Raw genomic sequence first — 55,536 nt, forward strand, 5'->3', positions numbered from 1 at the left:
ACGGCAGCGGCATGCGCAGCCAGAGCACGCCCGGCGCGATCTCGCGGGCGACGCCCGGCTCGGGCAGCTGGTCGAAGGGGTACTCGAGCACGGGCCTGGACACCCGGTCGGAGGGGATGGCGGACTCGTCGGACATCGGGGCTCTTGCGCGGTTGAACCTGGGGGCACTCCGATTTGACCAGAGACCACCCGGTGCGTCACCCGCGACGATCCGGAATCGGCCCCGGAATCCGCCCACGAGGCGCGCCGGTCGCCGCCGGGCGAGGCCGCCTCATGCCCGCGTCGCCCGCAGCCGGGCCGGGCCGAGCGCTGCCTCGGAGAGCCCCAGGTCGATCAGCCGCTGCGGCAGTGCCAGCCCGCGCGCCAGCGCCGCGCAGGCCTCGCTCATCCCGGCGGAGCTCTGGATGCCGTAGCCGCCCTGGGCCGCGAGCCAGAAGAAGCCCGGCGCACCGGGGTCGAAGCCGCCGACCAGCCCGCCGTCGGCCACGAAGGAGCGCAGCCCAGCCCAGGTGCGGCTGGGGCGACGGATCTCCAGGGTGGTCCACTGCTGGATCCGGTCGATGCCGGTGGCGACGTCCAGCTCCTCGGCCACCACATCGTGCGGCTCGACGGGGTCGGCATTGGCCGGCGAGCCGAGCAGCATGCCCGCGTCGGGCTTCACGTAGAAGGACTCGTCGGCCGAGATGAAGGCCGGCCAGGCGCGCGCATCGACGCCCGCCGGCGGCGCGAACAGGAAGGCGCTGCGGCGCTTCGGCTGCAGACCGATCGGCGCAACGCCGGCCGTTCCTGCCACCAGGTCCGCCCAGGCGCCGGCCGCGTTCACCAGCACCGGTGCGCGCCAGCTGCGCGTGCCGTCGGACACCCGCCAGTCGGAGCCGGGGCCGCCGGTGCGCTCGATCGAGGCGATCGCCACGCCGCACTCCACGACCGCGCCCTGCCGGCGCGCCCCGCGCAGGTAGCCCTGCAGCAGGCCGTCGACGTCGATGTCCATCGCGTCGGGCTCCAGCACGCCGCCGATCACCGTGTCGCGAAGCACCGGCACCATCGCGCGCGTCTCGGCCGCGTCGAGCCGGCGCGCGAGCGGCGACAGCGCGCGGACCACTTCGTGGTGCGCCTGCAGCGCCTCGCGCTGGTCGGCCATCGCCACGGTGAGCGCGCCGCGCGGCGAGAGCACCGCGTGGTCGGCGAATCCCGGCGGCGGCGAGAACAGGAACTCGCGGCCGGCCAGGGTCAGCGCGCGAACCTGCGGTGGACCGTAGCTCTCCAGGTAGAGCGCGGCCGAGCGGCCGGTGCTGTGCATGCCCGGCCTCGGCTCGCGCTCCAGCACGACGGCGCGGCCATGTGGCGCCAGCCGCCAGGCGAGCGAGGCCCCTGCGATTCCCGCCCCGATGATCAGCCAGTCGCACCCGACTTCGCTCGTGTTCGGCACGGCCATCGCCTCGCCCACCCTGTCCTCGACTTGTCCCCGTGTCATCGCCTTGCTTCCTCGAGCCGCAGCCGGAATCGGAATGCCGACTTTACCCGCTCGCCGGCGGCCCGGCCCCGGCTCTCCCGGCCGCGAGCCGGTCGATGTCAGAATTCCGCTTTTGGATCGATCCGGAAACCGGACTACAGGAGAACCGCGGCATGTACGAAACGCTCAGCCTCTACATCGACGGACAGTTCACCGGCGCCGAGGGGCGCAAGACCCAGCCGGTGACCAACCCGGCCGACGGCTCGGTGCTCGCTCAGCTGCCCCACGCCACGCGCGAGGATCTCGACCGCGCGCTGGCCGCCGCGCAGCGCGCCTTCGGCGAGTGGAAGCGCGTGTCGCCGCTCGAGCGCAGCGCGATCCTGCGCAAGGCGGCAAGCCTGCTGCGCGAGCGCGCGAAGGACATCGCCCGCAACATCGTGCTGGACATGGGCAAGCCGATGGCCGAGGCGGTCGGCGAAGTGCTGAGCTGCGCCGAGCACACCGAGTGGAACGCCGAGGAAGGCCGCCGGATCTACGGCCGGGTGATCCCGCCGCGCAACGACCAGGTTCGCCAGTTCGTGGTCCGCGAGCCGGTGGGCGTCTGCGCCGCCTTCACGCCGTGGAACTTCCCGGCCAGCCAGGCGATCCGCAAGATCGCCGCCGCGCTCGCGTCGGGGTGCACGATCGTCCTGAAGGGGCCCGAGGACGCGCCCAGCGCCTGCGTGGCGCTCGCCCGCGCCTTCCACGACGCCGGCCTCCCCCCGGGCGTGCTGAACCTGGTCTGGGGCGTGCCGCCCGAAGTGTCGAAGCACCTGATCGAATCGCCGATCGTGCGCAAGATCTCGTTCACCGGATCGGTGCCGGTGGGCCGCCAGCTCGCCGCGATGGCCGCCCAGCACATGAAGCGCAGCACGATGGAACTCGGCGGCCACTCGCCGGTCATCGTCTTCGACGACGCCGACGTCGAGCGCGCCGCCGACCTGCTGCAGGCCTTCAAGTTCCGCAACGCCGGACAGGTGTGCGTGTCGCCGACCCGCTTCTACCTGCATGAGAAGATCTACGACCGCTTCCTGGCGCGCTTCATCGAGAAGACCCGCGAAATGAAGGTCGGCTCGGGCCTGGAGGAAGGCGTGAAGATGGGTCCGCTGGCGCACGAGCGCCGCGTGCCACAGATGGAAGCCTTCGTGGAGGACGCCAACATGCGCGGCGGCTGCATCGAGCTGGGCGGAGGCCGCGTCTCGGAGGCCGGCAGTTTCTTCGCGCCGACCATCGTGACCAACGTGCCCGACGACTCGCTGCTGATGACCAGCGAGCCCTTCGGCCCGATCGCGCCCTTTGTGCGCTTCAGGGACACCGACGAGGTGATCCGGCGCGCCAACAGCCTGCCCTACGGACTGGCCTCGTACGTGTTCACCACCTCGCTGAAGAACGCGCACGCCGCCTCGACCGGCATCGAGGCCGGCATGGTCAACATCAACCACTTCGGCATGGCGCTGGCCGAGACCCCCTTCGGCGGGATCAAGGACAGCGGGTGGGGGAGCGAGGGGGGGATGGAGACCTTCGACGGGTACCTGAACACGAAATTCGTGACGCAGCTCAACTGAGGCGGGGGCGGGGGCCGGTCGGGTGGGTGCCGATTCACGGGCCCGGGTGCGCTGTCCGCTTCGCGGAAACGCTTGGTCGCGCGGACGCTCAGCCCCGGCCGCGGAACGCAACTCGGCCCGCCTTCGGCGGTCCTCGGACAGCGTTCCGCTCGCGCTGCGCGCGCCGGGTCTTCGCTGCGCTCCCGCGCCAGCGCACACGGGCCCGTGAATCGGCACCCACCCGTCCGGCCCTCGACGCGCGACGGTTTCGCCGTAGCCATGGCGCGCTGCGCGCGCCGCGACGGCGAAGCCGTCGCATGGGCTCGCGGCTGCGGCGGTGGCGCCGCGAACTGGGTGACGCGGTCGGGCGGGCGCACCGAGGCATCCAGCGCGAGGGGGGCGGGTCGGGTTTTTTCGGACTCTTGTGCGCCGGCGCGGGGGCGCAGCGAAGACCCGGCGAGCGCAGCGAGAGCGGAACGCTGTCTGAAGACCGCCGAAGGCGGGCTGAGTTGCGTTCCGCGACGGGGCTGAACGGCCGCGCGACCAAGCGTTTCCGCGAAGCGGACAGCGCGTCGAGTCCGAAAAAGCCCGGCCCGCCCCCCTCGCGCCGCCCCGAAACGTACCCCGCCTGCCAGCGTCACTCCGGCAGCGGGATGAACTCCTCGCGGTCGTCGGGCGGCAGCACGAAGCGCCCGGCCTTCCAGTCCGCCTTCGCCTGCTCGATCCGCTCCCTGCGCGAGGACACGAAGTTCCACCAGATGTGCCGCTCGCCCAGCGGCTCGCCGCCCAGCAGCATCACCGTCGACGGCTCGCGCGCGATCATCGCCGGCCGCTCGCCTGCATCGAAGACCAGCATGCGACCCGTGCGGTGGCGCTGGGCATCCAGTTCGAACTCGCCCCTGGCGACATAGGCCGCGCGCTCGGCGTGGCCCTCGGGCAAGGGGATGCGAGCACCGGCCTCGGCCTCGAGGTGCAGGTAGAACATCGGCGAGCGCACGCCCACCGGGCTGCGCATGCCGAAGGCATCGCCGGCGATCAACCGCATCCGCACTCCGGGCTCGTCGGCCTCGGGCAGGTCGGCAGCCGGGTGATTCTCGAAGGCCGGCTCGCACTCCTCCTCGGCCTCGGGCAGCGCGATCCAAGACTGCAACAGTTCGAGCCCGCCCCCTGCGAAGGCATCCGGCGTATCGAAGCGCTCGGAGTGCGCAATGCCCCGTCCCGCCGTCATCCAGTTGACCTCGCCGGGCCGGATCACCTGTTTCACGCCCAGGCTGTCGCGATGCGTGATCGCCCCGCCCAGCAAGTAACTCAAGGTGCAGAGCCCGATGTGCGGATGCGGCCGCACGTCGGCCCTGCGGCCTTCCTGGCACGACATCGTCACCGGCCCCGCATGGTCGAAGAAGATGAACGGCCCCACCATCCTCCGCCTGGCGAAGGGCAGCACCCGCCGCACCTTCAGCCCGTGACCGAGGTCGGCCTCACGGCCGTCGATCACGATCGTTGGCATCGCATCCTCCGTTCAAGGTTCGTTTGCAGGCAGCGAGCCGACAGAAGCGGCAAGACCGGCCGGCGCTCGGCACAGGAAACGCACAGCAGGAAAGACCAAGCTTAGCGGAGGAAGGCGCTTGCCGCCCGGTCAACCGCACCCGGCATACCGCAATTCGAGCCGCGCACGATTCGCCTCGCGGCCGGGGGCCCGATGCCTGCGCCGCGTCCCGTGTGCGCTGGCGCGGGAGCGCAGCGAAGACCCGGCGAGCGAAGCGAGAGCGGAACGCTGTCCGAGGCCCGCCGCAGGCGGGGCGAGTTGCGTTCCGCGACGGGGCTGAGCGCCCGCGCGACCAAGCGTTTCCGCGAAGCGGACAGCGCACCCGGGACCCGGCGCAGGCATCGGGCCCCCGGCCGCGCCGCGCAAAGTGCGCGCCGTGTCAGCCTTACTCGAGCGCCGAAAGCACCTTCCGAAGCGTCGAAACGATGCGCTCGATGTGCGCCGACTCCAGGATCAGCGGCGGCGACATCGCGATCGTGTCGCCGGTCACGCGGATCATCAGCCCCTCGTCGAAGGCTGCGACCATCGCATCGTAGGCGCGCGCGCCCACCACGCCGTTGCGCGGCGACAGTTCGATCGCGCCGACCAGGCCGATGTTGCGGATGTCGATCACGTTGGGAAGGTCACGCAGCGAGTGCATCGCGTCTTCCCATTCCTTCTCGAGCCTCGTGGCGCGAGTGAGCAGGCCTTCGCGCTGGTAGATGTCGAGCGTGGCGATGCCGGCTGCGCAGGCGACCGGATGGCCCGAGTAGGTATAGCCGTGGAACAGCTCGATCATCCCCTCGGGGCCGTTCATGAAGGCGTCGTGCACCTTGGCGGTGGCGAACACCGCGCCCATCGGGATCGTGGCGTTGGTGAGCCCCTTGGCGGTGGTGAACAGGTCGGGCTTGACGCCGAAGCGGTCGGCCGCGAAGGGTGTGCCGAGCCGGCCGAAGCCGGTGATGACCTCGTCGAAGATCAGCAGGATGCCGTGCTTGTCGCACAGCGCGCGCAGCTTCTCGAGATAGCCCTTGGGCGGCAGCAGCACGCCGGTGGACCCCGCCACCGGCTCGACGATGACCGCGGCGATGGTCTCGGCGCCGTGCAGGGCCACCAGTCGCTCGAGATCGTCGGCCAGGTGGGCGCCCCAGGCCGGCTGGCCGCGCGAGAAGGCGTTGTGCTCGAGATCGTGCGTGTGGGGCAGGTGGTCGACCGCCGGCAGCAGCGCGCCGGAGAAGGCCTTGCGGTTGTTGACCATGCCGCCCACCGAGATGCCGCCAAAGCCCACCCCGTGGTAGCCGCGCTCGCGGCCGATCAGGCGGGTGCGCTGGGCCTCGCCGCGCACCCGATGATAGGCGAGCGCGATCTTGAGCGCGGTGTCGACGGCCTCGGAGCCGGAGTTGACGTAGAAGACCTTGTCGAAGCCCTTGGGCGCGATCTCGATCAGGCGGTTGGCGAACTCGAAGCCGATCGGGTGGCCGAACTGGAACGAGGGCGCGAAGTCCATCTCCTGCAGCTGGCGGGCGGCGGCCGCGACGATTTCCTCGCGACCATGCCCGGCATTCACGCACCAGAGACCCGAGGTCGCGTCGAGGATCTCCCGCCCTTCCGGCGTCTTGTAGAAGACGCCCTTGGCCGAGGACACCAGCCTGGGATTGGCCTTGAACTGCCGGTTGGCGGTGAAAGGCATCCACCAGTGGCTCAGGTCGACGGCGGCTTCTGCGGTCAGGCGCTTGTTCTCGGGGGCATTCATCGATGACTCCTGTGCGTGCGGGCTGGACGCTGAGGCAGCCGCCCGGGAATTGACGAAAAGGCGCCGGATTGCCGGTGCTTCCGGAGATTGCGCCATGGTAGCGCGCTAAACTGCGCCGACCAATCCCCGTAACGCCCCGACACTGCCGCAGGCATCCCGAAAAATGACCGACAAGCGCCCGCAAGCCCCCCTCGCCACCCTGGAAAGGCTGGTCGCCTTCGACACCGTCAGCGCCAACAGCAACGCGGCGCTGATCGACTGGGCCGCCGAACGGCTGGAAGCCGTGGGCGCCAAGGTCATGGTCCAGCACGCGCCGGAGCCCGGCAAGGCCAACCTGTTCGCCACGATCGGTCCGGAGGACGTGCCGGGCCTGATGCTGTCGGGTCACTCCGACGTGGTGCCGGTGGCCGGCCAGGCCTGGACGACAGATCCCTTCGTGCTGACCCGCAAGGGCGACAATCTGTACGCCCGCGGCTCGGCCGACATGAAGGGCTTCATCGCCTGCGTGCTCGACGCGGCGCCGCGCTTTGCCGCGGGCGGACTGAAGCAGCCGCTGCACGTCGCCCTCTCCTACAACGAGGAAACGAACATGCACGGCATGCGGCAGTTGGCCGGGCACCTGGCCAGCGCGCCGGTCAAGCCGGCCGCCTGCCTGATCGGCGAGCCGACCTCGATGCAGGTGGTGGTCGCCAACAAGGGCGCGGCGGGCTTCAAGGTCAAGGTGCGCGGCCACTCGGTGCATTCGTCGCTTCGCGACAGCGGGGTCTCGGCGGTCGAGATCGCCGCCGAGATCATCCACTTCGTGAGCGAACTGCAGCAGGAACTGCGCGCGGCGGCCCGCCACGACGGCTTCGAGTTCCCGCACACCAGCGTGCACGTGGGCCGCATCCAGGGCGGCACCGCCCACAACATCACCGCGAAGGACTGCGAGTTCCTGCTCGAGATCCGCGCCCTGCCCGGCCAGCGCGCCACCGACATCCTGGCCCGCATCCGGGCCTTCTGCGACGGGCTGGAGCCGGCCATGAAGGCGATCTCGCCCGAGTGCGGCATCGCGATCGAGGAGGTCTTCGACACGCCGGCGCTCGACGAACGCGGCAACACCTACCTGGCCAAGGCGATCATGCCGCTGTGCGGTCACTTCGTGCCGGGCCGCGTGAGCTTCGGCACCGAAGCCGGCATCCTTCAGGACATCGGGGTGCCCACCGTCGTCTGCGGACCGGGCCGCATCGCGGTGGCCCACCAGCCGGACGAGCACGTCGAAGTCGAGCAACTCGAGCAATGCATGAAATTCCTGTTCGTGTTAGCCGAACGAATGGAGCAAGGCATTTCGCTTCGGGGCTGAAAGGGCCGGCCGGCATCCCCGTGGATCGCCGACCGTTTGCCTGGTGTACTTGTATACCAGTACGATTGACGCCCGTTGCGCGCCGGCCAGGCCGGCCGCGAGCGATCGCAGCACAAACGACCCCAGAGGAGAACCGCAAATGAAACGTCGCAACCTGCTCGGCGCGCTCAGCGCCACCGCAGCCGCCCTGAGCTTCGGCCTGGCCAGCGCGCCGGCCATGGCCGCCTGGCCCGAGCGCCCCATCCAGATGATCGTGCCCTGGGGCGCCGGCGGCGGCACCGATGCCGTGGCCCGCTTCATGGCGGCCGAACTCGAGAAGGAACTGGGCCAGCCGGTCAACGTGGTCAACCGGACCGGCGGCAGCGGCGTCGTCGGCCACCAGGCCATCGCCATGAGCAAGCCCGACGGCTACACGCTGGGCCTGGTGACCGTCGAGATCGCGATGATGCGGCACGCCGGCCTGACCCAGCTGAGCTACAAGGACCTCACGCCGGTGGCGCTGGTCAACTACGATCCGAACGCGGTGTTCGTGCGGGCCGACTCCCCGATCAAGACCGCGCAGGATCTGCTCGACGCCGCCAAGGCCAATCCGGGCAAGATGAAGTCGGCCGGCACCGGCCAGGGCGGCATCTGGCACCTGGGCCTGGCGGGCATGCTGGTCGAGTCCAAGCTGGCAGGCGACGCCATCACCTGGGTGCCCAGCCAGGGCGCCGCACCCGGCCTGCAGGACCTGGTCGCCGGCGGCCTCGACATGGTCTCGTGCTCGCTGCCCGAGGCCCGCGCGCTGATCGACGCCGGCCGGGTACGCCCGCTGGTCCTGATGGACACCAAGCCCGACAACCTGTTCCCGAAGGTGCCGCTGCTCAAGGACGTCACCGGCAGCAACTGGACCAACGGCGCCTGGCGCGGCATCGCGGGTCCGAAGGGCATGCCGCAGGACATCGTGGACAAGCTGGCGGCCGCCGCCAAGAAGATCTACGACTCGAAGGCCTACGCAGACTTCCTCGCCTCGCGCGGCTTCGGCGCCACCTGGGGCGGTCCGAAGGAATTCGGCGACTTCATGGCCAAGGAAGACGAGTCCAAGGGCGCGGTCATGAAGGCCGTCGGCCTGGCGAAGTAAGCGCCTGACAGCGCCTCGCGGCGGCCGCAACGGCCGCCGCGCTCTCTCTCTTTCCGTTCCCTGCTCTCTCCGTTCCCCACCCTCCGAGGCCCGCGTCGTGCGCGTGAACGATACCGTCATCGGCGCAGTGCTGCTCGCGCTGTCGCTCGTCGTGCTCTGGCACGTCAAGGATTTCCCCGCGATCCCCGGACAGCCCTATGGCGCGGCCCTGTACCCGATCGTGGTTGCCGCGGGTCTGGCGATCGCCTCGGTGCTGCTGCTCCTGCAAGGGCTGCGCAGCGGCGAACCGGTGTTCGCTGCCCAGGCGACATCGCGCCGCGGATTGCTGGCGTTCGCCGTGACGCTGGGCTCGCTGTTCTTCTACGTGCTGGCTGTCGACGCGCTCGGCTTCATCGTCTGCTCGCTGCTGATGCTGTCCGCGCTGATGTGGAGCTACGGCGTGCGCGCGTCCCGGGTCGTTCCGGTCGCGATCGTGGCGACCCTCATCATCCACACCGGCTTCTACAAGCTGCTCAAGGTCCCCCTGCCCTGGGGCCTGCTGCAGCCGATCGCCTGGTAAGCGCCCACGGAGCTCACGATGGAAGCCGTACTCACTGCCCTGCAAATGGTCGCCAGCATGGACGTGCTGCTGGCGATGCTCGGCTCCGCCCTGTTCGGGCTCTTCGTCGGCGCCGTCCCCGGACTCACCGCCACGATGGCCACCGCCCTGCTGGTGCCGATCACCTTCTTCCTGCCGCCGATCCCGGCGGTGGCCGTCATGGTGACCGCCACCGCCATGGCGATCTTCGCCGGCGACATCCCCGGCTGCCTGGTGCGCATCCCGGGCACGCCTGCCTCGGCGGCCTACGTCGACGAATCCTATGCAATGACCCGCAAGGGCCAGGCCGAGACCGCGCTGGGCATCGCGCTGGTCTTCTCGGCAATCGGCGGCCTGTTCGGCACCCTGGTGCTGATCTTCGCGGCACCCTCGCTGGCCGAGTTCGCGCTCCAGTTCAGCTCCTTCGAGTACTTCTGGCTGGTGCTGCTGGGACTCACCTGCGCGGTGTTCATCGCCGGCGACCAGCCGCTGCGCGGCATGGTCACGCTGTTCCTGGGCCTGCTGTTCGGCGCGGTGGGCCTGGAGAATCCGGCCGCGCACCCGCGCTTCACCTTCGGCAATGCCGACCTGCTGGGCGGCGTGAGCCTGATCCCCGCGATGATCGGGCTGTTCGCGGTTTCCGAGATCCTGCGCTTTTCGGTCGCGCCGACCCAGATCGACGCGGTCAAGGCCCAGGTGGGCTCGGTCTTCCGCGGCATGGGCGGCATGATCATCAAGTACCGCAAGCAGACCCTGCGCGGCAGCCTTCTCGGGACCGCGGTCGGCGCGCTGCCCGGGGCCGGCGCAGACATGGCGGCCTGGATGTCCTACGCCTTGAGCCGGAAGACCTCGAAGGAGCCCGAGAAGTTCGGCACCGGCCACCCCGAGGGCCTGGTCGAGGCCGGCGCCGCCAACAACAGCGCGCTGGCCAGCGCGTGGATTCCCGCCCTGGTGTTCGGAATCCCCGGCGACTCGATCACCGCGATCGTGATCGGCGTGCTGTACATGAAGAACATGAACCCGGGGCCCACGATCTTCATCAACAGCCCCGAGAACATCTACGCGGTGTTCGCGGTGTTCATCCTGGCCAACCTGCTCATGCTGCCGCTGGGTTGGCTGTGCATCAAGGCCGCCACCCGGCTGCTGCGCACCCCGCGCAACATCCTGATGCCGGTGATCCTGATGTTCTGCGTGGTCGGTTCGTTCGCGATCAACAATTCCCCGTTCGACCTGTGGATCCTGATCGGCTTCGGCCTGCTCGGCTGGTTCCTCGAGGCGCACAGATTCCCCATCGCACCGGCCATCCTCGGAATGCTGCTCGGCAAGATGCTCGAGGAGAACTTCATCACCTCGATGATCAAGTCCGAAGGCAATCTTCTGGGCTTCGTCGACCGGCCGGTGTCGGCTGGGCTCGCCGTGTTCACCGTGCTCGTCTGGGTGCTGTCGGGCTGGTTCGCGCTTAAGCGGCGAATGGCCAGGAACTGACGCCGGGGCAGAAGAGGCGCTCGCCCCGGCGCGGATGACCATGGCGCACTGCCTGACCCCGGAAAGGTCTTCCCGGCCTGTGCGACAATCGTCAGTTTTCCGGAACGCTGGGGCGTCACCGTCCCGCCGCTGCCTCTGATGCTGCTCTGGGTTTCCATCGCGCTCCTGACCCTGGTCGTGACCGCGGCCGTGGTGTGGCCGCTCTTCTCGCGCAAGTCGATTGCGGTCGCCGACGACGATCTCGACCGACGGCTCGCGGTGTTCCGCGACCGCCGCGACGAGATCGGGCGCGAGCGCGACGCCGGCCGCCTCACCGACGCCGAGGCCGAGCAGGCGCTGGCCGACCTGCTTCGCCAGATGGCCGAGGAACTGCCGCCGGAAGCGATCGCCGACGCCGGGCAACCGGCGCCGCAGGATGCGCAGGCATCCCGCTCGCGTACGCCGAGGCTCGCGGGCCTCGCGCTCGCGGTGCTGCTGCCGCTGGTCGCGGTCGGCGCCTATCGCGCGGTGGGCTCGCCCGAGATCGCACTGGCCCAGCTCGAAGGCCGCTCCGGCGACCTCGCCGGCAGCCCCCAGGCGCAATTCGACGCGCTGGTGGCCGAGATCGAGGCGCGGCTGCGCGCGAACCCCAAGGACGGCGAGGCCTGGGCGGTGCTGGCCGAGGCCTACAAGATGATCGGCGATCACGGCGCCGCGATCGAGGCCTTCGGCAAGGCGACCGGCCTGCTGCCGCCCAATGCCCGCTTGCTTGCCGACTACGCCGAATCCACCGCGCTCGCCGCAGGCGGCGACTTCTCCGGCCGACCGACCGAGCTGCTCGAGCAGGCACTGGCCGCCGACCCGAACGACCCCAAGGCGATCGCGCTGATGGGCGCCGCGCGCTACCGGGCCGGCGACCTGCCCGCGGCGCGCCGCTATCTCGCCCAGTTGCTCGGCACGCTGCCGCCCGGCTCGCAGGATGCGACGCAGATCGGCGAGGTCGTGGCGCGGATCGACGCCGAACTCGCCGCGCGCGGCCAGACGCCTGCCTCCGGCGGGCAGCCTGCGGCGCCGACGGGCCCTGCCGTTCTGAGCGGCCGAGTGGAGCTCGCCCCGGCGCTGTCCGGCAAGGTGCCTGCGGGCGCCACGCTCTTCGTGATCGCCCGGGCGGCTGAGGGCCCCCGGATTCCGGTCGCCGTGCTGCGCCAGCCGGCCGATTCGCTGCCGCTGGCCTTCGAGCTGGGCGACGACAATGCGATGGATCCCTCGCGCCTGCTGTCGACCGTCGGCGAGATCGTGCTGGAGGCCCGCATCAGCCCTTCGGGCGACGCGATGCGCAAGCCGGGAGACCTGATCGGCGAGACGGTCGCGGCGAAACCGGGCAACACCGGCATCACCCTCGTGGTCGACCGGGTCGTCGAACAGTGACCGCCGGTATCGCCGTGAGCGGACTGGCCTGCGCCGCCGGCATCCGGACGCTGTTCTCGGGGCTGGGCTTCGAGGTGCCGCCCGGCGACTGGCTCGCGCTGACCGGGCCGAACGGCACCGGCAAGACGACCCTGCTGCGCGCGGTCGCCGGCCTGGTGCGGCCCATCGCGGGCGAGGTCCGCTGGAACGGTGCGCCGCGCCGAGTCTCCTCGCCGGAGTGGCACGCCGCCTGCCTGTTCCAGGGGCACGCGGCCGGCTGGAAGGACAACCTGGCTGCGGGCGAGAACCTGCGCCTGCAGCGCGAGCTCGACGGCGCGGACCGCGCGCCGCCCCCCGCCGAACTGCTCGCCTGGGTGGGCCTGGCGCGCCAGGCGAAGCTGCCCTTCGGGCGGCTGTCGGCCGGCCAGCGGCGGCGCGTGTCGCTGGCCCGGCTGGCCGCATCCCAGCGTCCGCTCTGGCTGCTCGACGAACCGGCCACCGCGCTCGACACCGCCGGCCAGACGCTGTTCGGCGAGTTGCTCGACGCCCACCTCGCGCGCGGCGGGATCGCGATCGTGGCGACCCACCAGCGGCTGCCGGTGAGCAGCGCGCCGATCGAGCTGTCGCTCGGCGACTACGCGGGAGCCTGAGCGTGACCTCGTCTTCGGACATGCCCGCTGGCCGCGCTCCGGAGATCCGCGACGCCCCGATCTTCGGCGTGGTCGGCGCCGTGGCCTGGGCCTGCCGGCGCGACCTGAAGCTGGCCGCGCAGTCGCGTGCCGAGCTGGCGGTGGTGCTGCTGTTCTTCCTGCTGGTGGCCAGCCTGTTTCCGCTCGCGGTGAGCCCAGACCCGCAACTCCTGCGCGCCATCGCCTCGGGCATCGCCTGGGTGGCGGCCCTGCTGGCCACGCTGCTGGGCCTGCCCAGGCTGTTCGCGGCCGACTGGGCCGACGGCACGCTCGAGCAGATCCTGCTGGCGCCGGCCCCCCTGCCGGCCCTGGTGGCGGGCAAGGTGCTGGCCCACTGGCTGGCCACCGGCCTGCCGCTGGTCCTGCTGGCGCCGCTGGCCGGCCTGCAGTTCGGCCTGCCGCCCGAGGCCATCGCGGTGCTGGTGGCGTCGCTGGCACTGGGCACGCCCATCCTTTCCTGGCTGGGTGCGGTCACCGCGGCGCTCACGCTCGGCGCGCGCGGTGGCGCCTCGCTGCTCGCCCTGCTGGTCCTGCCACTGGCGGTACCGGTGCTGATCTTCGGCGCCGGGTCGGTCGAATCGGAGATGGCCGGGCTGGGCGCGGGCGCGCACCTTTCGCTGCTCGGCGCCGGGCTGATCCTGGCCTGGCTGTTCGGCCCGTTCGCCGCGGCGCTCGCGGTTAGAATTGCACACGAATGACATGACAGGCAGTTTCTGGTTCCAGTTCGCCTCGCCCGCGCGCTTCTATCCGCTGGCCGGCCGCATGATCCCGTGGTTCGGCTGGACCGCCGCGGTGCTCGCGATCGCCGGGCTCTACGTGGGCTTCTTCGTCGCGCCCACCGACTGGCAGCAGGGCGAGTCCTACCGGATCATCTTCATCCACGTGCCTGCGGCGTGGATGGCGATGTTCATCTATCTGGTGATGGCCTTCTGGTGCGCCCTGTCGCTGGTGCTGAACACGCGGCTGTCGGCCATGATGGCGCAGGCACTGGCGCCCACCGGCGCGATGTTCGCCTTCGCGTCGCTGTGGACCGGCGCCTTCTGGGGCCGGCCCACCTGGGGCACCTACTGGGTCTGGGACGCACGCCTCACGTCCACGCTCATCCTGCTCTTCCTGTATCTGGGCTACATGGCGCTGCGCGCCGCGATCGACGATCCCCGCCGGGCCGACCGCGCCACCGCGCTTCTTGCCCTTGTGGGCGTGGTCAACGTGCCGATCATCTACTTCTCGGTGCGCTGGTGGAACACGCTGCACCAGGGCGCCACGATCTCGATGACCGCCGCGCCCAAGATGGCCGAGACCATGCTCACCGCGATGCTGCTGATGACCTTCGCCGCCTGGGCCTACGCGATCGCGGTTGCGCTGCACCGGGTGCGCAGCATCATGATCGAGCGCGAGGCGCTCAACGACTGGGTGGCCGACCTGCGCCGCGCGGAGGGCGCGAAATGAGCGAATGGCTGGCGATGGGCGGCCACGGCTTCTACATCTGGAGCTCGTACGCGATGATGGCCTTGTGCGTGGCCGCCGAGATGTGGTCGCTGCGACAGCGCCGTAAGGCCGCATGGCAGCGCGTGGACGAAGCTCGGGAAGAACACGAGTCGGCCCGGCCGGCTCGCAGAACGGAAACCGAATGAAACCGCGTCACAAGAGACTGATCCTGATCCTGGTGGGCCTGGCCGCGATCGGCGTGGCCGCCGCGCTGGTGCTCAACGCCTTCCGCAGCAACCTGGTCTTCTTCTACACGCCCAGCGAGATCGCCGAAGGCAAGGCGCCCGCCGGTCGGCCGTTCCGCGTGGGCGGCCTGGTCGAGACCGGCAGCCTGAAGCGCGTGGGCGACGGCACCAGCGTGGTGTTCGTGGTCACCGACAGCGCGAAGTCGATCCAGGTGTCCTACACCGGCATCCTTCCCGACCTGTTCAAGGAGGGCAAGGGCGTGGTCGCGCAGGGCTCGATCCAGCCCGACGGCAGCTTCCGCGCCAGCGAGGTGCTGGCCAAGCACGACGAGAACTACATGCCGCCCGAGGCGGCCGAGGCGCTGGAGCGCGCCGGCCACCCGATGGACAAGACACCGCAGTACCAGCAGTACAAGAAGCAGTGACCGGCGGGCGCGGCCGACCGCGCCGCCGCCGTCGCATCGAACAGGAGCAGCCATGACTGCCGAACTCGGACATTTCGCGATTGCCCTGGCCCTGGCCGTGTCGGTCGCGCTGGGCGTGCTGCCGATGGCAGGAAGCTTCATGCGCGGGACCGCTGGCGCGCGCCTGATGGCGGTCGCGCGGCCCGCCTCGCACGCGCTGTTCGCGCTCACGCTGCTCGGTTTCGGCTGCCTGATCGCGCTGTTCGTGAACAACGACTTCACCGTGTCGCTGGTCGCCACCCATTCCAACCTGCACCTGCCGCTGCACTACCGGGTCGCGGCAAGTTGGGGCTCGCACGAGGGCTCGATCCTGCTGTGGGTGCTGATGCTGGCCGGCTGGACCTCGGCTGTGGCGATGTTCTCCGGATCGCTGCCCGCGGCGCTGCGGGCGCGCATCCTCGCCACGATGGGCCTGGTGGCGATCGGCTTCCTGCTGTTCACGCTGTTCACCTCCAATCCCTTCGAACGGCTGCTGCCGCCGCCGGCCGACGGCCGCGACCTGAACCCGCTGTTGCAGGATCCGGGCATGGTGTTCCACCCGCCGCTGCTCTACATGGGCTACGTGGGCCTGTCGGTGGCCTTCGCCTTCGCGGTGGCGGGCCTGCTGGGTGGGCGCTTCGACGCGGCCTGGGCGCGCTGGGCGCGGCCCTGGACCACGGTGGCCTGGGCCTTCCTGACGCTGGGCATCGCGCTGGGCTCGTTCTGGGCCTACTACGAGCTGGGATGGGGCGGCTGGTGGTTCTGGGACCCGGTCGAGAACGCCTCCTTCATGCCCTGGCTGGTGGCCACCGCGCTGATCCACTCGCTGGCGGTCACCGAGAAGCGCGGCACCTTCCGCAGCTGGACCGTGCTGCTGGCAATCCTGGGCTTCAGCCTGAGCCTGCTCGGCACCTTCCTGGTCCGCTCGGGCGTGCTCACCTCGGTGCACGCCTTCGCCACCGACCCCACCCGCGGCATCTACATCCTGATCTTCCTGGCCACCGTGATCGGCGGCTCCCTCACGCTGTTCGCCTGGCGCGCCCAGGCGATCGGCAACGGGCCCTCGTTCGGCGCGGTGTCGCGCGAGTCGATGCTGCTGGCCAACAACATCGTGCTGGTCGTGGCCATGGCCGCGGTGCTGCTCGGCACGCTGTATCCGCTGGTGCTCGACACGCTGGGCATGGGCAAGATCTCGGTGGGCCCGCCCTACTTCGACACGGTCTTCCTGCCGCTGATGGCGCCCGCCTTGTTCCTGATGGGCATCGGCCCGCTGGCCCGCTGGAAGCGCACCGGAATCCCCGAGCTGGTTCACAAGCTGCGCTGGGCCTTCGTGGTGGCCGCGGTCGCTTCGCTGCTGCTGCCGCTCACCGTCGACGGCTTCCGGCCGATGACCAGCCTGGGCCTGATGTTCGCGCTGTGGATCGCCGGCAGCGTGGGGGTGGCGCTGCTCGACATGCTGCGCGGCCACGACGGCAAGCTGGCCCTGCGCCGTGCGCGGATGCATCCGGCGAGCGCCTGGGGCATGCACCTGGCCCACCTCGGGATCGCCGTGTTCATCGTGGGCGTGACGCTGGTCAACAGCTACACCGTCGACCGCGAGCAGCGGGCCCAGCCGGGCGACACGATCGCGCTTGGCGACTACTCGCTGCGCTTCATCGGCCTGGAGGACGTCAAGGGGCCGAACTGGGACGCGGTGCGCGGCACCTTCGAGGTGCGCAAGGCCGGCAGCGACAAGGTGATCGCGGTGCTGCGCCCCGACAAGCGCAGCTATCGCGCCTCGGGCATGGCGATGACCGAGGCCGCGATCGACCGCAGCCTGCTGCGCGACGTCTACATCTCGATGGGCGAGCCGGTGGGCGGGGACGCCTGGATCGTGCGTGCCCACGTGAAGCCCTTCGTGAACTGGATCTGGCTGGGCTGCCTGTTGATGGCCGCCGGCGGCGCATTCGCCATCGCCGACCGCCGGTACCGGCGCAAGACGGCCGTGGCCGGCGCCCGCGCGGGCGCCGCCGGCCAGGCGGCCTGAACGGAGCGCTCACGTGAAGATGCTCCGCCTGCTCCTGCCCGCCGCGCTGTTCGCGGTGATCGCGCTCTTCCTCTACAAGGGACTGGACCGCAACCCGCGCGAACTGCCCTCGGCGCTCATCGGCAAGCCCGCGCCCGCCTTCACCCTGCCGGTGCTGGGCCGCGAGGGCCAGCAGTGGTCGCCGCAGGACTACGCCGGCAGGGTCTGGCTGCTCAACATCTGGGGCTCGTGGTGTGCGGCCTGCCAGATCGAGCACCCGGTGCTCGAGGATCTCGCGAAGTCCGGCGTGGTGCCCATCGTGGGCCTGGCCTGGAAGGACAAGCCCGAGGCCTCCGCCGCCTGGCTGCGCCGCTTCGGCGACCCGTACGCGCTGGTGGTCAGCGACATCGACGGTCGGGCCGGGGTGGACTGGGGCGTGTACGGCGCGCCGGAAACCTTCGTCGTCGACAAGCGCGGCACCATCCGCTTCAAGCACGTGGGCCCGGTCACGCCGGAATTGCTGCAGTCGAAGCTGCTGCCGCTGGTCAGGGAACTGCAGGGGCAGTCGTGATGGCGGGCACCTCGTTCGAACGCGCGGCATCGAAGCTCGCCGCCATTCCGCTCGCCGCCGCCTTGGCACTCGGCAGCGCACCGGCGCTGCTGGCTGCAAGCGCACCCGCGGCGGCGCAAACCGCCAGCGGCCAGCCTTACCTGGCGCCCGGCACGACCGAGAGCCTGATCACCGATCCGACCGACAAGGCCCGCTACGACAAGCTGGCGCACGAGCTGCGCTGCCTGGTCTGCCAGAACCAGACGCTGGCCGAATCCGACGCCTCGCTGGCCGCGGATCTGCGCAGGCAGGTCGAGTCGATGATCGTCGAGGGGCGAACCGACGCGCAGATCAAGTCCTACCTCGTCGAGCGCTACGGCGACTTCGTGCTCTACCGGCCGCCAGTGCAATCGAACACCTGGGCGCTCTGGTTCGGGCCCTTCGCGCTGCTGGCCATCGGCGTCGCCGTCTGGATCGGGATCAACCGGCGTCGCAGGCTGGCGAACGCCGATGCGCCGGGCCGGCCCGCGCCCGTCGAAGGCGCTGGCGCGGCCACCTCGGCCGACATCGATCGGGTCCGCAGGCTGCTGGACGAGCGCTAGACGCGGCCACGCCCGTTCTCAGCGGCGCCGCTCGCGGCCTGGCAGCGGGCGGCGTCAGCCCGACGCGCCGCCTGCCCCGCCACCCGATCGGCTGGCGGACACCGCGCGCGCGAAGCGTTGACTGTCGTGACCCCTGATCGCCGCGGCAATCGCCACGGTGCAGGCCGCAGCCACGCCCGTCGCGATCCAGGTCGAGGACCAGCCGCCGCTGTACTGGGCCAGGGCCGCGATCACCGGCGGCAGCAGGATCTGTCCGCTGGCCGAGCCCTGCTGCATCAGGCCCACCGTGGTGGACACCGCGGCCGGATTAGGCGCATAGAAGGGCGCGGTGGCGAACAGTGTGCCGGGAATCAGCCCGCCCACGACGGACAGCACCACGATGGCCGCGTAGCGCAGTGCGAAGGGCGCCTCGGTGCCGAAGGCGATCCAGGCGCACAGGGCCATCGAGGCACCGGCGAAAGCGATCAGCGAATGGCGCTGGAAGCCCTGCTGCAGCAGCAGGCCCGCCGCCAGGTTGCCCGCGACGTTGGCGATGACCGCCAGCGCGGTCAGCAGCGCGCCCAGGGACTGAGCCACGCCGGCATCCGCATAGACGCTCGGCAGGAAGCTGAAGATGCCGACGAACTGTCCGGCATAGAAAAGAAAGCAGAGCGCCAGCAGCCAGGGGCCGATCCGGATGACCGTGGCCCAGGCGTTGGCCGCGAGCGGCGCGCGGCCGGGCCCGGTCGCCGCCTCGGCCCCCGGCCGTGAACCGGTTGCCGACGCCGCCCCCGAGCCCGCCGGCGTACCCGGCTGGGCCCGCGGCAGCGCGAAGGCGATCATCGCGGCCCAGCCGATCCCTGCCAGGGCGGTACCCCACCACGCCGCGCGCCAGCCGGCAGCCTGCATCAGCCAGGGCGTCACCACCAGGGCCAGGCCCATGCCTGCCGGCATGTAGGCCGCCCAGGCGCCGAGCCAGCCCCTCAGTTGCGAGGCCGGCACGCACTGGCGCAGCAGGGCCGGCCCCGGCAGCACCGCCATCAGGAAGCCCGCGCTCTCGATCGCGCGGCTCGTGAAGAGCACCGCCGGCGAGCTGGCCATCGCGCCGGCGGCGCTGGCCGATCCCATCGCGAGCAGGCCGGCCGCCATGACCCGGCGCGGGCCGAAACCATCGGCGATCGCGCCGCCAGCGATGCCGAACAGCGCGCCGGCGAACATGAAAAGCGAGACCATCCAGCTGACCTGCACCAGACTCAGGCCGAACTCGGCCTGCAGCGCGAGCAGCGCCGGGGGCAGCTTCCCGAAGTTCAGCGCGGCGACGATGCCGGTGCCGACGACGATCGCCGCCGAGCCGGTGCCGCCGCGCACCGTCATCAGTTCTTCGAGCCGGGCATCGCTGCGCCGTGCGGCACGCCCTGCTGGTGCATGCCGCTTCCGGCCGGGCCGCCCATGGCGCCCATGGACTCGACCTTGAAGGTCACCTCGACCTCGCCCGCCTTCTCGAAGCGCAGCTTGACCGGGAAGGACTCGCCCGCCTTCAGCGGCGCCGTCAGGTCGATGAACATCATGTGCAGGCCGCCCGGCCGCAGTTCGACACGCTTTCCGGTCGGCAGGTCGATGGCCGTAACCTCGCGCATGCGCATCACGTTGTTCTCCATGGACATCGAGTGCAATTCGACCTTGGCCGACACCGGCGAGGACGCGCCCATGAGCTTGTCGTCGGCCCCGGCATTCTCCAGCATCAGGAAACCGCCGCCCACGGCTGCGCCGGGCGCGGTGGCGCGCGCCCAGGGGCTGCCGATCGACACCTGTCCGACCTTGGCGGCTACGGCCATCGCTGCGCCGGCCTGGTTCTGCTGCTGCATGTGCTGCTGCATCGGCGCCTGGGCCAGCGCGATCGAGGCCACGGCGGACACGCCGAGTACGGCCAGTGTCTTGACGGAAAAAACGGAACGGGAATTCATGTCGATGCCTGCCGGATGAGGGTTGGCGGAGGAAGATCCGGCAACGGAGATGCCGGATCGCAGGGAGCCATCGGAACGCGCTCGGCCCGCATTCTAGCTACCCGGACGCGGGTACATTGGACCTCGGTCAAGCAGCCGGCCGCACTTCGACTCAATTCGCAGCCATGCAGTTCACCGTCTACGCCGCAATCGGCGCGCTGATCGGCTTCTTCTCCGGCCTTCTGGGCATCGGCGGCGGCGCCGTCCAGACCCCGCTCACCGTATTGGCATTCGAGGCGCACGGCCTGCCCCGGGAGCATATCGCGCACATCGCGGTGGGAACGGGCGTGGCCTCGATCGCCTTTACCGCGGCCGCCAGCACCCTGGCCCACCACCGGCACGGCGCGGTGGACTGGTTCCTGCTCGGCCGGCTCACGCCCGGGCTGCTCGCGGGCGGCTTCGCCGGCGGCTACGTGGCCCAGCTGCTGCCCACCGCCTGGCTCGCGATCGTGCTGGCGGTGTTCATCGGATACGCCTCGGCCGCGATGGTCTTCGAGCTGCGCCCGGCGCCGCACCGGGGCCTGCCAGGGGCGGCAGGCCTGGCCGCCCTGGGCACCGCCGTCGGCATGATGTCGACCATGGTGGGCGCCGGCGGCGCGGTGCTGCTGGTGCCGGCGCTGACCTGGTTCAACGTGCCGTTTCGCCGCGCGATCGGGACCGGCGCCGCGATCGGCCTGCCGATCGCCTTCACCGGCACCATCGCCCACGTGCTGGGCGGGCTCGGCGAGCCCGGCTTGCCCGAGGGCGCGGTGGGCTACGTCTGGCTACCGGCCCTGGTTCCCTTCGTGATCGCCAGCATGCTGCTGGCGCCGGCCGGCGCGAGGCTTTCGCACCGGGTGCCGGCGCGCACGCTGCGCCGCGTGTTCGCCGGCACCATGTTCCTGCTGGCGATCCGGATGGCGTGGTCGCTGGCGCGGGGGTGAGCGCGCGATCAGACCCGCCGCACCCCCGAGAACCGAGGCCGCCAGTAACGCGCGTGCACGCCGTCGAGCCTGACCACCCCGCCGGTGGACGGCGCGTGCACGAAGCGGCCGTTGCCCACGTAGATGCCGGCGTGCGAGAAGCGCCCGGCCGTGTCGAAGAGCACGATGTCGCCGGTGCGCACGGTGCGATAGCGCACCGGCTGGCCGGCCTGCGCGATCTGCCTGACCGTGCGCGGCAGGGGATGACCCGCAGCCTCGCGAAACACGTAGACGATCAGTCCGCTGCAGTCGAAGCCGCCGTCGGGCGTGTTGCCACCGTAGCGATAAGGCGTGTCGACCAGGCTGAGCGCCAGGAAGGCGGCCTCGCGGGCCAGTTCGTCGGGAACGTTGCCGGGACCGTCGGCCGCGGAGTCGCCGGGCGCGGGCCAGGCGTCGGTCGGCGCAGCCGCTCGATACGACGGGCCCGAGGCGCAGGCGGACAACAAGGCCGCGCCGAAACCACCCAGCGATGCGAGCACGCGCCGGCGCGCAACAGACGGGGTTTCGGTCGTCATCCTGGACGTCATTCCGGACGGCATCACGGACTGCGAAACCGACGGCGAAGGCGACGAGTCGATCGATTCGATGGTCATGGCGCGATTCCTTTCGTGCGGCGTTGTGACCATGGCCGAGTCTAGGTTGCATCGCCCGGACGAATCAAGCAGTCGCGCTACAGTACGAGCCCCGACCAGGAGACTTCCCACATGAACGCAACGAACGCCTCGCGCGTGATGATCGTGACCGGCGGCAGCCGCGGCATCGGCGCCGCCACCGTGGTGCTGGCCGCCAACCAGGGCTACGACGTGTGCTTCAGCTACGCCGGCAACACCAAGCGCGCCAAGGACGTGGTCGCCGCCGCCCACGGCGCCGGCGGCCGCGTGCTCGCGGTGCAGGCGGACATGTCCACCGACGCCGGCGTGCGCAAGCTGTTCGACGCCTGCGATGCCGAATTCGGCGCGCCCGACGCGCTGGTGAACAACGCCGGCACCACCGGCCCGATCCGCAAGGTGGCCGACATCGACGCCGACACGCTGCGCGCGGTGTTCGAGCTCAACGTGACCGGCTACTTCCTGGCCGCGCGCGAAGCGATCCGCAGGATGTCGACCGCTCGCGGCGGCAAGGGCGGTGCGATCGTCAACGTGTCATCGCGCGCGGCGCCGCTGGGCGGCGGCGGCGAATGGGTGCACTACGCGGCCAGCAAGGGCGCGACCGACACTTTCACCATCGGCCTGGCGCGCGAGGTGGGTGCCGAAGGCATCCGGGTGAACGCGGTGCGCCCCGGCCTGATCGACACCGAGTTGCACGCCGCTGCCGGCGCGCCAGATCGCCTCACGCGGCTCATGAGCGGCGTGCCGATGGGCCGCGCGGGCTCGGCCGAAGAAGTGGCCGAGACCATCCTGTGGCTGGCCGGGCCGCAGTCTTCGTATGTGAGCGGGGCGTTGGTCGACGTGTCGGGGGCGCGCTGAAGGTGATAGACCTCCACGAGCTCCGCGCCGGCTTGGACCGGAGCCTGCCCCCCGGCAATCGCCCTGCCCTGCCGGTCATCGACTTCCAGCGCGCTGTCCGCCCTTCGTGGTGCACGACTGAGTGGCCGACCGCTCGCCCGCACGGCACCAACCCGTGCAACCTGATCGACATGCACAGCAAGTACGGGGCGGTGGCGGGGCTCGACGAGATGCGGGAAATCCTCGCGTCGCGCGGCCGGTGACTCGGGAGATGCGGCCGGCATCGTGTTTCTCGTACCAGACAGAATGAATTCCTTGTCCACACGTGAAACGCTTTAGCCTCGAGGCCATGACCCTGTCCGACTTCGACCTCCAGACCCTCGCGCAAGCCAGACGCCTGCTCGAGAACCCCGGCCTCGCCGTCAAGCTGGCCAACGTGGTGGGCAAGCCCATCGAGAAGGGCTTCGAGATGCTGCCGCCGCGCTGGCGCGACCAGGTGGGCGAGATCACCCACAAGGCGCTCGACGTGGCCTTGAAGACGGCGCTCGTCTCGATGCGCGAGCGCCCGACCGCCGCCCGCCCCCGCATGCACAAGCTCGCGGCCACGGTGAGCGGCGCGGCGGGCGGCGCCTTCGGGCTGGGCGCCCTGGCGCTCGAGCTGCCGGTGTCCACCACGATCATCTGCCGATCGATCGCCGACATCGCCCGCGCGGAGGGCGAAGACCTGGAGCAACCCGAGGCGCGCCTGGCCTGCCTGGAGGTGTTCGCACTGGGCGGACCGGCCTCGTCCGACGACGCGTCCGAGACCAGCTACTTCGCGATGCGCGCCGCGCTGTCGCGCGCGGTTTCCGAGGCGGCCGAGCACCTGGCCACCAGGCAGGCCACCGACGCCGGCGCCCCGGCGCTGGTGCGACTGGTAGCGCTGATCGCCGCGCGCTTCAAGATCCAGGTGTCGCAGAAGGCCGCCGCGATGGCGGTCCCGCTGGTGGGCGCCGCCGGCGGCGCCACGCTGAACTACCTGTTCATCGATCACTTCCAGGAAATGAGCCGCGGGCACTTCGCGGTTCGCCGGCTGGAAAGAAAATACGGGGCGGGGGCGGTGCGACGCGCCTACGAAGCCATCAAGCCTTCGCCAGCACCCTAGAGCGTCACACACCCGATCGAGGGTCGCCGATCGGCCGGGCGCCGCCCAACAGCACCTCCCGCAACCGCTCCGCCGACGGCGACACCCCCTCCTCCCGCGTAACCACCGACAGCCCCAGCCGCCCGGCGGTGTCCACGCCCGACAGCGCCACGAAGCGCACCCGGTCGTTGGCGTAGCCGGCGGCCACCGAGGGCACCAGCGCCACGCCCAGGCCGCTTCCCACCAGGCTGACCACCGTCTGCACCTGGGTGGCCTCCTGGCCAAGGCGCGGCGCGAAGCCGGCTTCGCGGCAGACCTTCTCCACCGTGCTGCGCAGGCCGGGCACCTGCGACTCGGAGAACAGCACGAAGGGCTCGTCGCGCAGCGCGGCCAGCCGAAGCCTGCGCCGGGCGGCCAGCGGGTGACCGGCCGGCAGCACCGCCACGAACTGGTCCGACTCCGCCAGGTCGATGCGCAGTCCTTCCTGGTCCGCCACCGGGCCGCGGATCGCGCCGATGTCGGCCCTTCCCTCGCGCACCATGTCGATCACGCTCAGCGTCGTGCCCTCCACCAGCTCCAGCCTCACCTTGGGATAGCGTTCGCGAAAGGCCGGCAGGCAGCGCGGCAGCAGCGAGTAGGTGGCCGAACCCACGAAGCCCAGCCGCAGCGCGCCCCATTCGCCCAGCGCGGCCAGCCGCGCGTTCTGACGGCCCTGCTCGGCATGGCGCAAGGCGCGCCGGGCCTCGGGCATCAATGCCTGGCCTGCGGCGGTGAGCCGCACGCCGCGCGGCCCACGGTCGAAGAGCCGCGCGCCCACCGCATCTTCGAGCTTGCGGATCGACACGCTGATCGCGGGCTGGGCCAGGTAGAGCTGCTCGGCGGCGCGCCGGTAGCTGCCGGATTCGGCGATGGCGATGAACTGTTCGAGCTGGCGGAGTTCGAGTTGCATGGCGGCAGATGCGTGACCCACGCGTGATCGTTTTTCATTATCGCTCGTTTCTACTTCGATATTGGACAAGCAAACCTCGACGGATCCATGATCGGCGCCATGTCACCGAACCCCGATCGTCCGCTGGCCCCGCCGGCAGGGCGCCCAGCCGCCCCCTCGACAGACCGCCCCGCCCCCGCCCTGGCCGGCGTCCGCGTCCTCGACCTCGGCTCGGTCGTCTTCGGTCCCTACTGCACGCAGACCCTGGCCGACTACGGCGCCGACGTGATCAAGATCGAGTCGCCCGAAGGCGACAGCACGCGCTTCACCGGCCCGGCGCACGAGCGCGGCCGCTCGGCGATATTCCTGGGCGTGAATCGCAACAAGCGCAGCGTGGTGCTGGACCTGAAGCGCCCCGAGGCGCGCGAGGCACTGCTGGCGCTGGTCGACTCGGCCGACGTGTTCATCCACAGCGTGCGGCCGCAGAAGCTCGCCAAGCTGGGACTCGACGCGGACACGCTGCGCGCGCGCAACCCGCGGCTGGTCTACGTGGGCCTGCACGGCTTCGGCGATGGCGGCCCCTATTCCGGGCAGCCGGCCTACGACGACATCATCCAGGGCATGAGCGGCATCGCCGACCTGATGCAGCGCCAGTCGGGCACGCCGGCCTACTTCCCGACCATCGCCGCCGACAAGACCTGCGGGCAGGTGGCCGCGCACGCGGTGCTGGCGGCGCTCTTCCAGCGCGAGCGCACCGGCCGCGGCCAGGTGGTCGAGGTGCCGATGTTCGAGACGATGGCTTCGTTCGTGCTCGCCGAGCACCTGTACGCGCATCACCTGGGCGGCGAGGAGATCGGCTATCCGCGCGTGCTGGCGCCCTGGCGCAAGCCTTATCGCACGGCGGACGGCTTCGTCTGCATGATGCCGTACACCAACGCGCACTGGCGCGCCTTCTTCGAGCACACCGGCCACTCGGAGCTGGCCGCCGACCCGCGCTTCACCGACATCGCCGCGCGCACCCGCAACATCGCCGAGCTGTACCGGCTCACCGGCGAGATCGTGGCCGCGCGCGACACCGCGCACTGGCTGGACCTGTGCGTGCGACTCGAGATCCCCGCGGCCCGGATGAACCGGCTCGAGGACCTGGAACACGACCCGCACTTGCACGCGGTGGGCTTGTTCCAGGACCTGGAAGACGAAACAGGCCGCGCCTACCGCTTCACCCGCAACCCGGTGCGGCTGTCCGACAGCAAGGTGCCGCCGGTGCTGCCGCCGCGCCTGGGCGAGCACACCCGCGAAGTACTGGCGGAGGCCGGCCTGACCGCCGACGCGATCGAGCGGCTGCTCGCGAACCCGAAAGCGGCGTGAGCCGCGAGCGCGCCCAAGCTTCACGAGGAGACTGAACGATGAACACCCCCGCACCCGACAAGCCCACCGTGCTCGGCCACGGCTTCTACTGGCAGGACATCTCCGTGGGCCAGAAGTTCCGAACCTTCCGGCGCACCGTGACCGAGACCGACCTGGTCAACTTCATCAACACCACCGGCATGCTCGAGGCCATCTTCATCGAGGCGGGCTACGAACTGGGCGCGATCAGGGGCCGGCCGGTGCCGGCGGCGCTCACCTACTCGCTGATCGAGGGCTTCATCCTGCAGTCGATGATCCAGGGCACCGGCCTGGCGATGCTCGAGCTGCACAAGAAGATCCTCGGCCCGGTGGTGGTGGGCGACACGATCGGCGCCGAGATCGAGATCACCGCGCTGCGCCCCACCTCGAAGAACAACCGCGCGATCGTCACGTCGCGCATCGACGTCTACAACCAGCGCAACGAGATGGTGCTGACCTATACCGCCACGCGGATGCTGGCCGGACGGCCGGGCGCCTGACACGACACTTTCAACGGAGACACGCACGATGACCACGATCCGCCGCACCCTCCTGAAGCTGGCCGCCATCGGCCTGGCCGCCGGCGCCGCGCCCGCGCTGCACGCGCAGGCCGCCTGGCCCACCCAGCCGGTGAGGATGGTGATCCCCTTCCCGCCCGGCGGCCCCACCGACCTGGTGGGCCGCGTGATCGCGCAGGCGCTTTCGGAGCAACTGGGCCAGAACGTGATCGTGGAGAACAAGCCGGGCGCCAACGCGAACATCGCGGCCGAGTTGGTGGCGCGTGCGCCGGCCGACGGCTACACCTTCATGTACAACACCTCGTCGCTCGCGCTGAGCGCGGTGCTCTACAGCAAGCTGAACTACGACGCACTGAAGGACTTCGCGCCGGTGGCGCTCACCGCCGTGGTGCCGATGGTGCTGGTGGTCCACCCGAGCGTGCCGGCCAGGACCGTGCCCGAGTTCATCGAGCACCTTAGAAAGAATCCCGGCAAGCTGGTCTACGGCTCGGCAGGCAACGGCAACGTGACCCACCTGGGCGCCTTCCAGTTCCTGCAGGCCAACGGGCTCGACGCCACCCACGTGCCCTACAAGGGCAGCGCCCCGGCGCTGGTGGACCTGGCTGGCGGCCAGACGCAGTTCATGACCGACACGATCAACTCCGCCCTGCCCTACATCCGCGACGGGCGGATGCGCGCGCTGGCGGTGACCAGCGCCAGGCGCTCGCCGGTGCTGCCCGACGTGCCCACGCTGCAGGAGTCGGGCATGGCCGGCTTCGAGGTCGGCGCCTGGCAGGGCGTGGTCATGCCGGCCAAGACCCCGCCCGAGATCGTGAACAAGCTCAACGCCGAGATCGCGAAGGCGCTGAAAAACCCGGCGGTGCTCGAGAAGCTCGCCGCGCAGGGCGCGCAACCGCTGGGCTCCACGCCCGACGAGTACGGCGCCTACCTGCGCAGCGAGATCCAGCGCTGGGGCGCAGTGGCCAAGGCCACCGGCGCGAAGCTCGACTGAGCTCGACTGAGCTCGCCCCGGCCCCCTGCCCGAGCCGCTTCCCGGACCCGCGATGACGATGCAACTCGATTTCGCCCCCGCCCGGATCCCCGACGTCGACGAGGCCTTGCGCCCGAAGATCCGCGCATTCATCGCCGAACGCATCGGTCGCTATCCGGCGGAGGTGCGCGCGCGCACCTGGATGGCCTTCGACGCGCAATTCAGCCGCGACATGGGGGAACACGGCTGGATCGGGCTGTCGCTGCCCGAGCGCTGGGGGGGCCAGGGGCGCGGCGCCTTCGCGCGCTACGTGGTCGTCGAGGAACTGCTCGCGGCTGGCGCGCCGGTGTCGGCGCACTGGATCGCCGATCGGCAGAGCGGCCCGCTGATCCTGAAGTACGGCACCGACACGCTGCGCGCGCGCCACCTGCCGGGCATCTGCCGCGGCGAACAGTTCTTCTGCATCGGCATGAGCGAGCCGAACTCCGGCTCGGACCTGGCCTCGGTGGGCACCCGCGCGCGCCGCGGCGACGGCGGCTGGATCGTCGACGGCCGCAAGATCTGGACGACCAACGCGCACCGCTCTCACTACATGATCGCGCTGGTGCGCACCAGCGGCGCGGCCGAGGACCGGCACAAGGGATTGAGCCAGCTGATCGTGGATCTGGCGTCGCCGGGCATCACCATCCGGCCGATCCGCGATCTTGCCGGTGACGCGCACTTCAACGAGGTCTTCTTCGACGACGTGTTCGTGCCCGACGACTCGCTGATCGGCAACGAGGGCGACGGCTGGAAGCAGGTCACCTCGGAGCTGGCCTTCGAGCGCAGCGGGCCCGAGCGGATCCTGTCGTCGATCGTGCTGCTGGACATGCTCGTTCGGCGGGTCGCCGAGCGGGCGAGCGGGGCCGCGCGCCACGACGTCGGCCGCGCAGTGGCCACGATGACCGCGCTGCGCAGCATGTCGGTGTCGATCGCAGCGCGGCTCGAGCAGGGCGAGGAACCGGTTCTCGAGGCGGCGCTGGTCAAGGAGCTGGGCACCACGCTCGAGCAGTCCATTCCCGAGCTGGCGGTTCGCCACCTGGGCGACGCCGAGGCGGCCCACGCCGCCGACGACCTGGCCCGCGTGCTGCACGACACCACGCTGCTCGCGCAGTCCTTCTCGCTGCGCGGCGGCACCCGCGAGATCCTGCGCGGCATGATCGCCCGCGGCCTCGGCCTGCGCTGACCGGAGGCACGACCATGTACGCAATGATCGAGGACAGCCTGGCGCGGATGCTGGATGACGCGGGCGGCAAACTCGGGTCAGGCACGGATGCCACGCAGGCCGCCGATGCCCCGCGAGCGCTGCTCGCGCAACTGCACGAGGCCGGCATGCTCGACCTGCTGGTCTCCGAGGACGGCGAGCCGCCGATGGCCTGGGCCGACGCCGCGCGGCTCTTTATGCTGCTTGGCGCGAAGGCGCCCGAGGCGCCGGTGGCCGACGCGATCCTGGCGCGGTCGCTGGTCGCCGGCCGGATCCAGGGCCTGCCGGCGTTCACGGTGCTGGCAGGGAACCTGGACGGCGATGCGCTCACGCTCGACCGATCTGCCAGCGCCGCGCGCGTGAGCGGCACGGTGCAGGGCGTGCCCTGGGGCGCAGCGGCCGACGTGGTTGTCGCGCCCCTCTCCGACGGCATCGTCGTGCTCCCCCGCCCCGCCACGGTGTCCATCCGCGGCTTCGGCGTCGAGCCTCGCGCGGCCTGGACCTTCGCGGCAGCCGAGCCGCTCGCCGTGCTCGACTGCCCGGCGGGCATCGCCACCGCCCTGCTCGCCTCGGCCACGCGCGCCGCGCAGATCGCTGGCGCGATGCGCGCCGCGCGCGAGCTCACGATCGGCTACGCGAACGATCGCGTGCAGTTCGGAAAGCCCATCGGCCGCCAGCAGGCGGTGCAGCACCGGATCGCGGTAATGGCCGAGCACTCGGCGTTGGTCGCCGCGGCCGCGATGCTGGCCTGGGCCGGCGACGGCCCGCCCGACTCGCCGGATCGCGTGGCCACCGCCAAGGGCCTGGCGAGCGAGTACGCCGGCGAGGTCGCCGCGGCCGCGCACGCGGTGCATGGCGCGATCGGATTCACCGAGGAATACGCGCTGCAGCGCCTCACCCGCCGGATGTGGCAGTGGCGCAGCGAGCACGGCGGCGCCGCGGCCTGCTTCGAGGCGATCGGCGCGCGGGTGCTTGCCGGACCGCAGGAGAGCGTCTGGGATCGCGTGGTGCGCTCGACAGACCTCTCAAGCCCGTCGTGATACCGGCGCTCGCCCGCTCACGCGCCTGCCCTCGATGTCGCGATTCACGCTCGAGGCGGGCGGCCTGGCGATCAGAAGGTCGTACAAGGCTTGCGCCGCGAACGAGAACGGGCGACCGCGCGGCCGGACGATGAACACGCGCCGGACCAGGCCCTTGAACCTCAGCTCACGGTGAACGAGATCCGGGTGGTGAAAATCGTAGAGATTGAACTCCGGGATCGCGGTGACGCCAAGCCCCGCGCGCACCATCCCGATCACCGTCGGTAGCTGTTCGACCTCCATGACAGCATTGGCCTGATATGGACGAAGCGCAGTTTCGAGGTAACGGCTGACGATGCTGTTCCTGACCTGATAGATCAGCCTCTCCTCGGCGAGGTCCTTCACCCTGATTCGCGATGTCGACGCCAGCCGGTGATCGTGACGGCAAACCAGGTGGAAGCGATCCGTGCAGTATGCCGACGACTGGAGCTCGCTGTCATCGACCGATACCGTGGCGATGCAAAAATCGGCCCGCCCACTGCGCACGCGGGCGATGCCTCGCTCTGACAGAACGTCGGCCACCTCGAGCCGAATGCCAGGATAGGTGCAATTGAATTCCGCCAGCAATGGCGGGAGCCAGCCCGCCGCGAGGGAGGGAAGCACCGCGACCGAGACTCGGCCGCGTCGGCGCTCGACATGGTCGCGTACGTCGTTCAGCGCCGACTCGAACTCCTGCAAGACACGACGAGCTGACGCCTCGAAGACCCGGCCCTCGGTGGTGAGCTCGACGTTTCGCGTGTCCCTGAAGAAGAGCCTCGCGCCGACGCTCTCTTCCAGAGCGCCGATCATCGCACTGAAAGCGGGCTGTGACAGATGGATCGCCTCAGCCGCTCGGGTGAAATTTCGCAGCTGAGCGAGCAGCAGAAACGCGCGAAGTTGCCGGGTCGATAGATTCATCGGTTTTTTGGATTAATTGATCAGAGAAACCAATTTTACAGATTGCCCGACGCGTACCTAGAGTCCGTCATGAGCGTCAACCCGACGCCTTCGGAGGCACTGAACGGTCATGCGAGAAATGGACGACGAGCGGACACCAGAAACGCACGGACCCCTGTCGGGACTGAGAGTCGTCGAGATCTGCAATACGATCGCGGGGCCGGCATGCGCGCGACTCCTTGCGGATTTCGGCGCGGACGTGACGAAGATCGAGCCGCTCGAAGGCGATGGCGTCCGGCAGATGGGCAAGCACTTCCAGGACGTATCCCTCTACGCCGCCACGATCCTGCGCAACAAGAAATCGGTCGCACTGGACCTCAAGTCTCCCGAAGGCAGTCGACTGGCCTTCGAGTTGATACGACACGCGGACATCCTCGTGGAGAACAATCGTCCGGGCGTGATGGAACGACTCGGTCTCGGATTCGACCGCTTGTCCGAGGCGAATCCCGGACTCGTCATGGTCCGCATCAGCGGCTACGGGCAAACCGGGCCCTATGCGCAACGCCCTGGCTACGGCGCGATCTGCGAGGCCTTTGGCGGCGTGCGGCACATGACGGGCGACCCTGATCGCCCGCCGGCGCGGGTGGCGCTCGCAACGACCGATTACCTCACCGCCGTGTATGCGGCCCTCGGAGCCGTGATGGCGATCCACGAGCGCACCGGGAGCGGGAAAGGACAAGTGGTCGACGTGGCGCTCTACGAGACCGCTTTCTCGCAGATGGAATCCTACGTGCCTGCCTACGAGAAGACCGGCTTCGTCCCTGCCCGGGTCGGACCGAACCTGCCCACGATGGCGCCGAACAGTCTCTATCCGACTTCCGAAGGGGGCTGGATCCTCATTGCGGCCAACAGCAACGCGATCTTTGCCCGCCTGGTCGCGCTCATGGATCAGCCCGAACTGCTGGCGGACGCACGCTTCGCGTCGATTCAAGCCCGGGGGCGCCCAGACAACATGCGCGCGCTCGACGCGATCATTGCGGCGTGGACTTCCACGCTCGATGCGCAGTCGCTGGAAGCGCGATTGCGAGAGGCCGAGGTGCCGACCTCCCGCGTCTACACGATCGCCGACATCTACGAGGACCCGCACTTCGCGGCCCGCGACATGCTCGTGTCGGTCCCGCATCCCGCCCTGGGGCACACCACGCAGGTCGGGGTGGTGCCCAAGCTCTCGCGAACACCGGGTTCGATCCGGCACACCGGACACGACATCGGCGCCGACACCTGCGAAGTCCTGTCCAGGCTCGGTGTGACCCGGCAGGAAATCGACGATCTGGTCGCCAAGCGGGTGGCCGGTTCGGCCTGAATCCGGGCAGAGCCTCGCAGTCGAATCGCTCAACTCACGAAGGAGCCCTTCCGTGTCACACGCAGGCAGGTATCCCAGCACCGAGGCCGACATGCCGGCCGAATCGGCCGAATCCGCAGGGAATGCGCCTCGGACCTTCTCGGCCGATGGCGAATGGGCCGAGGAACTCCAGGAGCTCGCAGTGCGGCGGGCCGAAGCCGCGGCAATGGGGGGCGAGGAAGCACTCGCGAAGATGAGGGCGCAGGGTCGCATGAACGCGCGGGAACGCATCGCCGCTCTGCTCGACCCGGGCAGCTTCCGCGAGATGGGGCGAGTTGCAGGCAAAGGGCGGTACGACGCCGAGGGATTCTTCCAGGGCATCAGCCCCGTCAATGCAATCATCGGCAACGGGCGGATCGAAGGACGGAAGGTCGTCGTGTCGGCCGACGACTATTCGCTGCGGGCGGGATCCTCGGAAGCCACGATCTCGGACAAGTGGGTCTATGCGGAGCGCATGGCATTGACCCTCAAGATGCCGCTCGTCCGCCTGGTCGACACAGCGGGCGGCAGCGTCAAGCTGCTGGAGCAGCAGGGCAGCAGCAAGATCCCGGGGTACCCGAACTGGCCGGTCGTCGAACTCCTGCGCACCGTTCCTGTCGTTGGCGTGGCGCTCGGATCGTGCGCCGGTCTCGGGGCGATAAAGGTGCTCATGTCGCACTTCTCGGTGATGGTGCGTGACCAGGCTCAGGTATTCGCCGCAGGCCCGCCAGTCGTCAAGCAAGCCTATGGCGTCAGCATCGACAAGAACGATCTGGGCGGCTATACGGTCCATCGGCGCAGCGCGCTCGTGCACAACGAGGCAAGCTCGGAGGAGGACGCGCTTGCCCAGGTGCGCCGATTCCTGTCCTACCTTCCTCGCAATGCCGCAAGACTGCCCACCCGCACTGCATGCAGCGATGCGCCGGACAGGGCCGACGATTGGCTCAAGAACGCCATCCCGAAGGATCGCCGCAAGGTGTTCGATGCCCGCCGCATTCTTGCGTCGGTGTTCGACGAAGGATCGATCTTCGAGATCGGTCGATACCAGGGTGGGTCGGTGATCACCGCGCTCGCCCGGCTGGACGGCTATCCGGTGGGCGTCCTGTGCAGCGATCCCAGGGTCGCCGGAGGCGCGATGACGCTCGCCTCGGCCTGGAAGACCGAGCGCCACGTGAAGCTCTGCGACACCTTCGGCCTGCCGGTCATCAACCTGGTGGATCAACCCGGCAATGCCACCGGTCCGGAGGCAGAATTGCAGGGCACCTTGCTTGGTGCCGTGCGCGTGATGATGACGCTCGAAACGATACGCGTGCCGTGGATGTCGATGATCCTGAGACGGGCGTTCGGAATGGCTGGCGGACTTCACGCGCCGAAGTACTTCCCCCAGCTCAATCATCGGATGGCCTGGCCCTCCGCACGCTGGGGATCGATACCGATCGAAGGAGGCGTCGCCGCGGCATACCGCAGCGAGATCACGGCAGCGGACGATCCAGAGGCCCGACGCCAGGAACTCGAGGCCTATTACCACCGCATCGGATCACCGTTTCGCACTGCGGAGAAGTTCGGAATCCTGGACATCATCGATCCCCGGGAGACCCGTTCGGTCCTCTGCGATTGGATCGAGGACGCCTACGAGGTACTCGAGGCAAATCGGCCGACTCAGCGATAGCGCGAGCGGAAGGAATGAAGTGATCAAAGCGCACGAGAGGAGACCTGGATGAACACGCTGATTCGAAAATCGCTGCTGGCAGTGGCTTCGCTGCTTGTCGCAGGCGCGGCAGCAGCACAGTATCCGGACAAACCGATCCAGATCATCGTGCCATTCCCGCCGGGTGGCAGCGTCGACCCGATCGCCCGGGCCCTGCAGAATGACATGCAGGCCCGCCTCGGCGTCCCGCTGGTCATATCGAACCAACCAGGCGCGGGTGGGACTCTGGGAACAGCGAAAGTCGCCAGGGCAACGCCGGATGGATACACGCTGGGCATCACCACGGTAGGCCCGCTCACCACGCAACCGCACATGACGCAGTTGCAGTACGACATCGACTCTTTCGACTACGTCTGCCGAACGCATGTGACTCCGCAGGTTCTGGCCGTTCCCCTCGATTCGCCGCTTCGCACGCTGAAAGACTTCATCGAGTATGGCCGGAAGAACTCCGGCAAGATCACGCTCTCGTCGACAGGGATCGGGTCTCTGCCTCACCTCGCGGCGGTCGAACTGGGTCAACTGGGCGGCTACGAATGGGTGCACGTCCCGACCAAGGGTGACTCCGAGGCGTTGACACTCGCGCTTTCGGGGGACATCACCGGGTGGATCGCCGGCGTCCAGACCTTCTCGCGGATGTCATCGAAGCTGAGAGCACTCGGAATCCTCGAGGAAGCGCGCAACCCGGCATTGCCCGACGTCCCTACTTTCAAGGAACAAGGTATTCCCCTGTCCTCGGCCGGCTGGGGCGGGCTCATCGCGCCAAAGGGAACCTCGCCAGCAATGGTCGCGAAGCTCTCCGACGCCTGCGCACAGGCATCCAGATCCCCCGAGTTCCTGAAGATCCTGAATACACTCCTCGTTCCGCAGGGCTATTTGCCGGCATCCGAGTTCGAGGCCTTCGTGAGGCAGGAATACGAGCGTTACGGAACGCTCATCAGGCAAACCGGCGCTGCACCGGAAAAAGGAAGCGCTCGATGACGCCCTCCGAAGTGCCGGCAGGTGCCTGCGACTCGCACGTGCACCTCTATGGCCCATTGGACAGGTATCCGGTCGCGCCGCAGGCGGCCTATGCCGTGCCGGATGCAACGCCAGAAGAGTTCCTTTCGCTGCAGAAGGCGGCAGGGATTTCGCGGGCCGTCATCGTACATGCCGTCGCCAGTGGCCGCGACAACAGGCGAACGCTCGATGCCCTGTGCGAACATCCGGATCGTTTCCGTGGCGTGCTCACGCCGCCGCTCGCACTGCCGACGGACCAGCAGTTGGCCAACTGGGATCGAATCGGCGTACGGGGAATCCGTTTCTCCTACACCGGATCGGCGCAACCCGGCATGAAGATCGACCTGGCGTTGGTCAGGCGGATTGCCGCCTTGGGCTGGCACGCACAGGTGCATATCGAGCATGACCAGATCCTGGAACTCGAAGGCCTGCTCTCAGACTTGCCCGGGCGCGTGGTCATCGACCACATGGCCAGAATCCCCGCGACCGGCGCCGTGTCGAGCAAATCCTTCGCTGCCCTGCTGCGCCTTCTCGACCGCGGCAACGTCTGGGTCAAGCTGTCCGCGCCGATGAGACTATCGGCCGAACCCGGCCCGCCGTATCGCGATGTCGGTGAGATGGCCCGCGCCCTCGTCGATCATGCACCCGAGCGATTGGTCTGGGGATCGGACTGGCCTCACGTGAACTTCCCGGGCCCCATCCCGCGTTACATCGCGTTGCTGCAATTGATGGAGGACTGGGTACCGGACGTCGGGCTCCGGAAGCGCATCCTCGTCGACAACGCCTGCGAACTCTACGGATTCCCGGTGCCCGGCTGAGGCCTGGACGGCACCGTTCCTCCGCGTCGTTCGACGACTCTTGCCTAGACCGCCGCGCGCATCCGCTGCGTGACCACGGCCGCGAGCCCGGTGTGCACGGCCCCTGCCGCGAACTCCGGGCTCTCCAACACCGCGGCCAGGAAAGGCAGATTGGTCTTCAGGCCCTCGATCCGGAACGCGCGCACCGCCTCGAGTGCCTTGCGGATTGCCGCGGGCCGGTCCGCCGCATGCACGATCAGCTTGGCGATCATCGGATCGTAGTACGGCGTGACCCGGTCTCCCTCTGCAAAGCCGCTCTCGATCCGCACGCCCGCCATCTCGGGCGGCCGGAAGACTTCCAGCGGACCGGGCGACGGGATGAATCGCAGCGGATCCTCGGCGTAGACGCGCAACTGGATCGCATGTCCATTGCGCGGCAGCTGCATCGGGATCACGTCGGACAGGCGCTCGCCGTACGCGAGCCGGATCTGCGAGGCGACGATGTCGACCCCGGTGATCTCCTCGGTCACGCCGTGCTCCACCTGCAGCCGCGTGTTCATTTCGAGGAAGCTGAAGCCGACCTCGGGCTCGTACAGCGTCTCGACCGTGCCGATGTTGTCGTAGCCCAGACCCTGCATGATCGCGGTGGCGCGATCGGCCATCGCGTCGGCGGTGGGCCCGGCCAGGCCCGGCGCGCCCGCTTCCTCGATCACCTTCTGGTGGCGACGCTGCACCGAGCAGTCGCGCTCGTACAGGTGCATCGCACTGCCGTGGCGATCAGCCAGCAGCTGGAACTCCACGTGGCGCGGCTGCTGCAGGAGGCGCTCCACGTAGAGCTCGCCGTTGCCGAAGCTGCGCGCGGCGAGCGAGCCGGCGCGCTCGATCGCGGAGGCCAGCGACGCCTCGTCGTGCGCCGCCAGCATGCCGATGCCGCCACCGCCGGCAGCGGGCTTGACCAGCAGCGGAAAGCCCACCGCAGCCGCGCGGGCCACGCGTTCCTCCGCGCTGCCCGACAGAACCTCGCTGCTCGGGCACATCGGCATGCCGTGCGCCTTCATCAGCACCTTGGCGCGCGTCTTGTGGCCCATCGCGTCGAGCCAGCGCGGACTCGGCCCGATGAAGGCGAGCCCGGCGTCGCGCACCGCCTGCGCGAACTCGGACTTCTCCGAGAGGAAGCCGTAGCCCGGGTGCACCGCGTCGGCTCCGCTGCGGCGCGCAGCCTCGAGCAGCGCACCGATGTCTAGGTAGCTTGCCGCCGCGGGCGCCGGCCCGATCGCGTGGGCCTCGTCGGCCTCCCGCACGTGGGGCAACGCCGCGTCGGCCTCGGAGTACACCGCCACCGTCTTCACACCCAGGCCGCGCGCGGCACGGTTGACGCGGCGCGCCACCGCCCCGCGGTTGGCGATCAGGATTTTCTTGAACATGGGTTCACTTGCAGTCGGTCATGCATCGCTCGGCGATGAAATCCGCCTTCATCGGGCCGGGCCTGAAACCGTCGCGGTTCGGCATGCGCACCGCCGGCAGGCTGCGCGCGTCCATCGTCGCGTCGGCGCTCACGATACCGTTGGCGTGCAGCAGCCAGGCGGCCAGCGCGTAGACCTCGTTGGCGCTCAGCGATTGCGGCTGGTCGTGCGGCATGGCTCGGCGCACGTAGTCGAACAGCGTGGGGGCGTAGGGCCAGTAGCTGCCGACCGTACGCACCGGCTTGTCGGTGGCGAGCGTGCCCTTGCCGCCCACCAACCGGTCGGCCGGCTTGCCCTCTCCGTTCGCGCCGTGACAGGCCGCGCACTTCTGCGCGTAGATCGCCTTGCCCTGCGCCACGGTGCCCGAGCCGGCGGGCAGGCCGGTGCCGTCGGGGCTCACGTCGATGTCCCAGCCGCGCAGTTCCTCCGCGCTGGGGGCTCGGCCGATGCCGAAGGGCTTGCCGCCGTTCGCCGCGATGTGCTGGCCAGTGCCCGCGCAACCGGCCAGGAGGACGGCCGCGACGATCGTGGCGCCGATGAAACCTTCACGCGTGGACATTCGTGACCTCCCCGTTGGCGCCGATCTTCCAGCTCTGGATTCCGTTGTAGTGGTAGAAGGTGTTCGACCCGCGCTCATCGATCAGCCGCTGCCGCGTGGGCTGCACGTAGCCCGACTCGTCCACCGCCCGGCTCTGGAGGATCGTGGGCGAGCCGTCCCACTCCCAGGGCAGGCGAAAGCGGGTGATCGACTTGCTGAGCACCGGCTCCTGCAGGCGCGCCTCGCGCCAGCTGCGTCCGCCGTCCATCGACACGTCCACGCTGCGGATCTTGCCGCGTCCCGACCAGGCGATGCCGCTGATCTCGTGGAAGCCCTTTTCGCGCAGCGTCTGCCCGCCCGAGGGCGACAGGATCACCGACTTCGCATCCATCATCAGGGTGAACTGCAGGGCCGTGCCGTCGCGCTGCAGGTCGGTGTACTTGGAGGTCTCCTCGCGCGTGTGGAAGGGCTCAGCACCCACCTTCAGCCGCCTGAGCCACTTGATGCTCAGGTTCCCCTCGATGCCGGGCAGCAGCAGACGCAAGGGATAGCCCTGCTCCGGGCGAAGCATCTCGCCGTTCTGGCTATAGACGAGCATTGCATCGTCGAGCGCCAACTCGATCGGGACGCTGCGCGTCATCGCCGCGGCGTCGGCGCCTTCGGCCAGCAGCCAGCGGCCCTGGGGCTTGATGCCCACGTCGTCGAGGATCGTGGACAGCATCACGCCGGTCCACTCGGCGCAGCTCAGCAGGCCGTGGATCTCCTGAGCGGTCTTGCCGGCCGGCGCGCGCCATTGCGACAGGCTGTTTCCCGAGCACTCGAGAAAGCAGGTGCGCGACACGGCCGGGTAGCGCATCAGGTCATTCATCGTGAGCAGCAGCGGGCGCGCGACGAGGCCGTGGATCATCAGCCGGTGCTGGTCGGGGTCGATCATCGGCACCCCGGCGTGATGACGCTCGAAGAACAGTCCGTTCGGCGTGATCGTGCCGTGCAACCTGTGGAGCGGCGTGCGGGTCGCGGTCGGGAATGCCGCGGGCGCCGAAGGCAGCACGCGCGCCACGTCCTTCACGTGGGGCGACGGCAGGCCGTAGGGCGGGCTCAGGAAGGTCCTGCCCTGCTCCTTCATCCACTGCGGCGTGTCGGGCGGCAGGTTGCCGGCCTGCGTGCCGGTCGCCCTGGCGGCCAGGCTCGCGCCCGCAGCCAGCGCGGGGACCGCGCCGAGGCGGGCGAGTGCCCGCCGCCTGTTTCCTCGTCTGTCTTCCATCTTCACCTCCTCCTCGTTGTCGGTTCTGCTGGCGCCGGCGCCCACGACCGCCATGCCTGCCCCGTCGTCGGTCAGCGCAGCAGCGCCACGCCGCCCAGCACCACTGCGGCGATGAACAGCGTCTCGCCGACGATCATCACCACCGGCTGCCAGCCGAGTTCGGCCAACTGTCGGAAGGAGGTCTTCACCCCCAGGGCGGCAATCGCCACCACCAGGCACCAGCGCGACAGGTCGCCGAGCCCCGTGGCCACCGCTTTCGGGACGACGCCCACGCTGTTGAGCACCACCAGCGCGATGAATGCCACCAGGAAACCGGGCAGCAAGGGCGGGCGGGCGGCGGCCGGGGCTCCCGGATCCGCATGTGCGTCGTGCACGTTGCGATAGACCTGCGAGAAGATCACCACCACCGGCACAAGCAGCGCCACCCGCATCAGCTTGACCAGCGTGGCGCCGTCCCCCACCTCGGGCGAAATCATGAACCCGGCGCCGACCACCTGGGCCACGTCGTGGATCGATCCGCCCAGGAAGACCGCCGCGCCGCGCGCGTCCAGCGCCAGCGACTCGGCCAGCAGCGGGTAGAGCACCATCGCCACCGTGGACAGCGTGGTGACGCCCACCACGGTGAGCAGCGTGAAGCGCTGGTGATCCTTGCCTTGGGGAAGCACCGCCGAGATCGCCAGCGCCGCCGACGCGCCGCAGATCGCGACCGCGCCGCCGGTCAGCAGGCCGTCCGCCGCCTTGCGCCCGAGCAGGCGCGCCAGCAGCCAGCCGAAGAGGATCGTTCCGGCGACCGCGATCACGACGATGGCCGCGGGCATCAAGCCGAGGGCCGCGATCTGCTCCAGGCCGATCCGCGCACCCAGCAGCGCCACGCCGAACCGCAGGATCTTCTTCGAGGCGAAGTCGATCCCCGCCTTCACGCGCGGCCCTTCGGCGGCGAAGTTGAACGCCATGCCGAACAGCAGCGCGAACAGCAGTTGCGGGCCATCGTAGCGCTGGGCCAGGAAGCTGGCGGCCAGCGCGATCGTGACCGCGGTCAGGACGCCCGGTGCCAGGCCGCGCACTCGGCTCGCGAGGTCTCGCGCGCTCATCTACGCCGCGCCCTTCGGCGAATCGCCGCTCACTTGCCCGGGATGGATGCCCGTGCTCCGCTCTCGCAGCAGCAATCTCCCGGAGCCGGCGACGCGATACTCGTTGAGCGCTTCGAGGATCAGCAGGCGGCCGGCGCGCCGGCTTTCGCGGCTCTTCGCGCTGGCAAGGCGGCTCTCCGCGCGCACGCGCTCGCCCACCGCCAGCAACGAGTGCACCTCCACCGAGCTGCCGCCGTTGAGCACGGGTCCGGTCGCCACGCCGAGGCGGGCGGCGAGGCCGCGGCCGATCTCGCTCGACCCCTCGCGCCCGGTCGCCCGGTCCGAGGGGTCGAGCGGGCGGCTGCCCGGCGGCAGCTCGATGGCGTGGATCGGAAACAAGGGCGGCGCGACCACGCATCCGTACGCGCTCTGGCGCCCGGCCACCGGATCGAACTGATGCGGCAGGCAGTCGCCGACCGCCTCCGCGAACAGGCGCAGGCGGCTCAGGTCCAGCGGATAGGCCGATTCGGCGGCATCGACGACCGTGCCGATCCGCTGCCGGATTCCGGCAGGCACCCCTGCGTCGCCCGGGTCCGCGATGCTGCAGTCGAGCATCGAGGCCTCGGGCAGCTCGAGCGCCGGCAAGTCCTGCAAGGGACGGCCGTCGAGGCCCTGCAGCACCACCGCCCGCCCCCGGGTGCCGGCGGCCTGCTGGTCCAGGTTGAAGACCTCGAGCTCGACCTCGAGCAGGCGGAACTCGCCGCGCACCTCCGATCGGTCCACGCGGCCGCGTACCTCGAGGTGCTCGCCGACCCAGTCGGGCGAGGCGAAGGTGAAGTCCAGCCGCCAGATCCAGGCGTGCTCGCCGAAGGCCCGCTCGAGGAACTGCACCAGGAGGTGCTGCTTCAGGGCGCCGTTGACGACGCGCTCGCGCAACCCGGACGCCCGGGCGAACGGCAGGTCGAAGTGGATGCGGTCCCAGTTCTGCTGGGCCGCGCACCACCGGACCAGCCGGCTGGCGCCGAACCGCCCCTTGTGCAGGGACGGCAAGCCGGCCGCAGTCATCGGACCACGCCCGCCTGCCGGAGCGCTGCGATCCTTTCCTCGCCCAGACCGAGGGTCTCGGCGAGCACCGAGTCGGTGTCGGCGCCCAGCAGGTGCCCCGCCTCGCGGATCTCGCCCGGGGTCTCGCTGAGCCTGGGCACGATGCCCGGCAGGACCACCTCGCCGAGCCTGGGGTGCGGCACCTTGGCGAGCATTCCGCGCGCCGCGAAGTGCGGGTCGGCGAAGATGTCGGCGATCGTGTAGACCTTGGCCACCGGCACGCCCGCCTCCTGCATCCGGGCCACGATCTCGGCCGCGTCGTGCTGCGAGGTCCACGCCTCGACCATCGCATCCATCTCGTCGACCCGCTTGCCGCGCTCGATCTGGGTGGCGTAGCGCTCGTCGGCAGCCCACTCGGCGTGCCCCATCGCGGCGGCCAGCCTGCCGAAGATCGCGTCGTTGTTGGCGGCGATCAGCACGTAGCTGTCGTCGCGGCTGCGATAGAGGCTGTTGGGCGCGGTGTTCATCAGCCGCGGCCCCTGCCGCTTCGGCACCACGCCCAGCCGCGGAAAGGCCGGCACGTAGCTCTCCATCATCGAGAACGCGGTCTCGTACAACGCGGCATCGACCACCTGCCCCTTGCCGCTTCGGTGCCGCTGCTCGAGCGCGAGCATCGCGCCGAAGGCAGCGTAGACGGCGGTCAGGTAATCGGTGACCGCCAGCGCCACCCGGGCGGGCGGGCGATCGGGATCGCCGGTCAGGTGCCGCACGCCTGCCACCGCCTCGCAGATGGCGCCGTAACCGGGCAGGTGACTGTAGGGCCCGTCCTGCCCGTAGCCGCTGATCCGGACCATGATCAGGCCCGGATTGTCGCGGCTCAGTTCGTCGTAGCCCAGCCCCAGCCGCTCGAGCGTGCCGGGCCGGAAATTCTCGATCAGGAAATCGGCCGAGCGGGCCAGCTCGCGCACGAGCGCCTTCCCCTCGTCGGTCTTCATGTCGATGCAGACCGTCCGCTTGTTCCGCAGCATGCTGGCGCAGTACAACGACTCGCCGTGGTCCTGCAGACCCATGTTGCGCGCCGCGTCGCCCTCGGGCGGCTCGACCTTGATCACCTCCGCGCCGAAGTCCGCCATCAGGCGGGCGCACACCGGCCCCGCGATCGTCGAGCAGAGCTCGATGACCCGGTAGCCCGACAAGGGTCCCGAATTGCGTTTCGTCATGTCGACTCAGCCCTTCAGCGCTTGGCGAGGCCCAGGTCGGTCAGCACCTCGCGAGTCTCCGCGTAGGCGTTCTCGAGCTCGGCCCGGGTATCGGCGGCGTTGCGATAGCGCTCGGCCCACTGGCGCGACTCTACGAAGGCCTTCCACTCGGGGTCGTCGGTGACCTTGCGGAACAGGTCCTCCCAGTACGCGACCGCGGCGGCCGGCACGCCCTTCGAGGTCATCACGCCCTGCGCGCTGTTGTACGTGGCGTTCACGCCCAGCTCTCGCCAGGTCGGCACGTTCGCGAACGGACCCTTCAGCCGCTCGGCCGAGGCAATGGCCAGCACCCGGATCTTGCCGGCGTTCATCTGGGCCAGGACGTTGGGCGTGGTGGATGCCATCACGTCGAGGTGGCCGCCCAGCAGGTTGGTCAGCGACTCCTGCGACGACTTGTACGGCACCACCGTCATCTTGCCGATGTCCACGCCCGCGGCCTTCAGCGGCTTGGCCGCGCCGACGTGGATGTGGTTGCCGAGCGAGGTGGCCACGCCGAGCGACAGGCTGGTCGGGTCCTTCCTCAGCCGCGCGACCAGATCCATCGCGTCCTTGACCGGCGAATCCTTCGCGACCGCGATGGTCACGAACTCGCCGAACAGCATCGCGAGCGGGGTCACCTCGGCCGGCCCGAACGGCACGTGCCCGATGATGTTGTTGGTGAGCAGCGAGTAGGTGATCACCGTCAGGTAGTGCGGATCGCCCGGGTGCTGCTCGAGCGGCGCCATCGCGATCCGGCCGGCGCCGCCCGGCTTGTTCTCGATGATGATCGGCTGGTCGATCAGGCCGCGCTTCTCGGCGATGTTCTTGATCATGCGCACCGATTGGTCGAGCGCGCCGCCCGGCCCTGCCGGGATCGTGTAGAGCACCGGCTGGGTCGGCTTCCAGCCCTGGGCCTGGGCGACCGGCGCGACGCCGATCGACGCGAGCGCGATCAGCGCGCAGGCCGCGGCGGCGCGGCAGCCGAGCGCCGCCAGCGCCACGCGCCGGCTCGCGCGCTCGACTGCCGTTCTGACGCGATTGCATTGGGTCATGGTCGATGTCTCCCTGTCGTTCTCGAAGCGCCGGCGCCCGAGCGCCGGCCGGTTTCAGCGCAGGCCGCGCTGCTTGGTGCCGGTCTGGCGGGCGCAAAGCTGCGCCGCGTCGACCAGCCAGTCCCGGATCGCGTCCCGGGTCTCCGCGGGCCGGATGATGTCCACGATGCCGAAGCGTTCGGCGGTGCGGAAGGGTGAACTGAGTCGGTGGTAGTAGGCCTCCAGCTCGTCGCGCCGCGCCTTCGGGTCGGCCGATGCCTCGATGTCCCGCCGGTAGGCGGCCGCGACGCCACCCTCGATCGGGATCGAGCCCCAGCGCGCGGTCGGCCAGGCCACCCGGTGGTTGAGCGAGCGGCCTTCGGGGCCGTGCTTGGGGCCGTGCATGCCGCCGCCCACGCCGAAGGCGCGCCGGATCATCACCGAGAACCAGGGCACCCGCGCCTGCTCGATGGCCGCGATCGCCCGGATCGCGTCGCGCATGGTCCCGGCGCGTTCGGCCTCGAGCCCGAACATCACGCCGGGCTGGTCCACGAAGTTGACGATCGGGATATGGAAGGTGTCGCAGAGATCGACGAAACGCTCGGTCTTGCGCGCGGCCGCGGAGGTCAGCGCTCCGCCCATCACCCGCGGGTCGTTGGCCAGCACCCCGACCACCTGCCCCTCGAAGCGGGCGAGCATCGCGATGGTCGAGCCGCCGAAGAGCGGCGAGATCTCGAACAGGCTGTCCTCGTCGAAGACCGCCCGGAGGATCTTGCGCGGATCGTAGATGCGGCGCCGGTCTTCCGGCACCGCCTGGTCGAGCCAGGCCACCTGCCCCGGCGCCGGCGGCCGCGGCTCGGCGCTCGGCGGCGTCTCGAAGACGCTGGACGGCAGGTACGAGAGGAAGGCGCGCACCTGCGCGAAGGCGTCGTCCTCGGTGTCGGCGACGTTGTTCACGACGCCCGACTGCCTGGCGTGCACCTCCCAGCCGCCCAGCGCCTCCTTGTCGATGTCCACGCCGATGCCCTGCTTGACCACCGGGGGGCCGCCCGCGAACACCTGGGAGGCGCCGCGCAGCATGACCGAAAAGTGCGATGCCGCCACCTTGATCGCACCCAGGCCCGCGCAGGCGCCCAGCGCCACGCCCACCACCGGCACGCGCGAGAGCAGCGAAATCGACGGCCAGGCGGAGTAGCCGGGGATCTTCGTCGACTGCTGCTGCTCGAGCAGCTTGACGCTGCCGCCGGCGGTGTCGACCAGCCGCACCAGCGGAATCTGCATCTCGTGCGCGTAGCGCTCGGCGTAGACCCACTTGTCGGAAACCGTGGACTCCGAGGAACCGCCCCGGATGGTGAAATCGTCGGCCGACAGCACGGCGCGCCGCCCGTCGAGCCGCGCGCTGCCGATCACCGCGTTCGACGGCGTGAACGATTCGAAGCGCCCTTCCCTGTCGTACCTGCCCTTGCCGGCCAGCGCGCCCATCTCGCGGAAGCTACCTGGGTCGGCCAGGCGCCCGATCCGCTCGCGCACGTTCAGGCGCCCGCGCTCGCGGTTCTTGAGGATCGCCTCGTCGCCACCCATCTGCAGCGCGCTCGCGCGGCGCGCGGCGAGCTCGGCGTAGCGGTCGTCCTGTGCATCCTTCGTCGGTTCGCTCATCGTTCCTCGTCTCCAGTGCCGTTCTCCGAAGCGGCCGCCTCCCGCGCGGCGAGCTCCGCCTGCAGGGCGTGCATGGCCGCGTCCCGCGAGCCGCCGATCCGCCGGCGGACCAGCTCGGCGGCCTTCCCCGCATCGCGGCGGCGCGCCGCGCGCAGGATGGCGCGCCAGTCGCGCAGCGAGCGCTCGATCCCCCGGGCCGCGCCGAAGCCGAGCCGCGAATAGCGCAGCGTCTGCAGCGCGAGCGACTGCACCATGTCGAAGAGCAGGCCGTTGTCGCACAGCGCGCGCAGGCGGGTGGTGAGCCGGAAGGAGGCGAGCGCGTAGTCGTCGCGCGACCCCGACTTCGCCGCGGTCTCGAGCTCGGCCAGGCCGGTCGCGATCGCGTCGGCGAACTCCTCCGGGTGCGCCCGCACCATGCCCTCGTAGGTGGTGGCGATCAGCGATGCGCGCACCTCGAAGATGTCGTGCAGCTCCTGCAGGCTGTAGTCCGACACCTGCGCGCCCTTGCGCGGGACGACCACCAGCAGGCGGTCGCGCTCGAGCATGCGCAGGGCCTCGCGCACCGGCGCCCGGCTCACGCCCAGGACGGCGCAGATCTCCTCCTCCAGGATCCGCTGGCCCGGCTTGAGCCGGTCGAGTGCGATCATGCCGGCGAGCCGGGCGGCGACCTGCTCCGCTATCGACAGCGAGGGCAGATCGTGGTCGCCTCGCCGCAGCAGCACGCGCTGGATGTCGCGCATGAACTCGCTGGGCGGCTCGCGCAGTCCCGAGAGGTCGGGCAGGTTGGCTGTTCTCGGTTTTGCCATTTGCGTATTATTGTCGACATTAATTAGAATTGGCAACTCGCCGTCGGCGACCGCCGCGCAACGAACAGGAGACGACTTCGATGACTTCCGGACCTTCGCGCCGCCGCGCATTGAAGCAGGCCGCCGCCCTCGGCGCCCTGCCCGCACTCGCCAGCCTGCCAGCCTTCGCACAGGCCTTTCCGAGCAAGCCGATCCGTCTGGTGGTTCCCTACCCGCCAGGCGGCAGCACCGACATCCTGGCGCGGGCCTTCGCCGAGCCCTTCGCTCACGAACTCGGCCAACCGGTGATCATCGAGAACCGTCCCGGCGCGGCGACCAACATCGGCCTGGAGATCGCGGCCCGCTCGCCGGCCGATGGCTACACGATCTACTTCGGCACCAGCGGGCTGGCATCGAATCCGCACTTCGGCCCGGTGCCCCCCGTGGACGTATTCAAGGACATCACCCCGATCAGCCTGGTGGCATCGATGCCCTTCCTGGTGGCCGCGCACCCGAGCCTGCCGGCGAACTCGCCCAGGGAGCTGATCGAACTGGCCAAGGCCAGCCCCGGCAAGCTGATGATCAGCTCGGCGTCGCTCGAGACCCAGGTCAAGACGATCAACAAGCGCGCCGGCATCCAGCTGCTGCACGTGCCGTACAAGGGCGGCGCCCAGGCGACCAACGACGCCATCGCCGGCCACGTGAACCTGGTGGTCGCGCTGCTGCCGGTGCTGCTGCCGCAGATCAGGGCGGGCAAGCTCAAGCCGATCGCGATTTCGGCGCCGCGGCGCTCGCCGGCGGCACCAGAGATCCCGACCTTCCAGGAGATCGGCGTGGACGGCCCGACACCGAGCTGGTTCGCGCTGTTCGTGCCGGCGGGCACGCCGGCGCAGGCGATCGGCCGACTCAACGGCGCCGCGGTGGCGGCCGCCGCCGACAAGCCGCTTGTCGAGCGCACCCTTCAGCAGGGCATCGAGGTGCGCTCGAGCACCCCGGGGCAGCTCGCCGACCTGCTGAAGCGCGACTACGAGACCAACTCGGTCCTGGTGAAGGAGCTCGGCTGATGAGCGCCGCGACCCCGACCTTCGACCAGCTGGAGCTGGAGTTCCAGGAGCGCGCGGCCCGGGCCCGTGCGATGGGCGGCCCCGCCAAGCTCGCGGCGCGGCGCGCGACGGGCCTCCTTAACGCGCGCGAGCGGATCGACCGCCTCGCCGATCCCGACTCCTTCACCGAGTTCGGGCTTTTCGCGCAGTCGGCCCGGGAGGCCGATCGGGAGCGCACCCCCGCCGACGGCAAGATCTCCGGCCTGGTCCGGATCGACGGGCGCCCGGCGGCGGTCGTCTCGAACGACTTCACCGTCATGGGCGCGTCGAGCGCCTCGACGAACAGCCGCAAGGTCGGGCACGTGAAGGACATCGCCACGCGGCGCGGCCTGCCGATCGTCTTCATCGGCGAATCGACCGGCGCGCGCATGCCCGACGTGATGGGCGCGCGCGGCATCGGCGCGGGCGACCGGCCGACGCAGTACCGGCGCATGCGCGAGACGCCCTGGGCGTCGGCGGTGCTGGGGCACTGCTATGGCTCGTCGTCCTGGTACGCGGCCCTGTCGGACTTCGTCGTGATGCGCAAGGGCGCGGTCATGGCGGTGTCCAGCGTCAAGCTGACCTCGATGGCGATCAGCGAGGCGATGGAGCCCGAGGACCTCGGCGGCTGGCGCATGCACACCGACGTGACCGGCATGGTCGACCTGGCGGTCGACACCGACGAGCAGGCGATCGACGCGGTGCGCCGCTTCCTGTCCTACCTTCCTTCGCATCACCGGGAAGCGCCTCCGCTCGGCCCGTCCGGCCCCGAGCTGCGCCCCGACATCGACAAGGTTCGCCAGCTGCTGCCGCTCGAGCGGACCCGGGTCTACGACATGCGCAAGATCCTCGACTGCATCGTCGACCGGGGCTCGCTGTTCGAGATGAAGGCACGTTACGCGAAGAACATCGTGACCGCGCTGGCCCGCATCGACGGCCGTGTCGTCGGCATCGTGGCCAACAACCCGCTGCACAAGGGCGGGGCGATCGACGTCGACGCCTGCGAGAAGGCCACCTCCTTCATGGTGCTGTGCGACTCCTTCAACATTCCCCTTGTGTTCTTCGTGGACCAGCCGGGCTTCCTGATCGGCATCGAGGGGGAACGGCGGGGCGCGATCGGGCGGGTGATGAACTGGATGAACGCGATTTCGCTCGTCACGGTGCCCAAGTTCTCGGTGATCGTGCGCAAGACCTACGGGCAGGCGGTGCTCAACATGGGCGGTGGCGGCAACGCCGACGTCGTGCTGATGTGGCCCAGCGCCGAGATCAACTTCATGGACCCACGGCACGCGGTCACCATCGTGCACGGCGTCAAGCGCGACGACGACCCGGAGCGCTACGACGCGCTGCTCGACGAGATGGCCAAGGAGACCTCGGCCTACGAGATGGCCTCGCCCTACAACGGGCACATCGTGGTCATGCCCGAGCGCACGCGCGACACGCTGGCCGAGCTGCTCGACTCCGCCGGACTCCGGATGGCGGGCGGCGTGGGCGAGCACCTGATGCGGACCTGGCCGACCAGCTACTGACGCACCCCCCTATTCGACACACCTGACAGGAACGCACACCATGGCAAAAAGCATCAAGGTCCTCTCCGAGGTCACCGGCTCGGTCTGGAAGCTGCTCAAGCAACCCGGCGACGCGATCGCCTCGGGCGACGAGATCATGCTGATCGAGTCGATGAAGATGGAGATCCCGGTGGTGGCCGACGAGGACGGCACGCTTGCGGAGTTGCTGGTCGCGGAAGGCGACCCGATCCAGGAAGGCCAGGCGGTGGCCACGATCTCGGCCAGCTGATTCGCGAAACCCTCCCGCTTGACACGGCGGCGGCAAACCGGTCTCATCGCCGCTCCGCCGCCGCTTCGCGCGCGCGGCCTTCGCGCATCCGCGCGCGGCCCCGCCGAGAACCGGGGCGTCCAGAACGAACCGACGGGAGACGAAGCTCGATGCGAAGGCTCGTGTCGGCAGGGATGTTCGCCCTGCCGCTGATCGCGCTGGTCGTGCTGTGGGCGATCGTGGTGCGCGCCTTCGACGTGAACCCTCGCCTGTTTCCGGGCGTCGGGGCGGTCGGCGCGGCCGCGATCGAATCGCTGGCCGACGGCTCGCTGCTCGCCCACGTGGCCGCGAGCATGTGGCGGGTGCTGGTGGGCACCGTGCTGGCGCTGGTCGTCGCGATCCCGATGGGCATCGCGATGGGGGTGAGCCCGGGCATCTCGAGCTTCTTCACGCCGATCTTCCGCTTCTTCTCGGTCCTGGCCGGCATCGCCTGGATCCCGATCGCCACGCTGTGGTTCGGCTACGGCTTCGGCGCGATCGTGTTCGTGATCTTCAACGCAGTCTTCTTCGTGGTCACCTACAACACGCTGCTCGGCGTGGCCAGCATCCCGATGCCGCTGCGCCACGCGGCGGCATCGCTGGGCGCCGGACCCTGGCAGCAGGTGACCCAGGTGCTGCTGCCGGGCGCGCTGCCCAACATCGTGACCGGCATCCGCACCGGCCTGGGCTTCGCCTGGCGCGGCCTGATCGCGGCCGAGATGATCGCCACCAACGTGGGCCTGGGCTACATGCTCTTCGTGGCGCGCGACTTCTACCGAACCGAGGTGATCGTGTTCGGCATGATCGTGATCGGCGTTCTCTGGCTGCTGATCGACCGGCTGTTGCTGGTGCCGCTCGAGCGCGCCACGATGGAGCGCTGGGGCATGGTGCGGGCGGCATGAGCGGCGTGCTCCGTGCCTGGAACCTGCGCGTGTGGGGCCCCTACATGCGCGCGACCGCGCGCTGGCCGGCGCTGCGCTCGATCGTTCCGTTCCTGCCCCTGCTCGCGCTGTGGTGGGCCATGGCCGAGGCCGAGGTGTTCCCGAGGGCCTTCTTCCCGGGGCCGGCCGAGGTCGTGGCCTCCTTCTTCACGCTCACCTACAAGGGCATCCTGCCCGAATACCTGTCCGACAGCGTGACGCGCCTGGCGGTGGGCGCCGCGGCAGGCGTGGCCATCGGCATTCCGCTCGGCCTGCTGGTCGGGCTCAGCAAGCGGGCGCACACCGCGCTGTGGCCGGTCCTGCTCTTCTTCCAGGCGATCGGCGACATCGCCTGGCTGCCGATCCTGCTGATCTGGTTCGGTTTCGGGCTCACCACGATGACCTTCGTGATCGTGTACACGGTGCTGTTCCCGATCGTGCTGAACACTGTGCTCGGCGTGCGCTCGATCCCGCTGGACCTGCACCGCGCCGCGCGAAGCCTGGGCGCGTCGCCCGCCCGGGTGGTATGGGAGGTGGTGCTGCCCGGCTCGCTGCCGAACATCGTGACCGGTCTGCGCAACGGCCTGGGATACGGCTGGCGCGCGCTGATCGCAGCCGAGATCATCGTGGGCACCAGCGGCATCGGCTTCCTGATGTTCGACGCGCGGCGCGCCGGCTCGGTGGTCGAGATCATGCTGGGCATGATCGTGCTGGGCGTGCTCTGGTACATCGTGGACGCCTGGGTGCTGGCGCCGATCGAGCGGGCCACCGGCCAGCGTTGGGGAATGGTGCAAAGGCAATGAAGAGCCTCGTCCTGAAGAACCTCCAGAAGACCTACTTCGACCCGTACGCCGGCTCGCAGGTCACCGCGATCCGCGATGTCTCGCTCACCGTGCAGCCCGGCGAGTTCGTGTCCATCGTGGGGCCCTCGGGCTGCGGCAAGACCACCATCCTGAACATGGTCGCCGGCTTCCTGCCGGCCAGCGGGGGCGAGATCCTGGTCGACGGCCAGCCGGTGCACGGGCCCGGGCCCGACCGCGGCGTGGTCTTCCAGTCCTTCGCGCTCTTCCCGTGGAAGACCGTGCTGGAAAACGTGGCCTTCGGCCCGAAGATGCGCGGCGTGGGCCGCGCCGAGCGCGAGGCCATCGCCCGCGAGTTCCTCGAGCTGGCCGGTCTCTCGCACGCAGCCGACCGCTACCCGAACGAGCTGTCGGGCGGCATGCAGCAGCGGGTCGGCGTGGTGCGCGCGCTGGCCAACCACCCCGACGTGCTGCTGATGGACGAGCCCTTCGCCAGCGTGGACGCGCAGACGCGAATGACCCTGCAGGAAGAGCTCACCCGGATCTGGCAGGAGCGGCGCACCACGGTGATCTTCATCACCCATGACGTGGCCGAGGCGGTGTTCCTGGCCAACCGGGTGGTCGTGCTGAGCAAGGGCCACGTGCTGACCGAGATCGAGGTGCCGCTGCCGCATCCGCGCCGCTGGGACGCGCTGATGGAAGACGAGCAGTTCAAGGGGCTGAGCGCGCTGGTGCTGCAGAAGGTGCGGTCGGCGTGATCCGGGCCATTCTCCGGACGACGCGAGGCCGCATCGTGCTCGGCGCCGTCGTGCTCTACCTGGCCTGGCAGGCTTGGCTGGGCATCGCCGCGCCGGGCAAGATCTCGCCCGAGATCGACCGCAGCAGGGCGAAGGTCAATCTGCTCGTGAGGCTGCCGTTCCGCCCGGAGCGCTTTCATGTTCTGATGTTCCAGAAGTTCGGCCGCGTGTCCGGAACGACCGACGATTCGGTCGAAGTACGGGGCGTCGAGCCGGCCAGTCTGAACGCGATCGCGCGGTATTACTGGGTATCGCGCGTCGAGCCACTTCCACCCGACCAGTAAGAAGAGGAGACGACGATGTTCAAGAGAGCGCTGTTGTTCGGCTGCGCGATGCTGATGGCGGTCGGCGTCCAGGCGCAGAACCTGGTGAAGGTCAAGGCGGGCATGGTCACCGGCATCGACCAGGTGGGCCTGCCGATCGCGCTCGAGCGCGGCTTCTTCGAGAAGTACGGGCTCGACGTGACGATCGCCCGGCCCTATGCCACCGGCGTGGACGCGCTCAACGCCCTGCAGGCCGGCGAGAGCGAGATCGTGCAGGTGGGCGTGCCGATGATCGGCGCGGTGCTCCGCGGCATGGACCTGGTGGCGCTGGGCAACTACAGCGGCAATGCCACCAAGATGGGCTCCGACGCCACGATGGCGCTGATCGCACGGGCCGACTCGGGAATCGTCAAGGGCGACCTGAAGTCGCTCAAGGGCAAGAAGATCGCCGCCTCGTTCGGCACGATCAACCACCTGTACGCGCTGGCGCTGCTCGAGAAGGCCGGGCTCACGCCGAACGATGTCACGCTGGTCAATACGCCGCCGCCGGACATGACGGTGGCGCTGCTGTCCAAGGGCATCGACGCGTTCTCGGCCTGGGATCCGTGGCCGATCGTGGCGATCAAGGACGTGCCCGGCGCGATCGAGGTGATCCGCGGCGGCGACGTGATCTCCTACCTGGGGTTCAACGTGGCCACCCGCGCCTGGGTCGAGAAGAACGGCGAGACCATCGAGAAGTTCCTGGCCGCCGTGTCCGAGGCCGACAAGTGGATGCGCGCCAATCCCAAGCAAGCCGCCCAGGTCGCCACCCGTTGGATTCCCGGCCTGAAGCAGGAGATCGCCGAGGCGGCGATGGAGTTCAACATCCAGCAGGCCGACCGCCGGCTTTCGGCGAACAACTACCGCGCGCTGCACGTGGCGCAAGAGACGCTGCACAAGCTGGGTTTCCTGAAGTCGACCTTCGACGTGAACAAGCACATCGAGCCCAAGCACATGCTGGCGGTGATGCAGAAGTACCCGCAGCTGTTCTCCGACCTGCCGGCGATCCCGGCGGATGCGGCAATCGGGCCGGGGTATCAGTTCAAGCCCTGAGGGATTCGGGCGGGTGGCTCACCCGCCCGATACGCCCGGCGGATCGGCGAGCGACATGTCGCCGCGCGCGACACGCGCCTTGCCGAGACGTACAGAGGCCTGATCGGCCTCGGTGAGCGGCCTCAACGAGCGGCCTCAGTCTTCCCGCGCCGCCTTCCGCCTGCGGATCCCCAGCATCCACAGCAGCACCATCAGCGCCGCGAATCCGACGGTGAAGGCCGCGAACTTGAGCCCGCGCCACAGCGCCGCGCCCGCCTCGGGGCTGTCGTCGGCGAACAGCTCGATCGTGTCCACGACCGGCTGGTAGATCTGGACCAGCGAGACCATCGCGAGGAGCACCGCGATGATCATCTGGCTCATGTCGCGGCGGTGCTGCCAGGCATCTTCCAGCCTGGAGTCGATCTCCTCGAGCCGCAGCTTCAGCGCGTCGCGCTGGTCGTCGGCGCCGCGCCCGGACAGGCCCAGTCGGTAGAGCTGGCGCTCGGTGTCGTAGTGGAACACGTTGGGCAGCCAGAGACCCTTCAGGTTGCGGTCGACCAGCTCGCGCGCGGTCTCCAGTTCTGGCAGGCGAACCTTGCCGTCGCCGAGGACCTCGGTCGCGCGAGCGCCGGCCTCGCGCAGCAGGTCCTCGTTCAGCACGATCACCGCGTGCGGGACCAGCAGATAGGGACTGATGCCCACCGTGCCCACGGTGGCCTCGAGCGCGCGGTCGGCCTCGGTCACGTGGAACAGCGTGCGGCGATGGATGCGGGTGAAGGCGTCGTCGCGCTCGAGCGTCGCAGTCAAGGTGTCCTCGGCCTCGGCCAGGTCGATCTCCTCGAAGTCGAAGATCCCGGTGACCACGCCACAGGCCGCGCGCAAGAGTCCGGCCTGCCTGCCGTTCCAGTCGCCGACCTCGCCGCCGCGCATCGCGGCGATCGCGGCGGTCAGCGAACGCGGATCGCCTGCGCGCTCGACCAGCTCGATCGTGCCGGCCACCGGCCGCGAGCCGCGGGGCCCGCCGCCCCCCGAGCGAGCCTGGCCATCCTGGCCCTCTCGTTCGACCTCGCCCGCGATGTCGATACCGACCAGCTGCCGAACCGCGGCCGGCACCAGCCCCTCCACGGTGCCCACCTCGGCGCCCTCGACCCGGAAGCGGATTTTCCGGTGCAGCTGGGTGTCCTCGGTCACCCCGTCGTACAGGTGGATCAGCTTGATCAGGTCGTACTCGTCGAACCAGTCGCCATCGGCAGGCCGCAGCGTGAGGTGCCAGACGGTGCGCCCGGCCGCCTCGTAGCGGGTGCGGTTCAGGTAACCGCGCACCCGGCGCTGCGGCGCGCCGCAGGCGATCGCCTCGCGGCGGCCTTCGGAGCGGTACTCGAGCGCCGTCGGAAAGTGGATCTCGATGTCGAGCTTCACCGAGTCGGGCGGCGCGTCCTCGTCGCCATGGGTGATGCAGTGGCTCAGGAAGGGCCGCGACGCCTGGAAGGCATAGGACAGCAGGTCGCCTTCCATCGAACCGAAGATCGGACACATCCGGTGCAAGGCAGGCTCGGCCGAGCGCGGTTCGTGCGACACGACGTGAAGGCAGACCGCGGCATCGGGGAACTCGAGCAGCGGCGCCTCGAGGCGCACCGCGGGCACATCGGGCCCGCACTCGAGCAGGCAGGCCTTGAGGTCACGGTCGTTCTCCGGATCCTCGACCCCCAGCGCGCGGTAGAACTCGACCAGGAAGGCGCGCAACGCCGCGGTGTCGAGCGGCGCAGCGTCGCGGTCGAGCCGCAGCAGCATCAGGTGATCGGCGCGCCCGTCTCCGCCGGGCAGTTCCGGCTGCACGTAGCCGACCTGCAGGCGCCGCGCGCCCAGCCGGGCCAGGATCGCAAGCCGGCGCCGGGCTGTGCGAACCGCAGCCGGGTTCGCCGGATCGAGCCGCTCGGGGCGCTCCGCCTCGGCGAGCGCCGCGGCGAGCGCGGCCCCGTTCGCACGCGCCGCGTCGCGCAGGCCGGCCAGCGCGCGCTCGGCCAGCGGGCGCGCGAGTCCGTGGCCGCGCGCCGCCGGATCGATCGCGATGTAGGTCAGCAACCCGCATCGGCTCTGCGGGTAGTACTCGAACGCGACGCCGCCGAGGACCCTCTCCCGCCTGCCGCCGGCGCTGCGGACATCGGCCACGCCCGTCACGCCCGTCACGCCGCCGCCAGCTTCGCCCGCGACCAGAACGGCCAGGTCCATCCAGGGCTCGTTCGCCGGCCGCACGTCGCTCATCCGCGCGGGCCACTCGGCCGGATCCTCGCGCTCGGATGCGATCGGGAAGGCGGCATCGTAGACCCGCACGAAGCCCGCCATCAGCCGATCGAAACGCGCGCGGTCGGTGCGCAGCAGGCCGCGCAGGCTGACGAGCGCCGGCACGGCCTGCTCCGCGCCAGCCTGCCCGGCCTGCTCCGAATGCTTCCCTGGACTCATCTTGGCGATCCTCGCATCGCGTACTCGTCGGCGCTGGTGGGCCCGAATGACACGCCATCCACGATCCGGCCGTCGACGATCTCGATCTTGCGCTGGCAGCGCGCGGCGAGCCGCGGGTCGTGAGTCACGATCAGACAGGCGGCGCGGGTGTCGCGATTGAACTCGAGCAGCAGCTCGAACACGTCCTCGGCGCTCTTGGTGTCCAGGTTGCCGGTGGGCTCGTCGGCCAGGATCAGCCGCGGCGACAGCGACAGCGCGCGCGCGATCGCCACGCGTTGCTGCATGCCTCCGGAAAGCTGGCCCGGCTTCTTGCGCTCGGCGCCGGCCAGCCCCACCCGGGCGAGCAGCTCCCGCGCGCGCCGCTCGGCTTCGTCATCGGGCACGCCGCGCTCGATGATCGCCGGCATCATCACGTTCTCGAGCGCGCTGAACGCAGGCAGCAGATGGTGGAACTGGAAGACGAAGCCGATCGTGCGGCCGCGCAGCTCGGTGATGCCGGCCTCGTCGAGCCCTTCGATCGGCCGGCCGGCGATCGCCACGTGTCCGGAGGTCGGCCGCTCGAGCAGCCCGATCAGGTTCAGCAGCGTGCTCTTGCCCGAGCCCGACGGCCCGACCAGCGCGACGAACTCGCCTTCGCGCAGCCGAAGGTCGATCCCGTG

General features: G+C 69.9%; 55 protein-coding genes (2 of these 55 only partly in view). 35 read left to right on the top strand and 20 right to left on the bottom strand.

The window, feature by feature from the left end; genetic code table 11:
* Positions 1-136, bottom strand: partial view of an MBL fold metallo-hydrolase gene (locus FHP08_RS00245; protein WP_147702312.1) — the start only. Its footprint begins 941 nt before the window's first position; the window shows 136 of its 1,077 coding nt (coding positions 1-136); it begins with the start codon at positions 134-136; the stop codon falls past the left edge of the window.
* A 135-nt stretch (positions 137-271) separates the two neighbouring features.
* Complete coding sequence (locus FHP08_RS00250) at positions 272-1,435, bottom strand: NAD(P)/FAD-dependent oxidoreductase (protein WP_147703070.1); 1,164 nt, start codon at positions 1,433-1,435, stop codon at positions 272-274.
* Between the two features lie 191 nt (positions 1,436-1,626).
* On the opposite strand from FHP08_RS00250, the gene FHP08_RS00255 reads away from it, so the two are divergent.
* The gene (locus FHP08_RS00255; protein ID WP_147702313.1) at positions 1,627-3,057 is read left to right on the top strand and encodes an NAD-dependent succinate-semialdehyde dehydrogenase; all 1,431 of its coding nucleotides are present in this window, start codon (positions 1,627-1,629) and stop codon (positions 3,055-3,057) included.
* 616 nt (positions 3,058-3,673) lie between these two features.
* On the opposite strand, the gene FHP08_RS00260 is transcribed toward FHP08_RS00255, so the two are convergent.
* Together FHP08_RS00260 and FHP08_RS00265 are read right to left on the bottom strand one after the other, a co-directional pair.
* Entirely contained in the window at positions 3,674-4,543 is an 870-nt protein-coding gene (locus FHP08_RS00260; protein ID WP_147702314.1) for a pirin family protein, read from the bottom strand.
* A gap of 424 nt (positions 4,544-4,967) precedes the next feature.
* Positions 4,968-6,314 carry an aspartate aminotransferase family protein gene (locus FHP08_RS00265; protein WP_147702315.1) on the bottom strand — a complete coding sequence of 449 codons (1,347 nt, stop codon included), beginning with the start codon at positions 6,312-6,314 and terminating at the stop codon, positions 4,968-4,970.
* 163 nt (positions 6,315-6,477) lie between these two features.
* Here FHP08_RS00265 and argE point away from each other — a divergent pair, with 163 nt between their 5' ends.
* The 13 genes from argE (at position 6,478) to FHP08_RS00330 (ending at position 18,186) form a co-directional block, all read left to right on the top strand.
* Positions 6,478-7,656 carry an acetylornithine deacetylase gene (gene argE, locus FHP08_RS00270; RefSeq protein ID WP_147702316.1) on the top strand — a complete coding sequence of 393 codons (1,179 nt, stop codon included), beginning with the start codon at positions 6,478-6,480 and terminating at the stop codon, positions 7,654-7,656.
* A 139-nt stretch (positions 7,657-7,795) separates the two neighbouring features.
* Entirely contained in the window at positions 7,796-8,776 is a 981-nt protein-coding gene (locus FHP08_RS00275; RefSeq protein WP_147702317.1) for a tripartite tricarboxylate transporter substrate binding protein, read from the top strand.
* Positions 8,777-8,879: 103 nt separating this feature from the next.
* On the top strand, positions 8,880-9,335 hold the full coding sequence (locus FHP08_RS00280; RefSeq protein ID WP_187272108.1) for a tripartite tricarboxylate transporter TctB family protein: 456 nt from the start codon (positions 8,880-8,882) through the stop codon (positions 9,333-9,335).
* 18 nt (positions 9,336-9,353) lie between these two features.
* Entirely contained in the window at positions 9,354-10,838 is a 1,485-nt protein-coding gene (locus FHP08_RS00285) for a tripartite tricarboxylate transporter permease (RefSeq protein ID WP_147702319.1), read from the top strand.
* A 138-nt stretch (positions 10,839-10,976) separates the two neighbouring features.
* On the top strand, positions 10,977-12,245 hold the full coding sequence (gene ccmI, locus FHP08_RS00290) for a c-type cytochrome biogenesis protein CcmI (protein ID WP_147702320.1): 1,269 nt from the start codon (positions 10,977-10,979) through the stop codon (positions 12,243-12,245).
* Complete coding sequence (gene ccmA / locus FHP08_RS00295) at positions 12,242-12,874, top strand: cytochrome c biogenesis heme-transporting ATPase CcmA (RefSeq protein WP_222707785.1); 633 nt, start codon at positions 12,242-12,244, stop codon at positions 12,872-12,874. Before ccmI ends, ccmA begins: the two co-directional genes overlap by 4 nt.
* A gap of 2 nt (positions 12,875-12,876) precedes the next feature.
* Complete coding sequence (ccmB, locus tag FHP08_RS00300) at positions 12,877-13,611, top strand: heme exporter protein CcmB (protein ID WP_225878973.1); 735 nt, start codon at positions 12,877-12,879, stop codon at positions 13,609-13,611.
* Between the two features lies 1 nt (position 13,612).
* Positions 13,613-14,362: a heme ABC transporter permease CcmC gene (ccmC, locus tag FHP08_RS00305; RefSeq protein ID WP_147702321.1), complete on the top strand. Its 750-nt coding sequence runs from the start codon at positions 13,613-13,615 to the stop codon at positions 14,360-14,362.
* On the top strand, positions 14,359-14,547 hold the full coding sequence (gene ccmD, locus FHP08_RS00310) for a heme exporter protein CcmD (protein ID WP_147702322.1): 189 nt from the start codon (positions 14,359-14,361) through the stop codon (positions 14,545-14,547). The genes ccmC and ccmD overlap by 4 nt, the downstream gene beginning before the upstream one ends.
* Positions 14,544-15,011 carry a cytochrome c maturation protein CcmE gene (ccmE, locus tag FHP08_RS00315; protein WP_147702323.1) on the top strand — a complete coding sequence of 156 codons (468 nt, stop codon included), beginning with the start codon at positions 14,544-14,546 and terminating at the stop codon, positions 15,009-15,011. Before ccmD ends, ccmE begins: the two co-directional genes overlap by 4 nt.
* Positions 15,012-15,063: 52 nt before the next feature.
* Positions 15,064-17,055, top strand: a complete 1,992-nt coding sequence (locus FHP08_RS00320) for a heme lyase CcmF/NrfE family subunit (RefSeq protein ID WP_147702324.1) — start codon at positions 15,064-15,066, stop codon at positions 17,053-17,055.
* Between the two features lie 19 nt (positions 17,056-17,074).
* Positions 17,075-17,605 (top strand): DsbE family thiol:disulfide interchange protein, encoded by a 531-nt coding sequence (locus FHP08_RS00325; protein ID WP_147703073.1) that lies wholly within the window; start codon positions 17,075-17,077, stop codon positions 17,603-17,605.
* Positions 17,605-18,186, top strand: a complete 582-nt coding sequence (locus tag FHP08_RS00330; protein WP_147702325.1) for a cytochrome c-type biogenesis protein — start codon at positions 17,605-17,607, stop codon at positions 18,184-18,186. Before FHP08_RS00325 ends, FHP08_RS00330 begins: the two co-directional genes overlap by 1 nt.
* Before the next feature lie 54 nt (positions 18,187-18,240).
* Here the strand turns inward: FHP08_RS00330 and FHP08_RS00335 are convergent, their stop codons facing one another.
* Both FHP08_RS00335 and FHP08_RS00340 read right to left on the bottom strand, forming a co-directional pair.
* On the bottom strand, positions 18,241-19,539 hold the full coding sequence (locus FHP08_RS00335) for an MFS transporter (protein WP_147702326.1): 1,299 nt from the start codon (positions 19,537-19,539) through the stop codon (positions 18,241-18,243).
* Positions 19,539-20,129 (bottom strand): copper chaperone PCu(A)C, encoded by a 591-nt coding sequence (locus tag FHP08_RS00340; protein WP_225878974.1) that lies wholly within the window; start codon positions 20,127-20,129, stop codon positions 19,539-19,541. Before FHP08_RS00340 ends, FHP08_RS00335 begins: the two co-directional genes overlap by 1 nt.
* Positions 20,130-20,293: 164 nt before the next feature.
* Here FHP08_RS00340 and FHP08_RS00345 point away from each other — a divergent pair, with 164 nt between their 5' ends.
* Positions 20,294-21,091 carry a sulfite exporter TauE/SafE family protein gene (locus FHP08_RS00345; RefSeq protein ID WP_147702327.1) on the top strand — a complete coding sequence of 266 codons (798 nt, stop codon included), beginning with the start codon at positions 20,294-20,296 and terminating at the stop codon, positions 21,089-21,091.
* A gap of 8 nt (positions 21,092-21,099) precedes the next feature.
* Here the strand turns inward: FHP08_RS00345 and FHP08_RS00350 are convergent, their stop codons facing one another.
* Positions 21,100-21,645, bottom strand: a complete 546-nt coding sequence (locus FHP08_RS00350) for a C40 family peptidase (protein WP_147702328.1) — start codon at positions 21,643-21,645, stop codon at positions 21,100-21,102.
* Between the two features lie 189 nt (positions 21,646-21,834).
* Here FHP08_RS00350 and FHP08_RS00355 point away from each other — a divergent pair, with 189 nt between their 5' ends.
* From FHP08_RS00355 to FHP08_RS00365, 3 genes are all read left to right on the top strand, one after another.
* On the top strand, positions 21,835-22,596 hold the full coding sequence (locus tag FHP08_RS00355) for an SDR family oxidoreductase (RefSeq protein WP_147702329.1): 762 nt from the start codon (positions 21,835-21,837) through the stop codon (positions 22,594-22,596).
* 32 nt (positions 22,597-22,628) lie between these two features.
* Positions 22,629-22,838, top strand: coding sequence for a hypothetical protein (locus FHP08_RS00360; RefSeq protein WP_147702330.1), 210 nt, complete (start codon positions 22,629-22,631; stop codon positions 22,836-22,838).
* A 62-nt stretch (positions 22,839-22,900) separates the two neighbouring features.
* Complete coding sequence (locus FHP08_RS00365) at positions 22,901-23,719, top strand: EcsC family protein (protein WP_225878975.1); 819 nt, start codon at positions 22,901-22,903, stop codon at positions 23,717-23,719.
* A 4-nt stretch (positions 23,720-23,723) separates the two neighbouring features.
* Here the strand turns inward: FHP08_RS00365 and FHP08_RS00370 are convergent, their stop codons facing one another.
* On the bottom strand, positions 23,724-24,647 hold the full coding sequence (locus tag FHP08_RS00370; protein ID WP_147702331.1) for a LysR family transcriptional regulator: 924 nt from the start codon (positions 24,645-24,647) through the stop codon (positions 23,724-23,726).
* Between the two features lie 99 nt (positions 24,648-24,746).
* Between FHP08_RS00370 and FHP08_RS00375 the strand changes: the two genes are divergently transcribed.
* The 5 genes from FHP08_RS00375 to FHP08_RS00395 are packed head-to-tail and all read left to right on the top strand — an operon-like array spanning position 24,747 to position 29,783.
* Positions 24,747-25,994: a CaiB/BaiF CoA transferase family protein gene (locus FHP08_RS00375; protein ID WP_147702332.1), complete on the top strand. Its 1,248-nt coding sequence runs from the start codon at positions 24,747-24,749 to the stop codon at positions 25,992-25,994.
* A gap of 38 nt (positions 25,995-26,032) precedes the next feature.
* The gene (locus tag FHP08_RS00380; protein ID WP_147702333.1) at positions 26,033-26,512 is read left to right on the top strand and encodes a MaoC family dehydratase; all 480 of its coding nucleotides are present in this window, start codon (positions 26,033-26,035) and stop codon (positions 26,510-26,512) included.
* A gap of 28 nt (positions 26,513-26,540) precedes the next feature.
* The gene (locus FHP08_RS00385; RefSeq protein WP_147702334.1) at positions 26,541-27,521 is read left to right on the top strand and encodes a Bug family tripartite tricarboxylate transporter substrate binding protein; all 981 of its coding nucleotides are present in this window, start codon (positions 26,541-26,543) and stop codon (positions 27,519-27,521) included.
* Positions 27,522-27,573: 52 nt separating this feature from the next.
* Positions 27,574-28,725 (top strand): acyl-CoA dehydrogenase family protein, encoded by a 1,152-nt coding sequence (locus tag FHP08_RS00390; protein ID WP_147702335.1) that lies wholly within the window; start codon positions 27,574-27,576, stop codon positions 28,723-28,725.
* A 14-nt stretch (positions 28,726-28,739) separates the two neighbouring features.
* Positions 28,740-29,783, top strand: coding sequence for an acyl-CoA dehydrogenase family protein (locus FHP08_RS00395; protein WP_147702336.1), 1,044 nt, complete (start codon positions 28,740-28,742; stop codon positions 29,781-29,783).
* On the opposite strand, the gene FHP08_RS00400 is transcribed toward FHP08_RS00395, so the two are convergent.
* A complete protein-coding gene (locus FHP08_RS00400; RefSeq protein WP_147702337.1) occupies positions 29,769-30,719 on the bottom strand; it encodes a LysR family transcriptional regulator in 951 nt (316 codons plus the stop codon). The two genes, FHP08_RS00395 and FHP08_RS00400, sit on opposite strands and share 15 nt — an antisense overlap.
* A gap of 118 nt (positions 30,720-30,837) precedes the next feature.
* On the opposite strand from FHP08_RS00400, the gene FHP08_RS00405 reads away from it, so the two are divergent.
* From FHP08_RS00405 to FHP08_RS00420, 4 genes are all read left to right on the top strand, one after another.
* Positions 30,838-32,061: a CaiB/BaiF CoA transferase family protein gene (locus FHP08_RS00405; RefSeq protein WP_147702338.1), complete on the top strand. Its 1,224-nt coding sequence runs from the start codon at positions 30,838-30,840 to the stop codon at positions 32,059-32,061.
* Positions 32,062-32,152: 91 nt separating this feature from the next.
* Positions 32,153-33,748: an acyl-CoA carboxylase subunit beta gene (locus tag FHP08_RS00410; RefSeq protein WP_225878976.1), complete on the top strand. Its 1,596-nt coding sequence runs from the start codon at positions 32,153-32,155 to the stop codon at positions 33,746-33,748.
* A 48-nt stretch (positions 33,749-33,796) separates the two neighbouring features.
* On the top strand, positions 33,797-34,765 hold the full coding sequence (locus FHP08_RS00415; RefSeq protein WP_147702339.1) for a Bug family tripartite tricarboxylate transporter substrate binding protein: 969 nt from the start codon (positions 33,797-33,799) through the stop codon (positions 34,763-34,765).
* Positions 34,762-35,601: an amidohydrolase family protein gene (locus FHP08_RS00420; protein ID WP_147702340.1), complete on the top strand. Its 840-nt coding sequence runs from the start codon at positions 34,762-34,764 to the stop codon at positions 35,599-35,601. The genes FHP08_RS00415 and FHP08_RS00420 overlap by 4 nt, the downstream gene beginning before the upstream one ends.
* Positions 35,602-35,645: 44 nt before the next feature.
* On the opposite strand, the gene FHP08_RS00425 is transcribed toward FHP08_RS00420, so the two are convergent.
* From FHP08_RS00425 to FHP08_RS00465, 9 genes are all read right to left on the bottom strand, one after another.
* The gene (locus tag FHP08_RS00425) at positions 35,646-37,004 is read right to left on the bottom strand and encodes an acetyl-CoA carboxylase biotin carboxylase subunit (protein WP_147702341.1); all 1,359 of its coding nucleotides are present in this window, start codon (positions 37,002-37,004) and stop codon (positions 35,646-35,648) included.
* Positions 37,005-37,008: 4 nt separating this feature from the next.
* Positions 37,009-37,602, bottom strand: coding sequence for a c-type cytochrome (locus tag FHP08_RS00430; protein ID WP_147702342.1), 594 nt, complete (start codon positions 37,600-37,602; stop codon positions 37,009-37,011).
* Positions 37,589-38,845: a sulfite dehydrogenase gene (gene soxC / locus FHP08_RS00435; protein ID WP_147702343.1), complete on the bottom strand. Its 1,257-nt coding sequence runs from the start codon at positions 38,843-38,845 to the stop codon at positions 37,589-37,591. Before soxC ends, FHP08_RS00430 begins: the two co-directional genes overlap by 14 nt.
* Positions 38,846-38,916: 71 nt before the next feature.
* On the bottom strand, positions 38,917-39,936 hold the full coding sequence (locus FHP08_RS00440; RefSeq protein ID WP_147702344.1) for a YeiH family protein: 1,020 nt from the start codon (positions 39,934-39,936) through the stop codon (positions 38,917-38,919).
* Complete coding sequence (locus FHP08_RS00445; RefSeq protein WP_147702345.1) at positions 39,937-40,980, bottom strand: FAS1-like dehydratase domain-containing protein; 1,044 nt, start codon at positions 40,978-40,980, stop codon at positions 39,937-39,939. It abuts the gene before it with no gap.
* A complete protein-coding gene (locus tag FHP08_RS00450) occupies positions 40,977-42,179 on the bottom strand; it encodes a CaiB/BaiF CoA transferase family protein (protein ID WP_147702346.1) in 1,203 nt (400 codons plus the stop codon). The genes FHP08_RS00445 and FHP08_RS00450 overlap by 4 nt, the downstream gene beginning before the upstream one ends.
* A 14-nt stretch (positions 42,180-42,193) precedes the next feature.
* The gene (locus FHP08_RS00455) at positions 42,194-43,249 is read right to left on the bottom strand and encodes a tripartite tricarboxylate transporter substrate binding protein (RefSeq protein ID WP_147702347.1); all 1,056 of its coding nucleotides are present in this window, start codon (positions 43,247-43,249) and stop codon (positions 42,194-42,196) included.
* Positions 43,250-43,303: 54 nt separating this feature from the next.
* The gene (locus FHP08_RS00460; RefSeq protein WP_147702348.1) at positions 43,304-44,884 is read right to left on the bottom strand and encodes an acyl-CoA carboxylase subunit beta; all 1,581 of its coding nucleotides are present in this window, start codon (positions 44,882-44,884) and stop codon (positions 43,304-43,306) included.
* Positions 44,881-45,690, bottom strand: coding sequence for a GntR family transcriptional regulator (locus tag FHP08_RS00465; protein WP_187272109.1), 810 nt, complete (start codon positions 45,688-45,690; stop codon positions 44,881-44,883). The genes FHP08_RS00460 and FHP08_RS00465 overlap by 4 nt, the downstream gene beginning before the upstream one ends.
* 80 nt (positions 45,691-45,770) lie before the next feature.
* Here FHP08_RS00465 and FHP08_RS00470 point away from each other — a divergent pair, with 80 nt between their 5' ends.
* From FHP08_RS00470 to FHP08_RS00505, 8 genes are all read left to right on the top strand, one after another.
* Positions 45,771-46,733, top strand: a complete 963-nt coding sequence (locus FHP08_RS00470) for a Bug family tripartite tricarboxylate transporter substrate binding protein (RefSeq protein ID WP_147702350.1) — start codon at positions 45,771-45,773, stop codon at positions 46,731-46,733.
* Positions 46,733-48,280, top strand: coding sequence for an acyl-CoA carboxylase subunit beta (locus tag FHP08_RS00475; protein ID WP_147702351.1), 1,548 nt, complete (start codon positions 46,733-46,735; stop codon positions 48,278-48,280). The genes FHP08_RS00470 and FHP08_RS00475 overlap by 1 nt, the downstream gene beginning before the upstream one ends.
* 40 nt (positions 48,281-48,320) lie before the next feature.
* Positions 48,321-48,548, top strand: coding sequence for a biotin/lipoyl-binding carrier protein (locus FHP08_RS00480; protein WP_147702352.1), 228 nt, complete (start codon positions 48,321-48,323; stop codon positions 48,546-48,548).
* A 149-nt stretch (positions 48,549-48,697) separates the two neighbouring features.
* Positions 48,698-49,468: an ABC transporter permease gene (locus tag FHP08_RS00485; RefSeq protein WP_147702353.1), complete on the top strand. Its 771-nt coding sequence runs from the start codon at positions 48,698-48,700 to the stop codon at positions 49,466-49,468.
* Positions 49,465-50,289, top strand: a complete 825-nt coding sequence (locus FHP08_RS00490) for an ABC transporter permease (RefSeq protein WP_147702354.1) — start codon at positions 49,465-49,467, stop codon at positions 50,287-50,289. The genes FHP08_RS00485 and FHP08_RS00490 overlap by 4 nt, the downstream gene beginning before the upstream one ends.
* Entirely contained in the window at positions 50,286-51,044 is a 759-nt protein-coding gene (locus FHP08_RS00495; protein ID WP_147702355.1) for an ABC transporter ATP-binding protein, read from the top strand. The genes FHP08_RS00490 and FHP08_RS00495 overlap by 4 nt, the downstream gene beginning before the upstream one ends.
* Positions 51,041-51,367 carry a hypothetical protein gene (locus FHP08_RS00500; RefSeq protein WP_147702356.1) on the top strand — a complete coding sequence of 109 codons (327 nt, stop codon included), beginning with the start codon at positions 51,041-51,043 and terminating at the stop codon, positions 51,365-51,367. The genes FHP08_RS00495 and FHP08_RS00500 overlap by 4 nt, the downstream gene beginning before the upstream one ends.
* Before the next feature lie 15 nt (positions 51,368-51,382).
* Entirely contained in the window at positions 51,383-52,438 is a 1,056-nt protein-coding gene (locus FHP08_RS00505; protein WP_147702357.1) for an ABC transporter substrate-binding protein, read from the top strand.
* A gap of 135 nt (positions 52,439-52,573) precedes the next feature.
* On the opposite strand, the gene FHP08_RS00510 is transcribed toward FHP08_RS00505, so the two are convergent.
* On the bottom strand, positions 52,574-54,877 hold the full coding sequence (locus FHP08_RS00510; protein WP_147702358.1) for a hypothetical protein: 2,304 nt from the start codon (positions 54,875-54,877) through the stop codon (positions 52,574-52,576).
* Positions 54,874-55,536 carry the 3' portion of an ABC transporter ATP-binding protein gene (locus FHP08_RS00515; RefSeq protein ID WP_147702359.1) on the bottom strand. The gene runs 78 nt beyond the window's last position, so 663 of the gene's 741 nt are visible here — the last part of the coding sequence; the start codon falls outside the window, past its right edge; the stop codon is at positions 54,874-54,876. Before FHP08_RS00515 ends, FHP08_RS00510 begins: the two co-directional genes overlap by 4 nt.

The organism is Zeimonas arvi (assembly GCF_008039575.1).
In the GTDB taxonomy this organism is placed as follows: Bacteria; Pseudomonadota; Gammaproteobacteria; order Burkholderiales; family Burkholderiaceae_E; genus Zeimonas; species Zeimonas arvi.

Coding starts and splice junctions, on each gene's coding strand:
- FHP08_RS00485 (WP_147702353.1), top strand. CDS start 48,698: ATGCGAAGGCTCGTGTCGGCAGGGATGTTCGCCCTGCCGCTGATCGCG.
- FHP08_RS00445 (WP_147702345.1), bottom strand. CDS start 40,980: ATGACTGCGGCCGGCTTGCCGTCCCTGCACAAGGGGCGGTTCGGCGCC.
- soxC (WP_147702343.1), bottom strand. CDS start 38,845: ATGGAAGACAGACGAGGAAACAGGCGGCGGGCACTCGCCCGCCTCGGC.
- FHP08_RS00400 (WP_147702337.1), bottom strand. CDS start 30,719: ATGAATCTATCGACCCGGCAACTTCGCGCGTTTCTGCTGCTCGCTCAG.
- ccmE (WP_147702323.1), top strand. CDS start 14,544: ATGAAACCGCGTCACAAGAGACTGATCCTGATCCTGGTGGGCCTGGCC.
- FHP08_RS00425 (WP_147702341.1), bottom strand. CDS start 37,004: ATGTTCAAGAAAATCCTGATCGCCAACCGCGGGGCGGTGGCGCGCCGC.
- FHP08_RS00510 (WP_147702358.1), bottom strand. CDS start 54,877: ATGAGTCCAGGGAAGCATTCGGAGCAGGCCGGGCAGGCTGGCGCGGAG.
- ccmD (WP_147702322.1), top strand. CDS start 14,359: ATGAGCGAATGGCTGGCGATGGGCGGCCACGGCTTCTACATCTGGAGC.
- FHP08_RS00330 (WP_147702325.1), top strand. CDS start 17,605: ATGGCGGGCACCTCGTTCGAACGCGCGGCATCGAAGCTCGCCGCCATT.
- FHP08_RS00285 (WP_147702319.1), top strand. CDS start 9,354: ATGGAAGCCGTACTCACTGCCCTGCAAATGGTCGCCAGCATGGACGTG.
- FHP08_RS00255 (WP_147702313.1), top strand. CDS start 1,627: ATGTACGAAACGCTCAGCCTCTACATCGACGGACAGTTCACCGGCGCC.
- FHP08_RS00325 (WP_147703073.1), top strand. CDS start 17,075: ATGCTCCGCCTGCTCCTGCCCGCCGCGCTGTTCGCGGTGATCGCGCTC.
- FHP08_RS00415 (WP_147702339.1), top strand. CDS start 33,797: ATGAACACGCTGATTCGAAAATCGCTGCTGGCAGTGGCTTCGCTGCTT.
- FHP08_RS00380 (WP_147702333.1), top strand. CDS start 26,033: ATGAACACCCCCGCACCCGACAAGCCCACCGTGCTCGGCCACGGCTTC.
- FHP08_RS00340 (WP_225878974.1), bottom strand. CDS start 20,129: ATGAATTCCCGTTCCGTTTTTTCCGTCAAGACACTGGCCGTACTCGGC.
- FHP08_RS00250 (WP_147703070.1), bottom strand. CDS start 1,435: ATGGCCGTGCCGAACACGAGCGAAGTCGGGTGCGACTGGCTGATCATC.
- FHP08_RS00395 (WP_147702336.1), top strand. CDS start 28,740: ATGTACGCAATGATCGAGGACAGCCTGGCGCGGATGCTGGATGACGCG.
- FHP08_RS00260 (WP_147702314.1), bottom strand. CDS start 4,543: ATGCCAACGATCGTGATCGACGGCCGTGAGGCCGACCTCGGTCACGGG.
- ccmI (WP_147702320.1), top strand. CDS start 10,977: ATGCTGCTCTGGGTTTCCATCGCGCTCCTGACCCTGGTCGTGACCGCG.
- FHP08_RS00410 (WP_225878976.1), top strand. CDS start 32,153: ATGCCGGCCGAATCGGCCGAATCCGCAGGGAATGCGCCTCGGACCTTC.
- FHP08_RS00350 (WP_147702328.1), bottom strand. CDS start 21,645: ATGACGACCGAAACCCCGTCTGTTGCGCGCCGGCGCGTGCTCGCATCG.
- FHP08_RS00475 (WP_147702351.1), top strand. CDS start 46,733: ATGAGCGCCGCGACCCCGACCTTCGACCAGCTGGAGCTGGAGTTCCAG.
- FHP08_RS00505 (WP_147702357.1), top strand. CDS start 51,383: ATGTTCAAGAGAGCGCTGTTGTTCGGCTGCGCGATGCTGATGGCGGTC.
- ccmC (WP_147702321.1), top strand. CDS start 13,613: ATGACAGGCAGTTTCTGGTTCCAGTTCGCCTCGCCCGCGCGCTTCTAT.
- FHP08_RS00440 (WP_147702344.1), bottom strand. CDS start 39,936: ATGAGCGCGCGAGACCTCGCGAGCCGAGTGCGCGGCCTGGCACCGGGC.
- FHP08_RS00355 (WP_147702329.1), top strand. CDS start 21,835: ATGAACGCAACGAACGCCTCGCGCGTGATGATCGTGACCGGCGGCAGC.
- FHP08_RS00390 (WP_147702335.1), top strand. CDS start 27,574: ATGACGATGCAACTCGATTTCGCCCCCGCCCGGATCCCCGACGTCGAC.
- FHP08_RS00455 (WP_147702347.1), bottom strand. CDS start 43,249: ATGACCCAATGCAATCGCGTCAGAACGGCAGTCGAGCGCGCGAGCCGG.
- FHP08_RS00430 (WP_147702342.1), bottom strand. CDS start 37,602: ATGTCCACGCGTGAAGGTTTCATCGGCGCCACGATCGTCGCGGCCGTC.
- FHP08_RS00470 (WP_147702350.1), top strand. CDS start 45,771: ATGACTTCCGGACCTTCGCGCCGCCGCGCATTGAAGCAGGCCGCCGCC.
- FHP08_RS00345 (WP_147702327.1), top strand. CDS start 20,294: ATGCAGTTCACCGTCTACGCCGCAATCGGCGCGCTGATCGGCTTCTTC.
- FHP08_RS00370 (WP_147702331.1), bottom strand. CDS start 24,647: ATGCAACTCGAACTCCGCCAGCTCGAACAGTTCATCGCCATCGCCGAA.
- FHP08_RS00275 (WP_147702317.1), top strand. CDS start 7,796: ATGAAACGTCGCAACCTGCTCGGCGCGCTCAGCGCCACCGCAGCCGCC.
- FHP08_RS00495 (WP_147702355.1), top strand. CDS start 50,286: ATGAAGAGCCTCGTCCTGAAGAACCTCCAGAAGACCTACTTCGACCCG.
- FHP08_RS00320 (WP_147702324.1), top strand. CDS start 15,064: ATGACTGCCGAACTCGGACATTTCGCGATTGCCCTGGCCCTGGCCGTG.
- FHP08_RS00335 (WP_147702326.1), bottom strand. CDS start 19,539: ATGACGGTGCGCGGCGGCACCGGCTCGGCGGCGATCGTCGTCGGCACC.
- FHP08_RS00450 (WP_147702346.1), bottom strand. CDS start 42,179: ATGACGAAACGCAATTCGGGACCCTTGTCGGGCTACCGGGTCATCGAG.
- FHP08_RS00385 (WP_147702334.1), top strand. CDS start 26,541: ATGACCACGATCCGCCGCACCCTCCTGAAGCTGGCCGCCATCGGCCTG.
- FHP08_RS00405 (WP_147702338.1), top strand. CDS start 30,838: ATGGACGACGAGCGGACACCAGAAACGCACGGACCCCTGTCGGGACTG.
- FHP08_RS00460 (WP_147702348.1), bottom strand. CDS start 44,884: ATGAGCGAACCGACGAAGGATGCACAGGACGACCGCTACGCCGAGCTC.
- FHP08_RS00490 (WP_147702354.1), top strand. CDS start 49,465: ATGAGCGGCGTGCTCCGTGCCTGGAACCTGCGCGTGTGGGGCCCCTAC.
- FHP08_RS00480 (WP_147702352.1), top strand. CDS start 48,321: ATGGCAAAAAGCATCAAGGTCCTCTCCGAGGTCACCGGCTCGGTCTGG.
- argE (WP_147702316.1), top strand. CDS start 6,478: ATGACCGACAAGCGCCCGCAAGCCCCCCTCGCCACCCTGGAAAGGCTG.
- FHP08_RS00265 (WP_147702315.1), bottom strand. CDS start 6,314: ATGAATGCCCCCGAGAACAAGCGCCTGACCGCAGAAGCCGCCGTCGAC.
- FHP08_RS00420 (WP_147702340.1), top strand. CDS start 34,762: ATGACGCCCTCCGAAGTGCCGGCAGGTGCCTGCGACTCGCACGTGCAC.
- FHP08_RS00465 (WP_187272109.1), bottom strand. CDS start 45,690: ATGGCAAAACCGAGAACAGCCAACCTGCCCGACCTCTCGGGACTGCGC.
- FHP08_RS00375 (WP_147702332.1), top strand. CDS start 24,747: ATGTCACCGAACCCCGATCGTCCGCTGGCCCCGCCGGCAGGGCGCCCA.